The sequence below is a fragment of the Bacillus sp. TH19 genome, assembly GCF_016651075.1.
Lineage (GTDB): Bacteria > Bacillota > Bacilli > Bacillales > Bacillaceae_G > Bacillus_A > Bacillus_A mycoides.
On sequence record NZ_JAEKEO010000013.1, the window covers coordinates 1 to 52,180 of the forward strand.

General features: G+C 37.2%; 80 protein-coding genes (1 of these 80 cut by a window edge). 69 read left to right on the forward strand and 11 right to left on the reverse strand.

Going from position 1 to position 52,180, the window contains the following annotated elements:
- The first annotated feature begins 6 nt into the window (after window positions 1-6).
- From JFU54_RS28485 to JFU54_RS28630, 30 genes are all read left to right on the forward strand, one after another.
- Complete coding sequence (locus JFU54_RS28485; RefSeq protein ID WP_085313747.1) at window positions 7-390, forward strand: ArpU family phage packaging/lysis transcriptional regulator; 384 nt, start codon at window positions 7-9, stop codon at window positions 388-390.
- 37 nt (window positions 391-427) lie between these two features.
- On the forward strand, window positions 428-673 hold the full coding sequence (locus tag JFU54_RS28490; RefSeq protein WP_201067439.1) for a hypothetical protein: 246 nt from the start codon (window positions 428-430) through the stop codon (window positions 671-673).
- A gap of 1,072 nt (window positions 674-1,745) precedes the next feature.
- The gene (locus JFU54_RS28495) at window positions 1,746-2,189 is read left to right on the forward strand and encodes a hypothetical protein (RefSeq protein ID WP_207192749.1); all 444 of its coding nucleotides are present in this window, start codon (window positions 1,746-1,748) and stop codon (window positions 2,187-2,189) included.
- Window positions 2,190-2,284: 95 nt separating this feature from the next.
- Window positions 2,285-2,527, forward strand: a complete 243-nt coding sequence (locus JFU54_RS28500) for a hypothetical protein (protein ID WP_201067443.1) — start codon at window positions 2,285-2,287, stop codon at window positions 2,525-2,527.
- A gap of 84 nt (window positions 2,528-2,611) precedes the next feature.
- Window positions 2,612-2,827: a hypothetical protein gene (locus JFU54_RS28505; protein WP_201067446.1), complete on the forward strand. Its 216-nt coding sequence runs from the start codon at window positions 2,612-2,614 to the stop codon at window positions 2,825-2,827.
- 4 nt (window positions 2,828-2,831) lie between these two features.
- The gene (locus JFU54_RS28510; protein WP_201067448.1) at window positions 2,832-3,026 is read left to right on the forward strand and encodes a hypothetical protein; all 195 of its coding nucleotides are present in this window, start codon (window positions 2,832-2,834) and stop codon (window positions 3,024-3,026) included.
- A gap of 45 nt (window positions 3,027-3,071) precedes the next feature.
- On the forward strand, window positions 3,072-3,332 hold the full coding sequence (locus JFU54_RS28515) for a DUF2829 domain-containing protein (RefSeq protein WP_201067450.1): 261 nt from the start codon (window positions 3,072-3,074) through the stop codon (window positions 3,330-3,332).
- A gap of 299 nt (window positions 3,333-3,631) precedes the next feature.
- The gene (locus JFU54_RS28520) at window positions 3,632-3,880 is read left to right on the forward strand and encodes a hypothetical protein (RefSeq protein WP_201067452.1); all 249 of its coding nucleotides are present in this window, start codon (window positions 3,632-3,634) and stop codon (window positions 3,878-3,880) included.
- A gap of 76 nt (window positions 3,881-3,956) precedes the next feature.
- Window positions 3,957-4,331, forward strand: a complete 375-nt coding sequence (locus JFU54_RS28525; protein ID WP_242489460.1) for a hypothetical protein — start codon at window positions 3,957-3,959, stop codon at window positions 4,329-4,331.
- Window positions 4,318-4,533, forward strand: coding sequence for a hypothetical protein (locus JFU54_RS28530; protein WP_201067454.1), 216 nt, complete (start codon window positions 4,318-4,320; stop codon window positions 4,531-4,533). The genes JFU54_RS28525 and JFU54_RS28530 overlap by 14 nt, the downstream gene beginning before the upstream one ends.
- A 189-nt stretch (window positions 4,534-4,722) precedes the next feature.
- Complete coding sequence (terS, locus tag JFU54_RS28535) at window positions 4,723-5,511, forward strand: phage terminase small subunit (protein ID WP_201067456.1); 789 nt, start codon at window positions 4,723-4,725, stop codon at window positions 5,509-5,511.
- Window positions 5,492-6,769, forward strand: coding sequence for a PBSX family phage terminase large subunit (locus JFU54_RS28540; RefSeq protein WP_201067458.1), 1,278 nt, complete (start codon window positions 5,492-5,494; stop codon window positions 6,767-6,769). The genes terS and JFU54_RS28540 overlap by 20 nt, the downstream gene beginning before the upstream one ends.
- Window positions 6,770-6,779: 10 nt before the next feature.
- A complete protein-coding gene (locus JFU54_RS28545; RefSeq protein WP_201067460.1) occupies window positions 6,780-8,291 on the forward strand; it encodes a phage portal protein in 1,512 nt (503 codons plus the stop codon).
- Window positions 8,292-8,294: 3 nt separating this feature from the next.
- Window positions 8,295-9,422, forward strand: a complete 1,128-nt coding sequence (locus tag JFU54_RS28550; protein WP_201067462.1) for a phage minor capsid protein — start codon at window positions 8,295-8,297, stop codon at window positions 9,420-9,422.
- A gap of 11 nt (window positions 9,423-9,433) precedes the next feature.
- The gene (locus JFU54_RS28555; protein WP_201067464.1) at window positions 9,434-10,078 is read left to right on the forward strand and encodes a hypothetical protein; all 645 of its coding nucleotides are present in this window, start codon (window positions 9,434-9,436) and stop codon (window positions 10,076-10,078) included.
- A 76-nt stretch (window positions 10,079-10,154) separates the two neighbouring features.
- Window positions 10,155-11,051, forward strand: coding sequence for a capsid protein (locus JFU54_RS28560; RefSeq protein ID WP_201067466.1), 897 nt, complete (start codon window positions 10,155-10,157; stop codon window positions 11,049-11,051).
- A 56-nt stretch (window positions 11,052-11,107) separates the two neighbouring features.
- The gene (locus JFU54_RS28565; RefSeq protein ID WP_201067468.1) at window positions 11,108-11,347 is read left to right on the forward strand and encodes a hypothetical protein; all 240 of its coding nucleotides are present in this window, start codon (window positions 11,108-11,110) and stop codon (window positions 11,345-11,347) included.
- An 8-nt stretch (window positions 11,348-11,355) separates the two neighbouring features.
- The gene (locus JFU54_RS28570; RefSeq protein ID WP_201067470.1) at window positions 11,356-11,757 is read left to right on the forward strand and encodes a head-tail connector protein; all 402 of its coding nucleotides are present in this window, start codon (window positions 11,356-11,358) and stop codon (window positions 11,755-11,757) included.
- Complete coding sequence (locus JFU54_RS28575; protein WP_201067472.1) at window positions 11,754-12,110, forward strand: putative minor capsid protein; 357 nt, start codon at window positions 11,754-11,756, stop codon at window positions 12,108-12,110. The genes JFU54_RS28570 and JFU54_RS28575 overlap by 4 nt, the downstream gene beginning before the upstream one ends.
- Entirely contained in the window at window positions 12,107-12,457 is a 351-nt protein-coding gene (locus JFU54_RS28580) for a minor capsid protein (RefSeq protein ID WP_201067474.1), read from the forward strand. Before JFU54_RS28575 ends, JFU54_RS28580 begins: the two co-directional genes overlap by 4 nt.
- Before the next feature lie 8 nt (window positions 12,458-12,465).
- Entirely contained in the window at window positions 12,466-12,882 is a 417-nt protein-coding gene (locus tag JFU54_RS28585) for a phage tail terminator protein (protein WP_201067476.1), read from the forward strand.
- A 4-nt stretch (window positions 12,883-12,886) separates the two neighbouring features.
- Window positions 12,887-13,333, forward strand: a complete 447-nt coding sequence (locus tag JFU54_RS28590) for a phage tail tube protein (protein ID WP_201067478.1) — start codon at window positions 12,887-12,889, stop codon at window positions 13,331-13,333.
- A 90-nt stretch (window positions 13,334-13,423) separates the two neighbouring features.
- Window positions 13,424-13,828, forward strand: coding sequence for a phage tail assembly chaperone (locus JFU54_RS28595; protein ID WP_201067482.1), 405 nt, complete (start codon window positions 13,424-13,426; stop codon window positions 13,826-13,828).
- Window positions 13,829-13,839: 11 nt separating this feature from the next.
- Window positions 13,840-14,505 carry a Gp15 family bacteriophage protein gene (locus JFU54_RS28600; RefSeq protein ID WP_201067483.1) on the forward strand — a complete coding sequence of 222 codons (666 nt, stop codon included), beginning with the start codon at window positions 13,840-13,842 and terminating at the stop codon, window positions 14,503-14,505.
- Window positions 14,498-18,205 carry a phage tail family protein gene (locus JFU54_RS28605; protein WP_201067485.1) on the forward strand — a complete coding sequence of 1,236 codons (3,708 nt, stop codon included), beginning with the start codon at window positions 14,498-14,500 and terminating at the stop codon, window positions 18,203-18,205. The genes JFU54_RS28600 and JFU54_RS28605 overlap by 8 nt, the downstream gene beginning before the upstream one ends.
- Before the next feature lie 48 nt (window positions 18,206-18,253).
- Entirely contained in the window at window positions 18,254-19,732 is a 1,479-nt protein-coding gene (locus JFU54_RS28610) for a distal tail protein Dit (RefSeq protein WP_201067487.1), read from the forward strand.
- Window positions 19,732-24,378 (forward strand): phage tail spike protein, encoded by a 4,647-nt coding sequence (locus JFU54_RS28615; protein WP_201067489.1) that lies wholly within the window; start codon window positions 19,732-19,734, stop codon window positions 24,376-24,378. Before JFU54_RS28610 ends, JFU54_RS28615 begins: the two co-directional genes overlap by 1 nt.
- Before the next feature lie 38 nt (window positions 24,379-24,416).
- Window positions 24,417-24,662 carry a hemolysin XhlA family protein gene (locus JFU54_RS28620; RefSeq protein ID WP_201067491.1) on the forward strand — a complete coding sequence of 82 codons (246 nt, stop codon included), beginning with the start codon at window positions 24,417-24,419 and terminating at the stop codon, window positions 24,660-24,662.
- A gap of 1 nt (window position 24,663) precedes the next feature.
- Window positions 24,664-24,870 (forward strand): hypothetical protein, encoded by a 207-nt coding sequence (locus tag JFU54_RS28625; RefSeq protein WP_201067493.1) that lies wholly within the window; start codon window positions 24,664-24,666, stop codon window positions 24,868-24,870.
- Entirely contained in the window at window positions 24,870-25,649 is a 780-nt protein-coding gene (locus tag JFU54_RS28630; RefSeq protein WP_201067496.1) for an N-acetylmuramoyl-L-alanine amidase, read from the forward strand. Before JFU54_RS28625 ends, JFU54_RS28630 begins: the two co-directional genes overlap by 1 nt.
- A gap of 33 nt (window positions 25,650-25,682) precedes the next feature.
- On the opposite strand, the gene JFU54_RS28635 is transcribed toward JFU54_RS28630, so the two are convergent.
- From JFU54_RS28635 to JFU54_RS28645, 3 genes are all read right to left on the reverse strand, one after another.
- Window positions 25,683-26,036 (reverse strand): YolD-like family protein, encoded by a 354-nt coding sequence (locus tag JFU54_RS28635; RefSeq protein WP_201067498.1) that lies wholly within the window; start codon window positions 26,034-26,036, stop codon window positions 25,683-25,685.
- An 89-nt stretch (window positions 26,037-26,125) separates the two neighbouring features.
- Window positions 26,126-26,320, reverse strand: coding sequence for a hypothetical protein (locus tag JFU54_RS28640; protein WP_201067500.1), 195 nt, complete (start codon window positions 26,318-26,320; stop codon window positions 26,126-26,128).
- 100 nt (window positions 26,321-26,420) lie between these two features.
- Window positions 26,421-26,645 (reverse strand): helix-turn-helix domain-containing protein, encoded by a 225-nt coding sequence (locus JFU54_RS28645; RefSeq protein WP_201067502.1) that lies wholly within the window; start codon window positions 26,643-26,645, stop codon window positions 26,421-26,423.
- Between the two features lie 312 nt (window positions 26,646-26,957).
- On the opposite strand from JFU54_RS28645, the gene JFU54_RS28650 reads away from it, so the two are divergent.
- The 4 genes from JFU54_RS28650 to JFU54_RS28665 all read left to right on the forward strand — a co-directional run bounded on the left by JFU54_RS28650 (window position 26,958) and on the right by JFU54_RS28665 (window position 29,950).
- On the forward strand, window positions 26,958-28,256 hold the full coding sequence (locus JFU54_RS28650) for an FtsK/SpoIIIE domain-containing protein (RefSeq protein WP_201067504.1): 1,299 nt from the start codon (window positions 26,958-26,960) through the stop codon (window positions 28,254-28,256).
- Window positions 28,225-28,770: a replication-relaxation family protein gene (locus JFU54_RS28655; protein WP_242489461.1), complete on the forward strand. Its 546-nt coding sequence runs from the start codon at window positions 28,225-28,227 to the stop codon at window positions 28,768-28,770. The genes JFU54_RS28650 and JFU54_RS28655 overlap by 32 nt, the downstream gene beginning before the upstream one ends.
- A 19-nt stretch (window positions 28,771-28,789) precedes the next feature.
- Window positions 28,790-29,278 carry a hypothetical protein gene (locus JFU54_RS28660; protein WP_000190045.1) on the forward strand — a complete coding sequence of 163 codons (489 nt, stop codon included), beginning with the start codon at window positions 28,790-28,792 and terminating at the stop codon, window positions 29,276-29,278.
- Between the two features lie 81 nt (window positions 29,279-29,359).
- Window positions 29,360-29,950 (forward strand): DUF3967 domain-containing protein, encoded by a 591-nt coding sequence (locus JFU54_RS28665; protein WP_201067515.1) that lies wholly within the window; start codon window positions 29,360-29,362, stop codon window positions 29,948-29,950.
- 101 nt (window positions 29,951-30,051) lie between these two features.
- On the opposite strand, the gene JFU54_RS28670 is transcribed toward JFU54_RS28665, so the two are convergent.
- From JFU54_RS28670 to JFU54_RS28680, 3 genes are all read right to left on the reverse strand, one after another.
- Window positions 30,052-31,008, reverse strand: coding sequence for an endonuclease NucS domain-containing protein (locus JFU54_RS28670; RefSeq protein ID WP_201067518.1), 957 nt, complete (start codon window positions 31,006-31,008; stop codon window positions 30,052-30,054).
- A 79-nt stretch (window positions 31,009-31,087) separates the two neighbouring features.
- Complete coding sequence (locus JFU54_RS28675; RefSeq protein ID WP_201067519.1) at window positions 31,088-31,486, reverse strand: hypothetical protein; 399 nt, start codon at window positions 31,484-31,486, stop codon at window positions 31,088-31,090.
- A 14-nt stretch (window positions 31,487-31,500) separates the two neighbouring features.
- On the reverse strand, window positions 31,501-32,331 hold the full coding sequence (locus tag JFU54_RS28680) for a ParA family protein (RefSeq protein ID WP_201067520.1): 831 nt from the start codon (window positions 32,329-32,331) through the stop codon (window positions 31,501-31,503).
- Window positions 32,332-34,080: 1,749 nt separating this feature from the next.
- Here JFU54_RS28680 and JFU54_RS28685 point away from each other — a divergent pair.
- From JFU54_RS28685 to JFU54_RS28695, 3 genes are all read left to right on the forward strand, one after another.
- Window positions 34,081-34,485 carry a hypothetical protein gene (locus tag JFU54_RS28685; protein WP_201067522.1) on the forward strand — a complete coding sequence of 135 codons (405 nt, stop codon included), beginning with the start codon at window positions 34,081-34,083 and terminating at the stop codon, window positions 34,483-34,485.
- Window positions 34,486-34,731: 246 nt separating this feature from the next.
- Entirely contained in the window at window positions 34,732-34,938 is a 207-nt protein-coding gene (locus JFU54_RS28690) for a hypothetical protein (RefSeq protein ID WP_201067524.1), read from the forward strand.
- Window positions 34,939-35,071: 133 nt separating this feature from the next.
- Window positions 35,072-35,266, forward strand: coding sequence for an ABC transporter permease (locus tag JFU54_RS28695; protein ID WP_201067526.1), 195 nt, complete (start codon window positions 35,072-35,074; stop codon window positions 35,264-35,266).
- A gap of 158 nt (window positions 35,267-35,424) precedes the next feature.
- Here JFU54_RS28695 and JFU54_RS28700 read toward each other — a convergent pair whose 3' ends face one another.
- The 3 genes from JFU54_RS28700 to JFU54_RS28710 all read right to left on the reverse strand — a co-directional run bounded on the left by JFU54_RS28700 (window position 35,425) and on the right by JFU54_RS28710 (window position 36,931).
- Complete coding sequence (locus tag JFU54_RS28700) at window positions 35,425-35,889, reverse strand: stress protein (RefSeq protein WP_201067528.1); 465 nt, start codon at window positions 35,887-35,889, stop codon at window positions 35,425-35,427.
- A gap of 24 nt (window positions 35,890-35,913) precedes the next feature.
- A complete protein-coding gene (locus JFU54_RS28705; protein ID WP_201067530.1) occupies window positions 35,914-36,396 on the reverse strand; it encodes a PH domain-containing protein in 483 nt (160 codons plus the stop codon).
- A gap of 187 nt (window positions 36,397-36,583) precedes the next feature.
- Window positions 36,584-36,931: a helix-turn-helix domain-containing protein gene (locus tag JFU54_RS28710; protein WP_201067532.1), complete on the reverse strand. Its 348-nt coding sequence runs from the start codon at window positions 36,929-36,931 to the stop codon at window positions 36,584-36,586.
- A 524-nt stretch (window positions 36,932-37,455) separates the two neighbouring features.
- Here JFU54_RS28710 and JFU54_RS28715 point away from each other — a divergent pair.
- The 3 genes from JFU54_RS28715 to JFU54_RS30135 all read left to right on the forward strand — a co-directional run bounded on the left by JFU54_RS28715 (window position 37,456) and on the right by JFU54_RS30135 (window position 39,094).
- Window positions 37,456-38,607 (forward strand): AimR family lysis-lysogeny pheromone receptor, encoded by a 1,152-nt coding sequence (locus JFU54_RS28715; RefSeq protein WP_201067534.1) that lies wholly within the window; start codon window positions 37,456-37,458, stop codon window positions 38,605-38,607.
- A gap of 40 nt (window positions 38,608-38,647) precedes the next feature.
- Window positions 38,648-38,794, forward strand: coding sequence for a hypothetical protein (locus tag JFU54_RS28720; RefSeq protein WP_050000401.1), 147 nt, complete (start codon window positions 38,648-38,650; stop codon window positions 38,792-38,794).
- A 177-nt stretch (window positions 38,795-38,971) separates the two neighbouring features.
- Window positions 38,972-39,094: a hypothetical protein gene (locus JFU54_RS30135; RefSeq protein WP_002170420.1), complete on the forward strand. Its 123-nt coding sequence runs from the start codon at window positions 38,972-38,974 to the stop codon at window positions 39,092-39,094.
- A 35-nt stretch (window positions 39,095-39,129) separates the two neighbouring features.
- On the opposite strand, the gene JFU54_RS28725 is transcribed toward JFU54_RS30135, so the two are convergent.
- A complete protein-coding gene (locus JFU54_RS28725) occupies window positions 39,130-39,477 on the reverse strand; it encodes a helix-turn-helix domain-containing protein (RefSeq protein ID WP_201067536.1) in 348 nt (115 codons plus the stop codon).
- A 132-nt stretch (window positions 39,478-39,609) separates the two neighbouring features.
- Here JFU54_RS28725 and JFU54_RS28730 point away from each other — a divergent pair, with 132 nt between their 5' ends.
- From JFU54_RS28730 to JFU54_RS30140, 3 genes are all read left to right on the forward strand, one after another.
- Window positions 39,610-39,831: a helix-turn-helix transcriptional regulator gene (locus JFU54_RS28730; protein WP_098123972.1), complete on the forward strand. Its 222-nt coding sequence runs from the start codon at window positions 39,610-39,612 to the stop codon at window positions 39,829-39,831.
- Between the two features lie 39 nt (window positions 39,832-39,870).
- Complete coding sequence (locus JFU54_RS28735; RefSeq protein WP_201067543.1) at window positions 39,871-40,650, forward strand: phage antirepressor; 780 nt, start codon at window positions 39,871-39,873, stop codon at window positions 40,648-40,650.
- Between the two features lie 118 nt (window positions 40,651-40,768).
- Window positions 40,769-40,900 carry a hypothetical protein gene (locus tag JFU54_RS30140; RefSeq protein ID WP_277956430.1) on the forward strand — a complete coding sequence of 44 codons (132 nt, stop codon included), beginning with the start codon at window positions 40,769-40,771 and terminating at the stop codon, window positions 40,898-40,900.
- A 33-nt stretch (window positions 40,901-40,933) separates the two neighbouring features.
- Here JFU54_RS30140 and JFU54_RS28740 read toward each other — a convergent pair whose 3' ends face one another.
- Entirely contained in the window at window positions 40,934-41,119 is a 186-nt protein-coding gene (locus JFU54_RS28740; protein ID WP_201067545.1) for a hypothetical protein, read from the reverse strand.
- Between the two features lie 79 nt (window positions 41,120-41,198).
- On the opposite strand from JFU54_RS28740, the gene JFU54_RS28745 reads away from it, so the two are divergent.
- From JFU54_RS28745 to JFU54_RS28870, 26 genes are all read left to right on the forward strand, one after another.
- On the forward strand, window positions 41,199-41,336 hold the full coding sequence (locus JFU54_RS28745; RefSeq protein ID WP_201067547.1) for a hypothetical protein: 138 nt from the start codon (window positions 41,199-41,201) through the stop codon (window positions 41,334-41,336).
- Between the two features lie 15 nt (window positions 41,337-41,351).
- Entirely contained in the window at window positions 41,352-41,618 is a 267-nt protein-coding gene (locus tag JFU54_RS28750) for a hypothetical protein (protein WP_201067549.1), read from the forward strand.
- A gap of 112 nt (window positions 41,619-41,730) precedes the next feature.
- Complete coding sequence (locus tag JFU54_RS28755) at window positions 41,731-42,132, forward strand: YopX family protein (protein WP_201067551.1); 402 nt, start codon at window positions 41,731-41,733, stop codon at window positions 42,130-42,132.
- 2 nt (window positions 42,133-42,134) lie between these two features.
- Entirely contained in the window at window positions 42,135-42,323 is a 189-nt protein-coding gene (locus JFU54_RS28760; protein WP_201067552.1) for a hypothetical protein, read from the forward strand.
- A 191-nt stretch (window positions 42,324-42,514) separates the two neighbouring features.
- On the forward strand, window positions 42,515-42,688 hold the full coding sequence (locus JFU54_RS28765; protein WP_201067554.1) for a hypothetical protein: 174 nt from the start codon (window positions 42,515-42,517) through the stop codon (window positions 42,686-42,688).
- Complete coding sequence (locus tag JFU54_RS28770; RefSeq protein ID WP_201067556.1) at window positions 42,688-44,220, forward strand: AAA family ATPase; 1,533 nt, start codon at window positions 42,688-42,690, stop codon at window positions 44,218-44,220. The genes JFU54_RS28765 and JFU54_RS28770 overlap by 1 nt, the downstream gene beginning before the upstream one ends.
- A complete protein-coding gene (locus tag JFU54_RS28775; protein WP_201067558.1) occupies window positions 44,213-45,154 on the forward strand; it encodes a RecT family recombinase in 942 nt (313 codons plus the stop codon). Before JFU54_RS28770 ends, JFU54_RS28775 begins: the two co-directional genes overlap by 8 nt.
- A 169-nt stretch (window positions 45,155-45,323) precedes the next feature.
- On the forward strand, window positions 45,324-45,548 hold the full coding sequence (locus tag JFU54_RS28780) for a hypothetical protein (RefSeq protein WP_098841923.1): 225 nt from the start codon (window positions 45,324-45,326) through the stop codon (window positions 45,546-45,548).
- A complete protein-coding gene (locus JFU54_RS28785) occupies window positions 45,549-46,292 on the forward strand; it encodes a helix-turn-helix domain-containing protein (RefSeq protein WP_201067559.1) in 744 nt (247 codons plus the stop codon). It begins immediately after the preceding gene.
- Window positions 46,276-47,034: an ATP-binding protein gene (locus JFU54_RS28790; protein WP_201067607.1), complete on the forward strand. Its 759-nt coding sequence runs from the start codon at window positions 46,276-46,278 to the stop codon at window positions 47,032-47,034. The genes JFU54_RS28785 and JFU54_RS28790 overlap by 17 nt, the downstream gene beginning before the upstream one ends.
- Before the next feature lie 12 nt (window positions 47,035-47,046).
- Window positions 47,047-47,238, forward strand: a complete 192-nt coding sequence (locus tag JFU54_RS28795) for a hypothetical protein (protein WP_201067561.1) — start codon at window positions 47,047-47,049, stop codon at window positions 47,236-47,238.
- The gene (locus JFU54_RS28800; protein ID WP_201067563.1) at window positions 47,235-47,663 is read left to right on the forward strand and encodes a cell division protein SepF; all 429 of its coding nucleotides are present in this window, start codon (window positions 47,235-47,237) and stop codon (window positions 47,661-47,663) included. Before JFU54_RS28795 ends, JFU54_RS28800 begins: the two co-directional genes overlap by 4 nt.
- Before the next feature lie 13 nt (window positions 47,664-47,676).
- Complete coding sequence (locus JFU54_RS28805; protein ID WP_201067565.1) at window positions 47,677-48,138, forward strand: hypothetical protein; 462 nt, start codon at window positions 47,677-47,679, stop codon at window positions 48,136-48,138.
- A complete protein-coding gene (locus JFU54_RS28810) occupies window positions 48,139-48,741 on the forward strand; it encodes a nucleoside permease (protein WP_307838323.1) in 603 nt (200 codons plus the stop codon). It begins immediately after the preceding gene.
- A gap of 9 nt (window positions 48,742-48,750) precedes the next feature.
- Window positions 48,751-48,894 (forward strand): Fur-regulated basic protein FbpA, encoded by a 144-nt coding sequence (locus JFU54_RS28815; protein WP_201067567.1) that lies wholly within the window; start codon window positions 48,751-48,753, stop codon window positions 48,892-48,894.
- Window positions 48,881-49,180, forward strand: a complete 300-nt coding sequence (locus JFU54_RS28820) for a hypothetical protein (RefSeq protein WP_207192750.1) — start codon at window positions 48,881-48,883, stop codon at window positions 49,178-49,180. Before JFU54_RS28815 ends, JFU54_RS28820 begins: the two co-directional genes overlap by 14 nt.
- Window positions 49,164-49,358 (forward strand): glyoxalase, encoded by a 195-nt coding sequence (locus JFU54_RS28825; protein WP_201067569.1) that lies wholly within the window; start codon window positions 49,164-49,166, stop codon window positions 49,356-49,358. Before JFU54_RS28820 ends, JFU54_RS28825 begins: the two co-directional genes overlap by 17 nt.
- Before the next feature lie 148 nt (window positions 49,359-49,506).
- A complete protein-coding gene (locus JFU54_RS28830) occupies window positions 49,507-49,782 on the forward strand; it encodes a glutaredoxin family protein (RefSeq protein WP_201067571.1) in 276 nt (91 codons plus the stop codon).
- Window positions 49,783-49,794: 12 nt separating this feature from the next.
- Window positions 49,795-50,040, forward strand: coding sequence for a hypothetical protein (locus JFU54_RS28835; protein WP_201067573.1), 246 nt, complete (start codon window positions 49,795-49,797; stop codon window positions 50,038-50,040).
- Window positions 50,041-50,050: 10 nt separating this feature from the next.
- Window positions 50,051-50,218, forward strand: a complete 168-nt coding sequence (locus tag JFU54_RS28840) for a hypothetical protein (protein WP_201067575.1) — start codon at window positions 50,051-50,053, stop codon at window positions 50,216-50,218.
- Between the two features lie 13 nt (window positions 50,219-50,231).
- On the forward strand, window positions 50,232-50,744 hold the full coding sequence (locus JFU54_RS28845) for a dUTP diphosphatase (protein WP_201067583.1): 513 nt from the start codon (window positions 50,232-50,234) through the stop codon (window positions 50,742-50,744).
- Between the two features lie 39 nt (window positions 50,745-50,783).
- Window positions 50,784-51,083, forward strand: coding sequence for a hypothetical protein (locus JFU54_RS28850; RefSeq protein ID WP_201067586.1), 300 nt, complete (start codon window positions 50,784-50,786; stop codon window positions 51,081-51,083).
- A 42-nt stretch (window positions 51,084-51,125) separates the two neighbouring features.
- Window positions 51,126-51,317, forward strand: coding sequence for a hypothetical protein (locus JFU54_RS28855; RefSeq protein ID WP_098829942.1), 192 nt, complete (start codon window positions 51,126-51,128; stop codon window positions 51,315-51,317).
- 19 nt (window positions 51,318-51,336) lie between these two features.
- Entirely contained in the window at window positions 51,337-51,711 is a 375-nt protein-coding gene (locus tag JFU54_RS28860) for a hypothetical protein (protein WP_201067588.1), read from the forward strand.
- Between the two features lie 37 nt (window positions 51,712-51,748).
- Window positions 51,749-51,919, forward strand: coding sequence for a hypothetical protein (locus JFU54_RS28865; RefSeq protein WP_163258084.1), 171 nt, complete (start codon window positions 51,749-51,751; stop codon window positions 51,917-51,919).
- A gap of 41 nt (window positions 51,920-51,960) precedes the next feature.
- Window positions 51,961-52,180, forward strand: the 5' portion of a protein-coding gene (locus JFU54_RS28870; protein WP_201067590.1) for a hypothetical protein. Its footprint extends 35 nt past the window's final position; only the first 220 of its 255 coding nucleotides appear in the window; the start codon lies at window positions 51,961-51,963; the stop codon falls past the right edge of the window.

Genomic DNA, 52,180 nt, shown 5'->3' on the forward strand with positions numbered 1-52,180 from the left:
TCCTTCATGGAACAATTAACTTTATTACCAGCAATCGATAGAGAAACAGAAAAACAGGTTCAGAGAGAAGTAGTGAAAATCCTAAAGGAATACCGCGCATTGAAAACTCGTTTCGAGAATGAAGTGGAGTTAAAACACGAAGGAATCAGTTTGTTCCCTGAGATTAGAAATACGAGACATATTAGTAATATCAAATTTAAACAGATTGATAAGGCATTGCAGTATGTTTTAGATTATGACGAGGCTGAGATTATTAAAAAGAAGTACTTAAATGCGGATAAGCCGAAAGACAGCTTTATTTACACTGAATTATCGATGAAGAAAGATCACTTCTATTATAAGAAGAAAAATGCTATTCGATTGATTGCTACATCTTTAGGGATGATTTAAATATAAATATAAATTTTATAGAAAAGCAGGTGTAATTATGGAAATACCTATCCTAAGTGAGTATGACTACAAATTGAAGGTAATAAAGCTTATGTATACGAAAGAGACATATCATGAGAAAGGGAAGCATCGTGAACATTTAGAGGAGAATGGTTGGGACTATGTAGGGTGTGAAGATGCAGAAGATGATGGGATATTCATGTTTTATTCAAAACGGAAAAGTGAAGGTCAGACAGTGTATACAGTGGATTCACGACCTTTAGAAAAAATTAAATTTAGATAAAAGTGTTATCGCTATCCGAAAACATCGACAAAATCCCGACAAAAAAGGGGACTAAATAGGGGGAATTTTGATAATGAAATCAACGGTATTCTTAATGTACAAGTTCTTTGAAAACCGCATACCGAAGAGGATTAGTACACCTTAACGTATACTGCGGAAGGGCAGGCATGGGCGGTAAGAATCTCGCCGTAAGGGTGGTAAGATTCCCTTAAACTAACTAAAACATATTCCAGTGTGGCGGGTGTGAGATAACTCGCATTCGTCATGCTGTTTTACTTCTCATTGAGTGTATAAGCGTACCGCCTTTCGTTTGTAGGCTCATAGGTAGTAAAACCACCCTGTCATGTGGTTTCTTGATTTCTATGTTAAAACTGGATCGTTTTACCGATGGAATGATGGTTCGTTCGATTGAATGAACTGCATGTTACAAAGAAGTAAAGTCTTATCTATTACATTAGTAATTACTCACGATTTTTATTAATGTAACGTAAGCTGGATTCTTCTTAAACGATTAAACGAGCAGAGAGCTTCCGCTCTTTGTTTGAGCCAATACAGCTGAACATTCCCCTCAGTCTTATGTGTTGGTTCAAACAAGGCGTAGGAAGAAACATATGCGTCTGGATATAATCACGTTGTGTAAACGTAATTGGTGAAAATGACATTAAGTAGCCGACTCCACGGAGTATAAACGAGAGAGTTTTCATTGCTCTCTTTGAGCATATAGGAATCTGTATGTTGAAAGAGGTTATGAACACCTCATACTTTGGGACTTGCTCCCGGCGTAACTGAGCGCAGAATGATCAGAAGACAGAAGTAAGTAACTCGAGCAATACTTACTTCATAACAAGGTTAAAAGAGCATTCTTGCTCTTCTCCCAGTCACCGAACACAGGGCGTGTAGCCATACTAGTTGATGCGGTGATTTGGAGAAGGTTGAGAGCACTCAGCCTTGAAATGATTGCGAAATTCCCCTTTCGTGAATGTTTCTCCCATCCCCTTGAAAGCTGTCACTTCGGTGATGGCTTTTTGTTTTGATGAAGAGGATTGTATCTAATTATGTCGAATATAAGTATTTGCATAAAGTGTACAAAGGAGATGGAGAAATGGGAATGACATATGCTGAATTTAAAGAGACAGTAAAAAAGAGAGAAATACAAGGATACGATGAGTACGGAAGAATTATAGCGGATTTGAACAACATTTATAATGAATCCGAGGATTTCATATTCTTTTACCCAAAGAACTTATGGAATGGCGATAAAACAGAATTAATATTCTTTTTAAAAGATGGTTACTTAACTGTCGAAAAAGAAAAAAATAACTATCAATACAATCATTTTAATTGTAAGTTATTATCTAAGTCGTTAACTAAGGGTAATTATAAACATAATGAACACATATTAAAGTTGAATTTTGATAATGGGAGAGAAATTTTCATTAGCAATATGTTAGATGCTAATGAAGCTTGGCTAGAACATTATACAGATTCCATTATCGATTTATACAAAACTATCTAAAGCATCCATTGCGGGTGCTTTTTTCTTTGTTATATAGAAATTACATATTAAACGTGAATATGAATGGAATGGATATTTGGTTAGGAGGATGAATGATGGAAGAAGTAAAGAATCCTAGAAACAAATTAGATATTGAAGTTAATGTTGATACTGACGAAGCAGAAGTAAAACTTGAACGATTAAAGAAAGCTGCTGAAGGCTGTACAAAAGCATTTGAAGAATTAGGAGATGCAATTGCTAGTGTAGGTACTTCAATTCAAGTTCCTGATGGAAAAGCAATCGCTAAGTCATTAGAGAAAGAATTAGCTCAATTATCACGGTATAAAGGAAATGTGTGATTAAACCAATAGCAATTATCGTAGGCGCTGCCGTGATCTTGGTGGCGTCTTGTTTGTTGTTAAGGGATGATAAGGGGTGAGGGAATGAAACTAACGACGAAACTTACGTTAAACAGTGATGATATGGCTCGTTTAAATCCTAGTCATGGAGATATCATTTTCAATGCTGGTGGTAAAGAGATTATAACACTTAAAAGCAACGGAGATATCTTTGTTAAGGGTGAACTTGTTGAGAATAACAAAGAAGTTGTGGATGGATTGAAAGAGTTCTTGAAGGTTGCTAAGGAAGATAAGGGGTGAGGGAATGATAGCTGTACTTAAAACTGTTAATGGTGATGTTCATATTATGAATGGACCAGCACTATTAGCTTTGTACAAGAAAAACGGCAATAAGTTATTCACGACAGATATCATTTTAGATATCAAAGATGACGATGGGAACATTATGGCGATGTTAAACGCTAAGTATGTAGTCTCGGTTGTATTTGATAACAAGTAACAAAACAAACGAACACAACGAACGAAAATAGAGGAGGAAATAATAATGACGTTTGGACGAGCAATAGTAGCATTAGTAGAAGGTAAAAGAGTAAAGCGTGAAGGTTGGAATGGAAAAGACATGCACCTTTATCTTATAAAAGGTAGTGAACTATCAAGCGGATTAAAATATGGTTATGGTGAGTATGTAGGCGAACCTTCATTTGTTGATACGATCGCAATGAAAACCGCACAAAATACAATTGTTGTTGGGTGGCTTGCATCTCAGACGGATATGTTAGCGAATGATTGGATGATTTTAAACTAAAACTGAACAAAAGTGTAGATAGTTAACAAAGTGAAGTTTATGCAGGAAATAACGGTGGTTAGGTGTTGGAAACCCGCTAAAATAGGGTGTGCATAAAATCATGCATAAATATATGGAATGATATGTAACGGAAAGTGAGTGGTATCAACGATTTCCCGTTATATCAACTTTAAACAACTGCGTATAACAATAATTATGTAAACTAAATAGAAAACTAGATGAATATATTATTAATTTCCCTGTATAAATTAGTTTCGTATTATGGATTTTTAAAAATAAGACTCTTTTGAGGTGATTTCATGCTGATTTATACAGTTGTGATGTGGGACGATTCTGATTCAGATATTATGTTAGCGACAGTGGACAGAGAAGAAGCGTTAAAAGAATTTGAATCATGCGTGGCATTCTCTTTGCAGGTTTGGGAAAAAGGCGAAGTACTAATTGAGATGATTAGTAACGAAGGTGAATACTTTGCTGATGGTGGATTAAAAAGATATCCAGAAAAAGGGCAACAGTTATTTCATGAGATAGTTGAACAATTACAGTAGCGAATCCGCTGCTTTTTTATTTTATAAGGACAGTTTCAAGATGAAACTCTCTTTTTATTTTGGAGGAGGATGAAGGATGGAAGATAAAGATGTTATAAATCATAGGCTTGAAGTCTTAGAAACAACAGCACAACAAATGTATGTGGATAAAATGATCATGCAAGGACAGATCAATACTTTGTCTGTAACTGTAGATGAATTGAGGAATTATGTTGGCGATTTAGAACGCAAGTTATCTGAGAAAGCGGACGTAACTGATATTAAACAAGTAGTTACACGATCTGAAATAATTAAACAGATTAACGATAGTAAATCTGTAGGGATGGATTCTGCGGTTAGAGTTTCGTTAGACGGGAAAGTAATGGTGGAATCTGTAGTTGAGCAAACAGCGGATGCTATCAAGATATCAGCGAATGATATTCAGGGAGCGAGAAAAAATGAAACTAACTAAACAAGAGCAGATGGCTGTCATAGGTAAGTTAATAAATAATGTAATTGGTGTGGAGTTAGTACAACAACATATTGAACCGCAGAAGCTAGAAAAAGCAGTTGCGATGTTTAATGAAATGAACGACAATACAACGCCGAAACAAGAACGAGAGGCACTTATCAGTGTGTTAGATAAGACAATTGATGAATTTCTGAAGGCGTAGACATAAAAAAGGACAAAACTTGTTGGCTTTCAAGTTTTGTCCGATGGCAATGTACCTTTATTATAACAGCTTGTATTTATTTGGTAAATATATAATTCGAATCTTAAACTAAATTAACTAGATATTATCACAAGGAGGAGTTATGACGAATTACTTCCTATTAATATAGAAGGTGGTGGGTGATGTGAAGTGAAACAAAAACACGAGTTAGCTCAAGAAGATTACATGCAAGGAATGAAGTACAAGGAGCTGGCTGAGAAATATGAGGTCAGTGTGAATACAATTAAGTCCTGGAGAAAAAGGCATGGTTGGAATCGAAAAGGGGTGCACCCACAAGATGAAAAAGGATGCACCCAAACTAAGAAAACAGGTGCACCCATTAATAACAAGAATGCAGCAGGGAACCCCGGAAATAGAAATCCTAAATGGGGTAATAAGAATGCTGTTGGTCATGGCCCACCAAAAGGGAACCATAACGCTATGACGCATGGATTGTTTAGAAAGATAATTCCTAATGATGATCCACACGCAATGGAGTTGCTTGATGAAATACAAAACCATACTGAAATAGATATGTTATGGAGTTCTATTCATCTGCAGTACTTTAACATTATGAATTCACAGCGCATCATGCATGTTAGGGATAAGGATGATATGTCAGAGGAAATAACGACGTCTGGAGAAAGCACCACGTACACAATAGACTTTGCTCATGATAAACAAGCAAAGCTGCTTCAGGCATATTCAAAGGCTATGACTACGCTATCCAATTTAATCACTCGTTTCGTGACATTAGCGCACGAGGATGATGAACGATTGCTGAAGATAGCTAACATGCGTCTAATGCTCGATAAGACGAAAGCAGAAACGGAATTCGTTGAATTACGTGCTAAGAAATTACGTGGCCAAACGAAAGATACTTCATTGTTAGATGCATTAATAGAAGGGCGTAAACAATATGAGCAAAACAGCGATTAAGTTTTCACCCAAACAATTAGAAGTAATCTACCGCCCTTACAATTACACATTTGATGTACTGGAAGGGACTCCGCGTAGTGGGAAGACAACAGCAGGTCACTTTAGATATGCTGATTATTTGTCGTGGACCAGGGATACAAACCATTTAATCGTCGCTTATAACCAAGAGCAAGCACAACGTTTATTTATAGACGGAGATGGAACTGGATTACAACATATATTCGGTGGTCTTGCGGAGATCAAGCATAACGAACTAGGATCTCATTTAGAAATACACACGCCGAACGGTATCAAGAAAGTGTTTTATAAAGGTGGAGGAAAGAGTAACAGTGTCGGGGCTATTACAGGTATGTCGCTTGGTAGCGTTGTATTCTGCGAAATCAATCTGCTGAACATGGGGATGATACAAGAATGTTTTCGACGTACCTTCGCCGCGCAGGATCGTTACCATTTAGCAGACTTGAATCCACCTGCTCCTAATCATCCTGTTATATCGGAAGTATTCGACGTTCAAAAAACACGTTGGACACATTGGACGCCTAATGATAATCCGATATTATCAGAACAACGTAAGCAGGAAATATATGATGTTCTTTCTAAAAATCCGTATCTATTAGAACGAGATTGGCATGGGAAACGTGTAATGCCTCAGGGTGTTATTTATTCGATGTTTGATATGAATAAGAACGTTGAGCATGCAGTACTCGGCGATCGTTACGAAATGTTTTTCACGGCAGATGGTGGCCAGTCAGATGCTACAAGTTGCGCTTGTAATATCGTAACTCGTTTCAAAGATAAATTCAGATTAATGCGTGTTGCTCACTACTATCACAGTGGAGCGGAAACAGGACAAGTAAAAGCGATGTCTGTATACGCTAAAGAGATTAAGATGTTTATTGAATGGTGCGTAAGACGATTCCAAATGCAGTACAGCGAAGTATTTGTCGATCCTGCATGTAAGTCTCTAAGAGAAGAACTTCACTTACTAGGGATTAATACGACAGGTGCAGATAACAATGCACATGATGTTAGCGGTTCATCAAAAGGTATGGAAGTTGGTATCGAAAGGCTCCAGAACTTAATGACAAATGAACAGTTTTATATTGTCGAGTGTGACGAATACGATCATTACCACTTTTTAAAAGAAATCGGTATGTATGTGCGTCAAGACAACGGAAGCCCGATAGATAATTATAATCATAGCTTAGATGAAGCACGCTACAGTGGGAATTACTTCTATAACAACTATGTAAAGTAGGTGATAAATAGTGTTTACATGGTTAATCAACAAAGGGAAGGAGCTGCTCTACAAAATGGGCTTAATTTCCGGTATTAAGAAAGTTACCGATAATCGAAAGGTTACCATTGATGAGGAATCCTACAAGCAGATAGACGTTTGGAAGGCTATCTATAGTGGTCATTTCGCTGAATGGCACAATTTGAAATACCAAACGATTGAAGGGCAAAAGCAGCGTAAAATGGCATCGCTCAATATGGCGAAAGTCATTACACAAGAGATGTCTTCTCTTATCTTCAATGAAAAATGCTCTATTAATATCTCTGACGAACAGCTATTCAAAGAGATTAAGAATGTTTTAGATGATAACAATTTCAATAGAGAGTTCCAAAGGTACCTTGAATACATGTTGTCGCTTGGGGGCATGGTTATCAAAGTGTACCACGATGGCGATATTAAATTGACATTCGTCACTGCTGATTGTTTCGTACCTGTATCGTGGGACAATAGCAAGGTAACAGAAGGTGTATTTATTAACGAGTCTACAAAAGCCGGAAAATATTACACGCTTTTAGAATGGCATTTAATCGAACGTGGTGAAGAAGGGCAACAGCAGCACGTAATTAAAAATGAACTGTATGTGAGCCGTAATAAAGGTGAATTAGGCGTCAGAACAGGGCTAAAAGAACTGTATGAAGATTTAGAAGATGAGGTTAGGATAAATGACTTATCACGTCCTACATTCGTATACTTCAGACCTAATACAGCAAATAACCTTGATTTATATTCTCCACTTGGCATCTCGATGTATGCGAACTCTTTAGATGTATTGAGATCTCTTGATATCGCATTTGATAGTTTTCAAAGGGAATTCGTATTAGGTAAGAAACGTATTATTGTCCCTACTTCTGCTATCAAACACGTTGTTGATCCTATTTCCGGGATGTCGCATCGTTACTTTGATTCTAGCGATGAAGTATATGAGGCGATGAAACTTGAAGATACTCAGCAAATCCAGGACATTTCTGTCGAGTTGAGAGTGGAAGAGCATACAGCGGCTATTAACGCTCTATTAAATTACCTATCAATGCAAACGGGATTCTCTGCTGGCGCATTTAGTTTTGATGGTCAAGGGGTTAAAACAGCTACTGAAGTTGTTAGTGAAAATTCTAAGACATTCAAAACAAAACAATCTCACGAAACAATATTAGAAGATTGTATCAGGGACTTAGTTGACGTTATTGTTGATATCGCTTCTTTATATGGAACATTCAGTACTACTGAAGACTACGAAGTAACAGTAACGTTTGATGATTCTATTGCAGAAGACCAAACAGCAGAAATCAACAAACAAATCCTACTTGTTACAAGCGGGCTAACAAGCCGAGTAAAGGCTCTCATGAAGGTTCACGGCATTTCTGAAGAAGAGGCGCAGCAACTTCTAAAACAAATCACAGAGGAAAACAGGATGGCAATGCCAGAGAATGTTGACTTCTTTAATTTAGAAGGGAACCCACAACAACAAAATAACGGAGGTGAGTAATAAATGGCTTTACCTCCTGAGAAATCACAGCAGCTTTCTTTATTCGTAGTTGATATTTATAACGCGATAGAAGAAGAGTTGCTTTTAAATATGGCTAAATTACTAAAAAGGGACATGGACTTATTGTTAACAGCTGAAAATGGTGACCAATTTCAACACTGGCGCATGGTACAGCTGAATAAGTTAGGTACCTTAGATAAACAACAATTAGAGACTCTTGCGAAGCATAGCGGTAAAACGGTAAAAGAAGTAAGAGCAATGCTTAAAGCTGCTGGTTCTGCTGCTATTGCAGATCACGAAGATATCTACAATCAAGCCATGAAATTAGGATTATTAGAAGTAGCGTCTCCGATTACCACTAACGCTGCTTTAATCGGTATTTTGAATGCATACGTAAATCAAGCGCTTAGTACCTTGAATCTCGTCAATACGACGATGTTAAAACACTCTCAGCAAATGTATCTAGATGTGTTAAATACAACTGTCGGTAAGATGCTTGCCGGCACTATAACGCAGCAACAAGCCGTTAGACAGACTATTGCAGAATGGTCTAATAAAGGAATTCCTGGTTTTGTCGATAAGTCAGGAAGGAAATGGAGCGCTGAAGCCTACGTAAATATGGTATGCCGATCAACTAGCAATAACGTAGCTAATGAAATGCAAGATGAACGCATGAAAGATTACGGTGTTGATTTAGTTGAAACAAGTAGCCATACGGGAAGTAGACCGAAATGTGCGCCGTATCAGGGCCGTATCTTCTCTATGAGTGGCAAAAGTAAAAAGTATCCTGCATGGTCCACAACTTCTTATGGAGATCCGGCGGGAATCCTCGGCGTGAATTGCCGACATATTAAGTATCCCTATATTGAAGGGATGTCAACGAAAAGGAACGAACCTCAAGATTACGCTGAGAATGACCGCGTATATAAAGAGAGTCAGAAACAGCGCTCTCTTGAAAGAGACATCAAGAAGGCGAAGCGTGAAGTCATGTTATTAGAAGAACTCGGCGATAAAGAGGGCGTGAAGTTAGCGAAGCAGAAAGTATCCCAACGCCAAGCTAACATGAGAGACTTCATCAAAACTACAGGCCGAACAAGACGACCAGAAAGAGAAAAAATATATACCGCTTAGGAGGGTTTATTATGAAAAACAAATATCGCTTACGTTTAACAAATATGCAGTATTTTAACGATCTAACACCACCCGAACCGGAAGGGGGTGAACCTAATGTAACACCGCCAGTAGATCCAGTTACTCCACCTATTGTACCGCCAGTAGTTGAACCTCCTGCTCCTGTGACATTTACACAAGAACAGTTAGATGCAGCGAAAACGGAACAACAATCAGCGCTTTTGAAACAATTAGGTGTAGAAAACGTTGATCAATTAACGCAAACACTCACTGATTGGAAAGCGCATCAAGAGACACTTAAAACTGATCAAGAGAAGCAACAAGAAGCGCTTACTAACTATCAGAATCAAATCAAAGAACAAGGCGACTCGTTATTTAATCTTCAAGCTGAAAATGCGGCGATTAAAGCGAAAATTAAAGAAGATAGTATAAACGATGTTATTACTCTAGCTAAAACAAAGGTAACTGAAGAAATAGACATCACTAAAGCTATCGAAATGGTTGCTGAACAGCATCCTTATTTTAAAGATGTAGCGGAACAACCACCTATTGATCCAGGAAAGGCGAAACCGACTTTTTCACAAGGTCAACATCAACAAACAACAATAACCGAATCCGAAAAGTGGGCTGCAGCGTTCGGAGTTAAAAAGCAATAGGTTTTTTTAAAAAAAGTCATCTTTATGGATGGCTTTTTGTTTTGCAAAAATACTAAAAGAAAAGAGTGATTTATTAATGGCTACATTAAACTACGCAACACAATATCAAGAGGTCTTAGTTCAAAAGTTTTCTCAAAGCTTAGCTTTCGGCGCACTATACAACACGCCTAACAATGCTGTTGTTAAATGGTCTGGAGCAAAAACGATTCAAATCCCACGTATTAAAGTCGGTGGTTACACTGATGTTAACCGTGATGTTGTTGGTAACACTACTCGCCGCGTTGATAACTCTTTTGAGCCTAAAACACTAGGACATGACCGTGAATTCAAAACTTTAGTTGATCCAGTCGACATCGATGAATCAAACATGGCTGTATCTATCGCTAATATCACTCGTGTATTCAACGATGAAGAAGCAGTACCAGAGCATGATAAATACATGGCTTCTAAATTATACGCTGAATTCACTGGAGCAGGTAAAACAGCTGACACAACTGTTCTTACTCCTGAAAGTTTCTTGGAAGTATTCGATCAAATGATGTTAGAGCAGGATGAAGCGGAAGTGCCGCAAGAGGGACGTCTTCTTTACATCACACCCGCTGTTAAAAAGATCGCGAAAGCAGCTAAAGATTTACAGCGTCAATTTGATATTGGCGGAACTGCTGAGAAAGCTGTTAACCGTGGTGTGTATTCTCTAGATGATGTGACAATCGTTACTGTACCATCTACACGCATGAAAACGGCTTACAACTTCACTAACGGCGCTGTACCTGATGCGACTGCAAAACAAATCAACATGATCTTAATTCACCCACTAGCTATGGTTGCTCCACAGCAATATGAATTCGTTAGCCTGGATCAACCCTCTGCTACAACTGGCGGCAAATACTTCTACTACGAGCGCAAATACTGGGATGTATTTATCTTAGGCGCTAAAGTAGACGGTGTTAAATTCAATATTACTTCTGCATAAGAGAGGCTTTCATAGCTCTCTTTTTCTCTTTTATATAAGAAAGGAATGGTGGTTAAATGAGTAACACGGTAAAAGTAAAACGATTAAACAAAGTATTAAACATTGATAAAGACTTCTTGACTAGCTATCTGAATGACGGTTTCGACCAAATCAACGACGAAGGTAAGATTCTGAAACGCGCTACTGGCGGCCGTAACATTTCGGTACAAGAGTACAATCAAACGCTCGATAAAATCGATGAGTTAGAGGCGGAAATTGCAGAATTAAAGGCTCCTAAAAAATCAGCCGCTAAGTAGGTGATTACATGCTTTATATAACTATTGATTACTACAGAAACGAATATGAAGGGACTCCGGTTGATGACGATGTGATGCTGAATCGGATGATTAAAAGAGCCTCTGATGTAATTGACCAAATGATCCATTACAAGTTGGAAGGCATCGATTTTGACAAGGTAGCCCCATTCATTAAGAAACAAGTAATGAAAGCTGCTGCTGCTCAAACTGAGTTCATCGCCTTATACGGGGAAACCTCAAGTAACGTTATGGTAGAGACGCCTGTTATGCAGGTAGGAAAGTTCCGTTATGGGTTATTGCGTGGCGGTAAGACAGAAGGCGGAACAAGCGTGGATCCGAGTTTCTCGCATGGGGCTATTAAATTCTTAAAGCCTACAGGGTTGCTATACAGTGGGGTGAGCACACGATGATTAATATCATTCCTATCCCGCTGCACATGTTAATCCATAACGTGGAGTATCACGAATACATCGAAGACGGTGACATTTGGGGTGGCTCATCCGCTTCCTACAAACCGCCCATCACAATCAAAAGAGTGCGAGTACAACCCAATGAGAAGGTGTACAACGCAACTACAGGAGATAGCGTGACGTTTCAGTCGATATTATTCCATGACTCTATCAACTCGGAATTTCCTAATCAAATTTTCAAAGAAAAGTCGAAAATCGTGTGGAACGGAAAGGAAATGTACATTAAAGAAGTTGAGCCACTTTATACTACAAATCCTAACAGACCGCACCACACGGAGTTATACCTTCAATGATTAGGGTTAACGTTAGAGTTGACACTCATCAAATTGAATCAAAGGTTATGGAGGCTACACAAAAGGCTCAATTCGCTTTAGATGAACAAGTGCTGAAGGATAGCAATTTTTACGCTCCTGAAGATACTACAGAACTAAAACGATCCGGCGTCAGATACAGTCGACCGGGTGAAGGTCATGTCGGATGGGACACGCCGTACGCCCGTCGTTTGTATTACAACCCACAATATAATTTCTCTCATGATGTGAACGTTAACGCGCAAGGACTTTGGTTCGAAGCAGCTAAAGCGGCTCATACAGAAGATTGGAAAAGAATTGTGGAACAAACAATGAAAGATAATCTGTAGGTGATCACATGAAATGGCTTATTGAGAGTGTGATTAAGCATTTAAATACACTGCCACAAAGTGTTATATTCGCTCGTATCAAAGCAAACAACCTTGACGTCGGTGCAGATGGTAAGCCGCGCAAGAGTATAGCCGTACGGATTATTCCATCCGTTCCGGGTGAACAGTACTTTGACGGTGAGACAATCCGTAAACAGTTTCAAATACTCGTTAAAAGCGAGAACGAATTAGAAGCAATGGAAAGTATAGATGCAATGGCAGAGGCTCTTCATAACTCTCACAGACGCACTTTTTACAGTATAGATAGTTCTTATACTCTGATTAGTCTAGTGAAGTATGTAGAGCCTAATTTCGTTGATAAAAACGCTGCTAACGAGTCTATATTTACAGCGCTATTCACTACCGAACTAGTAAAGGGAGGATAACTTAATGTCATTCTTATTAAACCACGGATACAAATTTAAAATTAATACAGCAGCTACAGGCACAAAGAAACTGGAACCTATCGCAAAAGGTATTACATCTGTAGATCCCGACAACAACGAAGAAAGCGACGAAAACTACTACTTTGATGGCGGTGGCGCTGCTGAACGTGATATTACAGGATTCATGTTAGCATACAGCTTTGAAGGACATCGTTTCTATGGAGATGCAGCACAAGATTTCATCTTCAGCAAGCTGAATAAAGTCGGACCAGAACGTAAAGTAGACTTTGAGGTAACAGAGCCTAACGGTGACAAATGGGAAGGTAGAGCAACGTTATCTGAAATCAAAGCACCAGGTGGAGATGCGAACAGTAAAGGTGAAATTGAATTCACGATTTCATTCGATGGCATTCCGACATTCACTAAAGCTGGAGATGTAACTCCAGGGTGACCCCCTAAGGTGTGGATGAGTCGCGTTAAGCGGCTCTCCGCCTTTTAATAAATGGATTTATAAAAAATATAAAAATGGAGAGTGGATTAAATGTCACAAGTATTCCAATTTAATTTCGAGAAAACATATAAAGAGGTAAACGTTGCGGGTAAGTTATTTAAAGTAGAATTCAATGATGATGCTTTGAACCGTTACCAAAAATCTTTAAAACGTTTCAAGGCGTCTACGGATGAACTGCAAAAATCAATTTCTGATTACGAAAAAGCTACTGACGAAGAAATTGATTCATTAGCGGAAAAGCAGAAAGAAATTACAAAAGATGTTGTCAATACTTTCTTAGGAGAAGGTGCTTTTGAAGAGTTATACGACCTTTCAGGGCGTTCTGTAGCGAATCTTTTAAGCCTTGTTCATTACTTAAATGATTTATACGCAGAGGAAACGTTTAAAAAATCAGAGGAATCGCAGTCAAAATACCTAGCTAACCTTAAAAAGTAAGGTGATTAAGGATGTTCAAACTAACCGATAGAAATAGAGATATATATCATTGGGCAGGGGTAAACATAGAACTAAACTTGTCCTTTGATAATGTCTTGAAAATTATGGAGTTATTTGACGATGACTCGATTAGCAATAGAGTGAAGCCTAACATCGCTTTGATGATGCTTATCGTTGATCATTCGTTATTAGCTCAACTTAATATGCAAGGTAAAGAGAACCTTGTTATAGATGTGTTTAAAGATAAATTGAATATTGATTTAACGGCAGATAAGAAATCCGGAGAAATGACGGAATCGATAGGGAATCCGCTCGATGAAGAGACTCCTGATGTCCCTGTTGTTAATTTTACGCTAGATGCAGATATGATATTTGCGTCTTTTTTATTTGACTACAGTATCAATTTATTTGAACAACAAGGAAAACTCCAGTGGAGTGAGTTTTTAGCTCTGTTTAATAACTTGTCTGAAAAGGCGCCTATGAAAATAGCGATTCATTATCGTACCTGCGAAATCCCTAAAAAAGATAAGCATAATTCCGAAGAACGTAAGCGGATAAAGACAATGAAAGAACGTTACGAATTGCCGGAAGCTAAAGCTATTAGGGAAGAAATGGAGTATAAGGCGTATCTAAGAAGATTAGAAGCGCAAAAAAGGCAGGTGGAACAATATGTCTGATGGGCGCGTTGATATAGAAACCAGGCTAGACACCGGTCACGTCAGAAGTGACGTACAACGAGTTAATAACGAATTAGGTCGTATCGGCAATAACATGGGTCGAACGGCTAGTGGAATGCGTAACGAAATGGGTCGGGGAATGCAAGGTATGGTAGGTGACTCTGAATATTATGCAAGGCAATATCGCCGGGCTTATGGTAACGAGATAGGTGGTCTTATGGGTGACATTGGCGGATCTTACCGCTATATGTCAGTTGAAGCCAGAGGCATGATGATGGAAATGCGACAAGGCTTCCATGCTCAAAAGATGGCAATGATCCCTTTTAAAGAAGATCAAATTAAAGCTACCTATGGATTTTATCAGATGGCCCAGGGATCTAGGGACTTCCAGGGTACCAACCAAGCGTTTATCGGCCAGGCTAATGAAATAGGGAAAGCAATGAAAGCCTCGCAAGACGCTCAGATTAACGCTAATAGACTCGCTATGATGGGAATGCTTCAAACTATCGGTGCTATGAATGCAATGTCTTCTGCTGCATCTAAAACAACAAAAAACCTGGACGCAATGAAGAATCCACTATACAACACAGCAAGACCTGCATTAGCTTTAGTTGATAGCTTGGATCGGGTAGCTCGTAGTGGTTCCGCTGCACAAATCGCTCTAGAGTTACATGGACCGCAAGCAAGTATGAAAACCCTAACGGATGAAACAATGCGTTTGAATACAATTCTTATGGGATTGCCTTTTTTAGCTATTGGTGTAGGTGCAAGCATGCTGTTCATGTATGGCGGCCTGCATAAAGCTAATATGGAGATGGACCCGAAATACGCTGAAACATTTAAAAATATGCTAGAAAAGATTACTGAAGCGCTTAAGCCGATGAGGGACGCGTTTACCGCTGTTATGGTACCTATATATAAATTTGTCACGAAATTAGCTGAATTAACCATAGCATTCAACGAAGCGCATCCGGTAATGGCTAGATTCATTCAAGGTACGATCATGTTAGTGCCTGCACTGATGGCACTATTATTCCCTTTAGCTCTCGGAGTTGGATACTTTAAAGGTCTGAGGGCGATTTTATTCGCTTTACGACCCTTAATTATGCCTGTTGCAACTGCATTCGCTACATTATCAGCACCTGTATGGATAACGGCGGCAGCTATAGCAGGATTAACGGTAGGATTGACCCACTTCTACAAAACGAATGAGAAGTTCAAAAACTTTGTAGACGGAACCGTTAAAGCGGTTGTTAACTTCAGTAAAGCTTTATACCAAAACGGAGTAGATCTTGCAAAAGCCGCTTATAATTCTGATTTAGTACAGAATAGCATTAAAAAAATGCAAACAGCACTTACTACAGCAGGAACAAAAACAATGGAGTTTGGTTCTAACGTATTGAGTTTAGGCAAGTATCTAGCGTTCGCAGCTATAGACGGAGATCATTTCAATGATTGGGTTACGCATCTTCCGGACTCCTGGCAAAATGCTGCAATGGCTATGGGTCAATCTATAGTTAATATGAGAACTAACATGATTTCTCTATTCGGCACTACGATGCAATTAGGGAAAGACTTGATGCAGCTAGGTAGTTATTTAACGAACGTTGCGCTAACAGGTAATATCTTCTCTGATGCATTAAATGCTTTGCCACCAAGTGTACAAGGGTTAGCTAATTCAATCGCTCCGGCGATGTTGGCAGTTAACTCATTCGGACAATCTATCGTAGCTTTAGGGAAGTATTTTTACTTTGCTGCGTTAGATGGAGATAACATGAACGATTTCATTACACATCTTCCTGTCAGCTGGCAAAACGCCGCTATGGCAGTTGGTAATGTTATCGCAACTATGTCCACATCATTCCAATCACTGTTCGGACCGTTAAATGATATCGGCAATGCATTCCTTAATTTTGGAAGATACATTCTTTCTGTTATATCAACAGGCGATCTAATGAATGGGTGGCTTAATTTAATGCCTGTAGGATTCCAGATAGCGGGTGTTTTAATAGGTAATGCGATTCTAACTATCAAAACAGCTATTTCTAGTTTAGTAGAGGCTGTTAGATTAGCTTTAGGTGGAGATACATCTCAACTCGGGCAAATCTTCATGACGATCCTTCCTACTTTGATAGGGATGTTACTCGGCGGATTACCTGCATTACTAATTACGGCATCTCATTTTCTCCCTACGATTGTAGAGGGTATGAATACAATGTTACCGTTTTTAACTTCAGCGATAACAAACGTAATTACCGGGATTGTAACAGTAATCACAACGTACTTACCACAATTCCTGGAGCAAGGCGTTAAAATACTGACATTCCTAATAAATGGAGTCGTGCAAGTTTTACCTGTCGTGGTGGCTACGCTTGTCCAAGTTGCTGTTGAATTGGTGAATTCTCTCGTTAACACTATCGGAACTTTACTTCCTCTCATTTTAGATGCAGGTATCAAAATTTTGATGGCGGTAATTGATGGCATCATAAAAAGTTTACCTCAAATTATAAACGCGGCTATACAAATGATAACTACGCTAGTGAATGCGATCGCCAATTTACTACCTCAAATTTTAAATGCAGGCATTCAGATTTTAGGTGCTTTAATAAACGGAATTATGCAGGTTTTACCTAATCTGCTACAAACAGCCGTGATGTTGGTGACGAAAGTTGCTGAAATGTTAATTCAGAATCTCCCGAAAATAATAGAAGCTGGGATGAAAATTTTGATTGCTATTGTTGAAGGGATCGTAAAAGTTCTCCCTCAATTAATACAAACTGCGATTCAACTAATCGTTAAAATAGTTGATACTATCATGCAAAATCTACCTAAGATTTTAGCGGCTGGCGTTCAGATTTTAACAATGCTAATCCGTGGTATCATTCAGATTTTACCACAGCTAATTTCTACTGCATTAAGTCTTATCGTTAAAATAGCGCAGACAATCATTGCAAATCTACCTCAGATACTAAATGCAGGTATACAAATTCTGAGAATGCTGATACAAGGTATTTTATCTCTAGTAGGTCAATTACTATCAACGATCACAACTAACGTTATCGGCGGCATAAAAAACTGTTTCAGTAATGCCGGAACGATGTTGACTGGAATAGGTAAAAATATAATTCAAGGACTTATCAATGGTATATCGAGCATGGTCGGAAGTGCTGTATCAACCGTGAAACGTGTAGCAAGTAATATCAAAGATGGAATCGCCGATTTCTTCGACATTCACTCACCGTCACGCGTTACCTACGCTTTAGGGGAATTCGTTACTGAAGGTCTTGCTAACGGTGTTGTAGGCATGACTAAATATGCCGTTAAAAAGGCCCGTACACTTGCGGAATCTGTAATGGATGGGTTTGCAGCACTAAAAGAAGATATCGTTATGGGTGACTTTATAGAGGGTAACCTTGTTAGCGATACACTACAAAATCAATTCGCGAATTCTAAGCGGTTTGTTAATGATCTAGTACAGGTTAATCCTACACCTCAACAAACTAGATATAACGCACCGAAACAAGAGCAGCAAGTTAAAACAACATCTCCAGATAATAACCAAAGTAATCAAGGTAATACGTACATCGTATTAGATAAAAAAGTTGTCGGGGAAGCATTAGCGCAACCTGTAGAAACTACGAATAATAGACGAAAACAACGTCTTGCACAATTTAAACCAACTGTAACGCCTTCCTTTTAACTAAGGGGGCGTTTTTTTATAGATAATATATCGGAAGGAGGTAGTCAAATGCCCTCAGGTAGTTTTTCATTTAACGGAATACGTAAAGACTACATTTTTATCTTAATGGGATTTAACAGACCTGCATGGGCTCCTGTTGAGAGAGATATCTTGAAGGCTCCTTCTAAAGCAGGAGGGTATCTCCTACAAACGAATACAAATGTAAGAACAATAGAAGTACCTGTCATTATCAAGACAGGTACTCAAGGCGAAATGCAGCAGAAGAAAGAAGAGTTAGCCGATTGGCTTGTGACAGATCAACCTTGCGAACTAATTTTTGATGATGAACCGAATCGCACATACATGGCTGTAATTGATGGTGGAGCGGACATAGACGAATTGATCTTCAGAGGGAAAGGGAAAATTACTTTTGTCTGCCCTATGCCATATAAATTAGGGGCTGTTCAAACGAATGTTATGTCAGTGCAGAATCAAGAATTAAAAGCTACTTTTGAAAACAAGGGAACAGTAGAAACAAAGCCCGTTATAGATATTAAAGTGGCAAACCCTAGTCCATTCTTAGATGTATGGAATGATGATGAATATTTTAGACTAGGTTACCCTACCGGAGTTAAAACTCGTCTAGTAAAACAAAATGAACGCCTTATATGGGATGAAATGACTAATTTAACCCCTTGGACTACTGTAACTGGACAAATAGGAGCTTATAAAAGTTCAGGAGCTATGAAGATATGGCAAGGGTATGCTTTTACACCAGAATCATATGGAACGGGTACGGATGATGAATGGCATGGTCCTTTCATGAAGAAAACTATTCCTAATACAGGGGGAGTGATTCAAGACTTTAAACTTGATGTACAAATGAATTTTCAGTCTGAACACTGGAACAGAATGGGCAAAACGGTCGTAATGCTTTTAGATGCTAATGACAATGTAATAGTTGAATTAGCGATGGCTGATGAATATATGAGTCATGAAATGACAACAGCACAAGCAATTATTGACCCAGGAAGTTCTAGAAAGTGGATTGCTGACGAAATGGGCATGTATTCTGATACATTTAACGATTTCAGAGGACACGTTTCAGTAGCTCGTAGGGGCAAAGAATGGAGCTTCTATTTTGCGAAATATCGTAAGAATACTGAAATAGATGATGCTAGTTTCGTTCGTACATGGAGAGATGAGTCTGACAGTAACCCAATGACAGCTAGACCGGTAGCGAAAATAGCTGTAGGGTGTATTGCTTATGGAAAAAATCCGCCAGCTGATATCGCGTTTATTGAAGATGTTAAGTTTTGGAAGATTAATACTTTAACAATAGATGAGACTCCGTATATTTTTGATATAGGGGACAAAATACAGATAGACACAGAAAGGTCATTAGTAACAATCAATGGGAAGAATGCGATTGGATTGAAAGACATCTTTAGTACATTTCCTATCGTAAAGAGAGGGCAGAACGATATTATTGTGCGCCCCTCTAATATAGGAACGGCTCAAATAGCATACAGGGAGAGATACAAGTAATGAGAAAGCCTAGCGGAGATTTACACATAGTAGATTATAAAACAAGACGTGTTATCGCTACAATTCAACCAGAAGATTACACAGAAGATTTACGACACTGGGAGATTAAGAATAGCGTAGATATATTAGACTTCAAATTATTAGAAAGCTCTCCGTACGCTGTATATCTTCAACAACAAAACTTAGTGTTAAAAGAGGTGCGTAGCGGTGTTATTGTACCGTATGTAATTACAGAGATTGAGAAAGACTCCGCATCCCATCTCATTACTGTATATGCTTCTGGTGAGTGGACTTTATTAGATAAGGATAGTTATTTCGTACCGCAACGTATTGAAAGTTGGACTGCAAAGCAATACTTAGATTTTGCTACAGCTCGTACAGAATGGCTAGTAGGGAATATCGAAACTAAAGGAACACGTACTCATACAATCAAAGAATTCACTAGTCCATTAAAGCTTATTCATGATGTATCTACTTTGTTTGATAATACGGAAACACAATACCGAGTCATTATACAAGGTGGCGAAATAACTAAAAAGTATATAGATCTTGTAGAAAAGAGAGGAAGAGAAACAGGAAAAGAAGTTACTCTCGGTAAAGATTTACTAGGAGTTAAACGTGTAGAAAACTCAGAGAATATCATTACAGCTTTAGTTCCTTATATAATGGGACAGGATGAAGACGGAAAAGAGAAATTTATTACGATTGAGTCTGTAAATAATGGCTTACAGTATATTGTAGATGAAGATGCTTACCAACGTTGGAATGTTAACGGGAAGCATCTTTTTGGTTTTTATACACCAGAAACAGAAGACCAAGACATGACGCCACAAAGATTATTGACATTAGCAAAAACAGAATTACGCAAACGCGTTCAAACTATCGTGACGTATGAGGTTGATGCAGTAGATGCCTCACGTGTGTTTGGTTTGGAACACGAACAGATTAACGAAGGCGATACGATTAACATTATCGACGAAGGTATGCACCCGACTTTATATCTTGAAGCCAGAGCAATTGCAGGTGATGAATCTCACAAAGACCCACGTCAAAATAAATACACATTTGGTAATTACAGAGAGATTGTTAACCAAGACGATGCACTACGTAGAATGTACCAGAAGATGCTTACTATGGTTCAAGACAAAGTATCTAAAGAATGGTTTGATGCTTTAGAAGAGAAAGTAACCGAAACAAACAGCAAAGTTGATACGGCGGTTAAAGAATCACAAGCTGCAAAAGACCTAGCTGAAGCAACTCAAGATTACATGGAGCAAAATCTTGTAGATATCATAGAAGGTGTTAATCCACCTACAGCTAACCTTAAACCGAATAAAACGTTATGGCGTGATATTAGTGGTGGTAAGCCTGGTATCTTGAAAATATGGACAGGTACAGTATGGGAATCGGTTGTTCCGGATACAGCTCCATTGCAAAAAAGCATCAAGGATACTGAAACCGAGATTAATACTTTAAAAAATACGGTGAAAGATTTACCTGATAAGGCTTGGTTAAATCAACAATTTGAAGGGAAAGCAGATAAGGAAGGCGTTTATACGAAAGATTGGGTAAATAATAACCTTATCGGAAAGCAAGTATACGAAACTAACCGTAAAGGTGATATAGAGAAGCTTACTGAAACAACGACGATTGCAGAGCGAACAGCCGAAGAGATTAAAAGTAAAGTAGAGAAGACAGTTGTAACTCAATTAGGTAACGATTTAGCTAATGTATCTCAAACGGCTAATACTGCTAAACAAACAGCAGAATCTAATACTAATACTATTACAAGCTTACAAACTACAGTAAGCAACATTTCCGTGGGCTCAATTAATCTATCGAGCGGTTCAGAAACAGGGTTAAACAAACAGAATATGACTGGAACATGGTCAGACAGTAAACAAATGACTGTATCGGATAAGGTCAACTATAGAAACAAAACGTTTACTATCTCATTCTTATTTACTGGGAAAATGACAAAACTTAATACCAATTGTTGGTTTGGCGTAGAAACAGCAATAACGTATGCAGATGGAGAGCAAGAGTGGAAGCCTATACGGGCAGATGGTAAATTATCGCTTAATGTTGAATACAAAGATGAGCCCCTATACGTAACGTTCAAAACGAAAGACAAAGATGTTACAAAAATTACTTTTTACTACTCAGGTCGGAACATAGATGGAAACCTTAATTCTCACCATGCAAAGTTTGAAGAAGGAAACATACGAACTACATGGCAAGCAGCTAATGAAGAAATCACTTCTAAATCAGATTTCACAAAAACAACTAACGAGTTAAAGCAAACCGTAGATACAAATTCTCAAACAATCTCGAAAGTACAACAAGATCAAGGCACAATGCAATCCACCTTGAATCAAGTTAAACAAACTACAGATTTGAATTCCCAAACCATTACAACGTTATCTCAGACACAAGGACAACAAGGGGCGATTATTCAACAAAACACAAGTGATATCACGCAGTTGAATAATCAAATTAAATCTAAAGTTACTGACATTCAAATGCAGGAATACGTAGGTGGATTAGGAAGCTCAAATGAACTCTTTAACTCAGCTTTTGAGACTAGAGTAATTAATGCCTCCACAGGTGCTGTAACAAGCAGGACTCCTAGTATTACTAAATGGAATTTATGGGCTAATGGCACAAACTTTACAGCTATACCTGAGTCAGCTCGTCACCACGACGGCTTTAATTCTGTAAAGTTAGAAACTTCTGGGCTAACAGCTAATACACCTACTAGTTTGTATCAACCTGTACCAAGTCAAGCTAACTCAGGAGACCATGTATTCTCCGCTTGGTTCTACACTGATAACAAAGCCTTATTAGATGGTGGAGCTTATATGGAAGTATCTTATTACAACGGTGGAACTTGGGTAGCTTCTAAAGCTGTACAACTAGTACCTTTACTAGTTAATAACTCATGGGTATTTGCTTCGGCAACTCTACTCGCGCCTGCTACAGCTCATAATGCTGTTCGAGGGAGTGTAACTATTAATCGTAATGGTAGACTATGGGTTTCACAACCACAATTACAAAAAGGTACTACGCCTTCAACATTCATGGAGAACCCTAAAGATTACGCTAACTATGAACAACTTGTAGGTGAGATTGCTAAGAAAGTTGCAACTTCTGAGTTTAACTCTAAGGTGTCAACTATTGAAACAAGCATAAATCAGCAATCTAGCCGTATTGACTTAAAGGCAGAGAAAAATGATATTTACAATAAAATAGATTCTGACGGACGCTATGGAAGCAAGGCTATTGTAGAGTCGCATACCTCTCAGTTATCTGTAATGAGTACCGAAATAAACTTACGTGTTAAATCTGGAGATATAGCTTCCACAATCAACCAAACCGCTCAATCTGTGTTAATTCAAGCAGGAAAGATTTATCTTGATGGTTTTATTGAGGCTAAACATCTTAAAGCTCAGGAACTAGTAGGGGTCACTATCAAGACAGTTCCTAACGGTCAACAACGCTATGTTAAGTTAAATCAACAGAATATTGAACTTTACGATAGAGACACTGTAAGAGGAGAATTCAGATTCTTTAATAAATCAGACGGTACATCTATCAATCCTACCATTACACTTGGACGATCTGTAAGCGGTGGAATCGTAGGTGCTCTAAATATTTCTCAGTGGACTCCTATAAATGCTCAAGGCGTAGATAACTACCAAAATGCACAAGCAGCTATAGGAATGGTAGAGCAGTACAACTCTAATAGCAATGAATTTACTTACGGATCTAGAATCAACTTCTTCAAAAATGGGCAAATGGATATCAAAACTAACTATAACTTAACGCTTTCGGCATCTCAACAAGGTCATATCCAAATAACTACAGACACAGTTGGTCAAAATAAGTCAATCTTCATAGAACCATCTTTAAACCTTGAGGTGACAGCAGGTAATTCTATTTGGCTGTCTGCTAAGGGTGGGAGTTTCAACGCAGATGCATCTACTAACCATACTTTTAAGAATGGATCTGGAAACTTCTACTTTGAGAATACTACTAAGACTAGTGGGAACAACATGCTCCTAAGTGACGATAACCATAACGCAGAATTGAGAATGGCATATGTTAAAATTCGCTCATCTCATGATTCGGGATATCAAGGGAAAATTCAACTTGTACAGACTGGCGGCGGCGGTTATGCTGGTTTAGAATGTGCTGATGTATCATACACTTCATTGACAAACCGTTCATCTCGTAAAATTAAATCGAATATCCGTGATTTAGAGATTGACGCTCTAGAGAAAATCATGAACTTAAAAGTACAACAGTACAACTTTAAGAGTGATGTAGAGAAGCTTTACAAGATGCGAGAGGACGCAGTAGGGAGTGGGCAGTTATTTACTACAAGAGATATTCCATTACAATATGGATTAATCTTAGAAGATACAGATAGCACTTTTGTAGCAGACTTAGGAGATGGAATTAACCTGTACACGCTTGTAACTCTCAATGTAGACGCTACTCAGAAAATTAAACTTACACAAGATGTTCATGAGGAAGAAATAAGTATTCTCAAGTCCCAGGTAGCTAGCCAAGAGGACAGAATCGCGCGGCTAGAAGAATTATTACTACAACAATTAATAAATAAGAAACCAGAGCAGCCGTAAGCTGGTCTTTTTTTATTACCTAAAAAGGAGCTGAACCAATGCAAGAAATTCAAGATTTAAAGAAAGAGTTCCAACAAGAGATCCAACAGATAAAGTTAGATCAAAAAGACATGCAACGAGACATCAGAAATATCGAAACGCGTACGACTGTCAACGAAAAGGACATTGTAAATATAAATAAGCTTCTCGATAAGATCAGTGCCAATACTACATGGATTCTCCGCATCATCATCGGAGCAATTGTAGCTGGATTGCTTGGATTATTAATGAAAGGTGGCATGTAATATGTCAAAAGAAAATATCAAAAAACGATTCCGCAACTGGAAAACATGGGTTGCGGTTTTTTCTTTGCTTGGATTCTTATTTACGAAGTTTGGTGTTCCAGAAGCTAAGAGTTTCTTAGATGAATTGACACCTTATTTATTTACTGTCGGCGTTGTACTCGGAATTTGGTCAGATCATGACGATAATCAAAAAGGAGATGTTGAATAATGGGTAAAATAGCTGGTTCAGGTGGTCACAATAGTATTGTACAAGGCGCAAATAGTGTTTATGGGAAAGAGCATGTAGAGGATAGAAAGTTCCTTGATGCAGTTGCTAAATATGTACAAGCAGCTGGATGGAATTATGTGAATTGTTCCGATGAAGTTGGAACAACACAAACCGCAGTTTGGAGCAATGCGGCAAATAATCATTTACGCGTTGCAGATAGCGATGTAGATTTACAGTTTCATCTAAATGCTTCTCCAGGTGGTACAGGCTGTGAGGTTTGGCTACATCCTTCATACGGAAATAGAGAATTGGCAGCTAAGATTTCAAAAGCAATGGCTGATGCATTTGGATTGAGAGACCGAGGTATTAAATTAACAACAGATTTAGGTTGGATTAATAAAACGAAAACTGGCCTACTTCCGGAAATCTGTTTTATCGATAATGAAATGGACATGCAGAAATACCGCGCTAACTTCGATAAAGCGGCTAAAGCTGTAGCTGAGGTTATTGTGGGTAGAACTATTCAAGGTGGAGGTGGAAACGTGAATAATGGTGGCTATCAATATGTGAAATCTGGTGGGTTTGGCGTTTCGTTGGTTCCTGAAGTATTAAATGCTATGGTTGAGCGTGGAACTAAAGGACAAGTTATTTCTGATCCATCAACTGGTATCGCATACTTACAAACCGACGTTTTACCTAACGCAGAATTAGATAAAATCACTTGGTGGATGGATAATCGACCAGATGGAAAGTGGTATTACGAGTATATTAAGAAGTAAACAACGAAAGCCGTCCTTGTCGGGCGGCCTTTTTTAATTTATACTCACTAATTCATCAAATTTAAACTCAGTATCCAATCCAAAGGCATCCGTACAATACACCGTTTTTAGCATCGGTTCTATATGTAGCACGTTTATGTACATGTCCTGTATCATTCCATCACGATAAAATGAAATCGATATTTCTTCTTTACTTTGCATCGAATGAATCAAACTGCGTTCTATTTGTTCTTTCATATCTTCAGAAACTATTGGTTTCGGTATCTTATTTAAATCACTAAGAATTTCTCTAATTCCTTCGTATTGCTCTGGCATTGAAGCAAATGGCATCCATTTGACCATGCCACGCCCATTTATCTTCGGTGTACCCCAGTTTTCGTTTTCCATGATGATGATCCCCCGATTCGTGTAATTTATGTTCATTATACACGAACGTTAGTTCTTTTATAAGGGCTTATTTCCGTAATACAATGCTGTTACTCTTTTAATCGACCGTGATATGCGTCATACAAACTTTTATACGGACTTTTATCAAGGTCGGTATTCAGAAATAGTTCTCCTTTAATTGCTGTAGCCTGCCCCTCTACAAATGTGTCTGCCTCAGTTGGTTTTGGGTGAAATGCTTCAATCCCTCTTTCGTTTAAATAATCAGCAAATGTTCGACGTGCCATGTAAATCATCCTTTCTTTCTGAATTGTCTTATAATTTAATTATAACATAAACTTAATGTTGAACTGCTTTAGAGGACATTCGGAAATTTGAAGATAATATTTACATATCCCAAAAATCATCAGCTTTAACTCTTGAATCAAATTCTCTCAATACCTTCAATATCTTCTGCATTGTCTTCCTTGTTGGCGATCTTTCTGGATCGTTTGCTAAATCTCCTACGGTATTTCTTCCAAGTCCTGATTTTCTTACTAACCATTCTTGCTCTATTTCGTGCTTATCTAAAAACTTCCCCAATTTTGTGCGTTTTTTTCCAAGACCCCACACAACTTTCACTCCTTTGAAAATCTGTTGTCCTTAGTAATGTCCTAGTTTCACCAAAAATAAACCCCTAAAAATGGTGAATATTGAGCGAGCTGTAGGGAATACGTTTTACCATACCAAACAAATTACGATTCACCGTTCCAAATTGATAGCCTTTTAAAACTTCGTTTCACCTATTCTAAATAGAATTCGCTAACAGAATAGCGCCACAGACATGGCGAAATTACTACTTTCAATGATTCATAGCTGTTTTTATCTCTGCTAATCTTCAGGGACTATTCTTGCAGAATACGAAAAGAAAGGTGGTGTAACACTTTGATATTTGAGTTAGTAAGTTCGGCGGCAGTTGGTAGTGTAGTCTTTCTATCAAAAATGCATCAAAAAGGAGCGACAAATGATGCCTCTAAGATTCAAAGGATCTGTGCTAATTGCGGTTTGAAAGTAAAAGAAGGGAAAGAGACCAGAACAATACAATTGCTTCGTAAGACGAGAAATGATTGGGGAGTCGAGTATGCATATAGGATTCCTCTTGGTCTTAGTTTCTCCGACTTCGAACAAAAGATGCAGCATTTAGAGGACGGATTAAATCACAAGAGCAAAGTTTATGATTTCAAGCTATCAGACTTCAAAACTCTCCGCCTGCAAAAAGATATTTTAAAACAAATACGAAACATCATAAACAAGAAAAAACTCGTTAGAAAGGAAATTGAGCTGTCCTACGATGGGTTGTTGAAAATACGAGTATACGAGAAGGGAATTCCTGATTTTGTGAAGTTTGAAGAGGATATGATGAAACAATGCAGAGGTTGGGAAGTGCCTATTGGTTACACAAGGGATGGATTAGTAAAACATGACTTTGATCAGCTATCGCACATGATTTCAGCTGGCATGACGGACATGGGGAAATCAAATGTATTAAAACTTATAATTACATCCCTGGTACGTAACCAATCAGAAAATATCAAGCTGTACCTAATCGATTTGAAGGGTGGTCTCTCTTTTAACCGATACCGATTCTTAAATCAAGTCGAATCAATTGCGAAGAATCCAGAGGAAGCACTAGAGACTCTAAGGGAATTACAAACCAAACTGAATGATAGAAACGAATACTTATTAGAAAAAGGATACGAAGATATAAAAGAAGCCGGGGATCCAGTACGATACTTTGTAATCGTGGATGAAGCAGCCGATATAGCGCCATATCAGGAGTGCCAGGACATTATTGTTGATATTGGTCGTCGTGGCAGGGCGGCTGGATTCCGTTTAATATATGCAACCCAATATCCGACGAATAGCGCTATGCCGTCACAACTGCGTCAAAACATTGGTGCTCGTGTTTGCTTTAGACTGCAGACAGAAGCAGGGAGCCGTGCTGTACTCGATGAGGGCGGAGCAGAAAGTCTTCCCAACATAAAGGGAAGGGCTATATACCAAACGAACGAGAAGAAGGTCTTACAGACTGTTTATATCGATAACAAACAAATAGATAACATCATAAAGCCACATATCAACATCAGAGCGAGAAAGGAGCATGAAGATGCAAAAGTTAGCCATAAAGGAAGCGAGAACCGAGTCCATACTCTTGAGCTTGAAGAAGTTGGGATTCTTAAGTAGGAAGCAAATACAGGTGCTGCATGACCTTGGTGGTGACAGAAATGCTTCTCGTGTAATGAAGGGGATTGAAGAATATGTGTCTAGCTTTAGAGATGGAGAAAAAGTTTATTATTTGAACAAAGAAGGGCGCGAACGTATTGGTAGTAAAAAAATACTCAAACGTTCGAATCAGTTTCGCCATTACATTATGAGGAATGACATTTACATTGCTTACGAATGCCCAAAGACATGGAAGCAGGAAGTGAAGATGAACGTGAAAGGTATCGTTTCTATAATTGCAGATGCGCTATTCACGGATAATGGCCGCTACCACATTGTAGAGGTGGATCACGAGCAAAAGATGAGTGCCAATCGTGTAAAGATGCAGAAGTACAGAAAGTTAATGGAATGCAATGTGTTTGAGAAACCACCTAAATTTATATGGTACACCACGACAGAATACCGCAGGAAGAACCTGCAAAAGCTTTGCGAGGGATTAGATTGCAACATATTTACGGTTACTGATTTCCATTAAAACTAAGGGGATGGTCCATATGGCAACTGAGACAATGAGCATCAAAGATTTTATGGATGGTAACTACGGAGCAAAGAAGAAGTGGAGCTTGTTCAAAAAGAAAGCAAAAAAATACGCACCTGTGGCAGTGCGCGTTTCATTAGTAATCGGTAGTGCTATTATATTCAGCAACATTATAGATATTCCACATGTATTTGCGGATGGGAATAATCCGGATGTAAATGAAGTATTTAAAGATGTGCAGTCCAACGACGGAGCAATAAAGAATTATATAGACGGCCAGTTATATAATCGTATTGTAAATGCGTTTGAACCGGTTATATTCTTGATTAAAGCTGTGTCGTATCCAATTGCATCCGTTGTGGCGTTATGTGGTGGGTTGTTCATCATGGTTGGTAGCCAGGAACGAGGATTCTCTCTTATTTCAAGGGCTGGAATCGGCTATATAGTAGTCCAAATGATTCCGTTGTTTATGAGGCTGCTTGTTGAGATTGCTAAAGCTATTTAGTCCTACATAGGTAGGGCTTTTTTCTTTGCAGGAATTTCTTGACCACCATTGAATACTCTCACTAGGAGGTGTCGTAACGTTATGACGGACGAAATTGTTTATTCTGCTAGTGAAGTATACAAACGGCTAGGAATAAGTGATAGCACCCTTAGAAAGTACATGGAAGTATTGTCGCGCGAAGGATTCGCTGTAAAGAAAGATAATCGTGGCAGACGCCAATATACAGACAGTGACATTATGGTTATTGAGAAATTAATTGAACTTAGTAAGCATGACGGTATGACGCTGGAAAAGGCAGCGAAGATGATTGCGCAGCAAATAGAAAAAGTTAACCCAGATCTGATTAAAGAAGAACCTCAAGAAACAGACTTAATACCATTCCACATTCGAGAACAGCTCCAGCAACAGTACGGCGTTATGGCACAAGAAATGAATCAGAGTATGTTAATGATGGAGAAGCGATTGAGTGAGCAGGCAAAGCAGAGCAACAAGGAAATCAAAGCGAGTATAGAACAACATAATGAACGAGTGGAAAAACGATTAGAAGCTCGAGATGAGACACTTATGAAGACACTACGTGAGATGCAGGAAGCAAAGAGAATAATGCAGGAATTTCGTGATGAGGTTGCTGCATCGAAAGAGAAGAAAAAGCCGTGGTGGAAGTTCTGGTGAGAGATCACAATAAACTACGAAAAAGTAGAAAAGTGTAAAATTCTACTTTTCTACTTAAGAGTGAGTATACGAAAAGCCCTGCATACGTAGGGCTTAATCATTCACACGATAATTGGCGATTCCTCTGTTATTTCCAAAACAGACTCTCCACTATCAAAATCTTTTATATCAAACTTACCGTTTGAACCTTTGCCGAAAACTTTCATTTCAACATTGTTTATATTTTTAAGAGCGTGATATATTCTATTTGAATAATTGGGAGCAATTGTAATCATACGAACATCTTCATTGAAGCAAGATGGATAATAAGCAGATTGCCATATTAAACTTTTATCATCTTCAACCGTCTTCAATTCAATAATACACTTAGTACCATTTTTGTCCTTTGCTATAATGTCAATAATCCCATTTCCCACTCTATATTGTCTTTCTATAAAACTCATACCTTCTTCAATGACAAATATATGGTCACACAATATGTCTTCTAATAAGCTTTCAGGTCCATTCATCATTTCCTCTGTTATTAGTTCTTCCCAGATATTGTCCACTAACTTTATCTTTTCTTGAATTACATCATTATTATCGTATTCTTCGTGAGTCATACAGGACGAACATGGTCCGAAAATTACATATGATTTATCATAAGTTATATTTTTTACCATGGACCATTCCATATCGTTTATTGAATACAAAATTTCACTTTGCAGTAATTCCTTAGTTTGTAGTGGAGTCTTTTCCCAAATATGGTGCCCCCAATAACTTGTATCTTTATTAGATAATTTTTCGAGGTCTTTTTTTCTAAAGCATTCTTTACAGAAAAACTCCCCTACATGTATAGTCAATATTTTCAAGGATATCTCTTTGACTTTATTTTCATCATGGGTAATTAGAACTAATTCCCCTTTATCGAAATCCCACTCAGCTAAATCGTTACGAAAAGCATATAAGTAGTATCTTGCTCCTTCTTGCTGCTTAAAATCCACCTTTATACAACCATACTTTTCTGTAAACAAATCGAAATCAATTATATTATCGCCATTTTTCGTAATTACTCCCATGAAATTCATCTCCAATAATATTAGGATGGAAAACGCTAAGAATCACTGTGTAGACAAGATGAAATTGTATCGCTTTTTATTATTTATCTAACATCTCATAAAGGTGCTTGTATATCCCTTTATATCCTTCAGACTGTCTTGTTGTAAGTTTAGTATTTACATAGCTTTCAAGAAGCATATCGATAATACTGTTAATCGATGCCTTATCCATGTTCTCTTGTTCTTTGATAAATGGCTTTAATGTATTCAACTTTAATTGAACAGCAGGTGAAAGTTTAGCTGTTTTAGATGGAACTAAACGTTGATCTGGCTTCTCAGGAGCAGTTACTTTGGCTTTGTTGATTATAGGTTTGATAACTTGCTTCTTAACAGGCTCACTATTGCGGCCGAAATCATTTGTTCCTTTTATCTGTACACCTTTGTCATTTAAAGTGTTCCCAGATTTTGTGACTATAGGTTGAAATGGTGCTTTAGACATTATGAACCTCCTCTTTAAGCCTTAATAGTAGCAAAGTAGTTTTCATGTGCATTAAGTTCGCTAAGAACATCGATGAATAATTGATGGGCTTTTTCATCCCACATATCAACATTTCCGTTAACGTTAACATTTTTATGTATTCCTTCAATATCGTATACTTTTAGACGCTCTTGATATCTCACAATTGTATCCAGGACGTTTCCGCCATACATTTCCTGAGCTTGTTGTAATACTTTATTATCCACACGTTTCCCTTGATGTAGCATCATCGGGATAATTCCTAAAACTTGTAGATCTGCATCATATGTTTCTGCTAAGAATTGCATATAAGCGATGTATGTTTGCGCGCCTTCTAAAGATAATTCTTGTGTCTGTAGAACGATGATACAATAATCAGCTGCTATCATAGCGTTATCTGAGTAGTCACTGATTGTTGGTGGTACATCTATGTAGATACGATCATATTTATCTTTTAATGGTTCTAGTAATTTCTTCAAACATGTAATTTGAGCAAGTTCATCTTCAGGGAACATATCAAATAAGATTTTTGATAGTTTTCTAAATGAAGTATTAGATGGAACGATGTCCAAATTCTCCATTACTGGGATAATCTCATTCTCTAAATTTTGATTTACAAATGCATCCGTAATAGACTTGTCTATTTGTTCAATGTCACCTGTTTTAGCCAGGACTCTTGTAGCATTACCCTGAGGGTCCATATCCACTAAAAGGCATTTCTCATTAAATACTGTAGCTGCTTCATAAGCTAACATTGTTGCTGTTTTTGTTTTTCCAACTCCACCTTTAAAGTTACCAATTACGTATGTAGTTGCTTGTCTATTCATTTTCGACATTCCTCCATAAAACTCCGAATAAGTATACCTTTGAGTAAAATGTAACATCTATATACAATATTCGCAACAGTATACCTAAGAAAAGTTTGTGTTTTATTAACGGATTTATCGAAAGAGTAGAAAAGTATACATAAGCGTAATAATTTTTAGTGTACTTTTCTACTTTTCTACTTTTACGTAGTTTATAGTATGAATGTCGTTGAATGCAGTTATATCTACATTTGTGTTTAAGCGGTAAGTTAGTAGAATTATAATTTATTTTGAATATAAGTAGAAAAGTAGAATTTTACACTTTTTCGTAGTTACACTTTTCTACTTATGCGTAGTTTTTACTTGTCATTTCTTTATTTACAAACAAAAAAGCTTGTTGTAACGTAGTACACAACAAGCATCATTCTACAAAACAAAACATATTTTGATAAATCAAATCTACATAAATAGATCGAGCAAAACAATTGAATATGAACACAAAACAAAAAGCCACTCCAATTGCTATCGGCTACCAACCTTTAGCGGAGTGACTCAGTTCTAGTAATTGCTACCAACACTTACTAGAATGACCTGTACACAACTACAGGACTTCGACTTATAAGACGCTTACCACGTCAGATAAGTTATTTGCCTTGTTTCACCAAACAAGGCTTATTAGATACACCTATTGTACCGTTATGCAATACATTTTTCAACTAGCAAGCGCTAGTATTATTTGATGTATAAATTAACTGTGTTTAAAGGGCGTTATCTATACCTAGAAGTCTTGTACATATACAGGGCATTTAGGTATGGATAATGCCCTTTTTTGTTTTCATTAAACGTGGATACCGTGCCCGCGAAGGAAAGCTGTGAAGCATGCCTGACAAGAAACGGGGTCTAGTGTGGCCAATGCAAAAAACACACTCGGATATCGGCTTTCATTGCATTGAGCCGTCTGACGTAAGCGAGGTAAAGGACGCAAACCTTGCATAAAACAAGCCTAAGTGATAGATATCCTATCATAACTGCGATGATAACCAAGACGCAGGCGGTAAAAAGTGTTAAAAGACAATGGAGGCTCAAACAAGACGCAATTGTACGACTGTAGTTAATCATTTACTAGTAAGCGGCGATTGTGACACTGTATCACGACAAACCTTTGGAGTGCGCAAGTACGCAAAGGTAAGTGGGTTTTGTAGCGAATCACTCGAAAGAGAACGGTGTAGGGCGTGGAGACGCACCGTATGGAGTAATCCTATAAGCTACATTCGGATAGTAGTAATCTAGCTATTCGGCGTCAATGTAATCAATCTCAATCGGCTACAATGGGTACTAAGCCAGTATTGATAGGGCGTTTTAACCTCAGAAAATTTACAAGGGGTTTCTATGCCCAAAACATCATCGCAAGTGTCCAGGAGTAGCTCGCCAGTAAAAAACCTTTAAGACCTTCAGTCAAGTTTAATTACGAAGAAAGTAGAAAAACATGGGATTGTTTAAGTCATGGGGGAAATACTTACTAAGATAGAGGAATAAATAAGAAAATTACTACTTACTTGGTTAGAGGATAAGGGGACTGATGGTTAGAATATGCCTTATTTCGAAATTTGGTTTTATCAATCAGATATAGTACATGAAATTATATTAGTTTGTACCGGAAAAATTAAAGATTTAGAGTAATAAATATTAAGGAAATGTTAGAATTATAAGAGGCTTATATAATTTAGGAGGAAATACTATGAATGATATTTTAGAAAAAAGGCATATTTAATGGATGCAGGGAAAAAGGCTATTGATATTTATGAAGTTAGTAAAGATGAAGCTGATAAAATTATTGAATTAGTTTTTAAATTAGAGAATGTGATACCTACAGTATATAAATACACAGATGATTTATTTTTTTCGAATGATACAGCAGATTATTTTATACCAATGAAGGCTTTTTCTGATACAAGAGATAAAGAAGGACGTTATAAAGATATTTTGTATCATATTTTTTCAGAAGGTATATATTTTGCTGCTTTATCAAGTATACGTATAGGAGATTCGGAAAGATTTGCTTACGTTGTAATGAATATTGGTGAAGTTATGAAGGAAGTTTATATAGAAAGGGTAAATAATTTAAATCATTTTCATAAATTTACACTGAATCGTTTTGAACAATTAGATAACTAATCGACTTTAAAATAGAGTGACGAACTATCTACACAATGTACAGGAGTTTTTTTATAAAACGCTATAATGGATACTATTTACTTGGATAATGAAAAATTCTGACATGTACAAATTTGCAAATATATGCTACATTATTCCAGTAATGTTAGTTAAATGAGTGGGATTGTCAACCTACCTCTGGTAAGTTAACTAAAATCAAGCACCCAATGAATGCTGTTGATTTTTAGTTCTTATTAGAAGGAGGTGATGCATGTGAAAGAATTGATAGGGGCCGTATTGTTGTTTTTCATTGAAAGGCACTTAATTGAACCTTTTGTTGAATATATAGAACAAAAAGCGCTAAATTTATCTATTTTTACATATGTAAAAACCACTCAAGCTATGAACGTAGCTGTAGAGTGGCTAAGAGTGCTAAAGATAGTTACTTTTAGTTATGTTCCGTTCACTCACTAAGGTGAGTATTACATAGAACAGGGTGTCTCAACCACTCTGTTCTATTGCAATTGTGCCTCTGTCTAATGTATATTATACACTCATTTGAAGAGTTTTTCATTTTTTCTTTTTATGTTGTAAAGGAGGAACCGATATGAAGATTGATTTTTTTAAACTATTTATTAAATCAACAATATTATTTGTTTTAGCTATAGTTATAGCGGATAAATTTCTAAATTATACAGGTGTAAAAACGATGGTTTATGCACTAAGCTTAGCAATACTTATCCCCTTAGTTAGCCTAGGGATAGATTATATAAAATATCATTTTACCGAAAAACACGTTTAAAAGTTAATTTGACGTGTTTTTTTGATGCATAAAGAAAAGACACCCTAAGGTGCCTTCCTCCGACTTGATAACCACTTTAATTTTAATAATATGTATTGGACTCTCATCCGAATGATATTCTATCATATTTTTCTGAATTTGAAAACGGATTCATCAACTTATTTAATAGTTTTATCCATAACCTCTTTATACTTATTAAACTCTTCATCTTTCATATCACCATTCATCTGTACAAGGAAATTACCTTTAGCATATGTATGTGAGAATAGCATTGGAGCAGAGTTACTTAAATCATCATAGTACTTCTTAGCTTTCTCTAAATCTTCTTTCTTACTAAATTCAAACACACGGCCGCCTTTATCCTCGCCTAACTTTGGTGTAAGGATACGTTTCCCATCTTTACGTATGTTTCCAAACTCTTTTTGAGGTAGATCCGTAGCATTTTCAGCTTCTATGCCAGCCTTCTTGAATTCGTTAATTAATGATGTTGTAGTAACCGGTTCTGGCTTTTTAGCTTCTTGTTTAGGTTTTGATTCAGTTGCAGTCTTTTCATTTGAACCACATGCAGTTAAGCCCATAAGTAAGGCGCTACAAGTCAATGCTGTAAGTAATTTACGTTTCATGTGTATCCCCCCGATATGTATTGGTTATTTCAATTTATTACGAATTGCTTTTAATACTCCGTCAACATTGTAATCAGGGATATTACTAATCGTCCTCTTTTTTGTACCCAACATTTTCTTTGTTTCTAAGTAAATAACACCTGTATTCACATTGGATAAACCTAATAAATTCGGAGCAATATCGAAGTCTACGTTTTTAATATCCTTGTATTTAATTACTTCAGCTTCAGCGCCACCAAAAAAGCCACCTTTCATCATCACTAGGTATAAATTTTGTTCTCCGACAACAATGAAACCAGTTTTTGTTAGTTTAGGATTAGCAACTTCAAAGCAGTGGATCGCTTCTTTAGCTTTCATAACCTTCTTTAAAGCATCGAAAGCATATTGATAATAAGTTCGTTCCGTTTTCGGAAGTTCTTTTGATATTCCAACCATTTCAGCAAGTGTAACTGGGTATTCGATAACGCCGAAACGTTCATCGATTTTAGTGTATTTTGGATTAGCCATATTATATCCCCTTTAAAAATGTAAGATTTCCACCCAAGCATAACAAATTCAGTTACAACTATTTTGTCATATTTTGTCGAATGAAAATAAAAAAAGAGAGCCGAAGCCCTCCTTGGTTAAATTGGTCAAATTATGTCAAATTTTACCACTAGATATTGGAAATGATTTCTTTTATGATGAAATCAAATCACAGTATGTCTTTGTTGTTTTGCAACATTTTCACGTACAATGAAACTTGCTTTGCAAAACGACCTTGCTGATGTCCATCAAGCTCCTCATAAGCTCTTTGGACATCGTTAAATAGTAATCCTAGTAACGCGTCTTCTTTCTTGTTCTTGAAGTTAAGAAGCACGTCTGTGGAGGTGTTAAAAAACGACGCAAGCACCTTTAAACTTTCAAGATCAGGTTCGTGACGATCAGTTTCCCAATTCTTAATCTGCCCACGAGATAAACCTGTCCTATCAGATAGTTGCTCTTGCGTTAGACCAAAAGACTTTCTTAATTGCTTAATGTTTTTTCCAACTGTATTTTCCATAGTTTGAGTATAATAATCGCCTTATCACTATACCATAATTGGTCGATACTCTGACTTTTTAAATTTATAAAGGTATTTTTTCTACCTGAAGAAATATCTATAGAACAAATGTTTGTTTAGTGGTAAAATATGTACATAAGGTCTTCAAACGTCTTAATGCAAAATTGCATATTTTATTTTTATGTCACATGAGAAAGGCTGTTGTGCAGTGGTTTCTCAACTTTCTCAATAATAATCAGATAACTCTACGACTGAATTTTGGGAAATTTGTGTTATTATTAATACAAAATAAAAGGAACGAAAAAAAGACTCACAGCGTGTATAAGTAGTGTTAGCGCACTCTTACACCGTTCGCCCGACTCACAAGGGGAACATCTGCCATAAGTCTCTTTTCGGTCACTTCATGAGTAACACTTACATTATAACATGCCGATAATACTAAAACATTACTGTGGTATTAATTTCCTATTAAAAAGTTGAGAAAATGAGCGAAGCGTCTTTGTTCCAAAAGGGAGGAACAAGAAGTGTGGAAGGTATTAAATATTCTTGAGGGAGAATTGTATGTAGCTGGATTTAAGAAAAAACAGTTGGCTGATTATTGGGGAGTGAAACCTGCTACCGTGACCAAAGTTTTTAAAGGAGCTAACGATATAAGTTTCGGATATCTTTCGAAGACGCTTATTTTATTAAAAAAGAGTTTGATTTCACAGGCGAAAGTTGTTACTGATTATGTAACGAACACAGACCCTAAACCTGAAAATTTAAGAGAAGCTATGGAAGATTTAGCTATCAGAGGTAAGTTCGATTTATTGAAGGTAATTATAGATCAAGAGATTCATTCTGACGTTGCCGAAAATAAAGAATTTGCAGAAGTATATGAAATGATTTATAGAAGATATCAGGACGGTTTAGATGCTTCGATTTATTTCCAATTATTAAGACAAAAAAACAAAAATGTTAAAACGATTGAAATGGAGACTTTGACAGAAATCTTATTATGCCAGGCACAATATCAGTCTGGGAATTATAAAACACTATACGAAAGACTAAAGTCAGTTAATGAAAAAATAAATGACATAACAAATAAATTTATAAAAGAATGTTTGTTACTAAGGTACAAGGAAGCGCTAGCAGTAACTTCTTTACAAGGTGGCGAAGTAGTTGAATCTCGTTTAAAGTGCCAAGAACTATTATCTGAGTTGGAATGGGATGGATTTTTCTCATTACCAAAACTAAATGCATATTTAAAAATTGGAGAATCGTTGATATTCGAACCTGAAAAATACGAAAGCGCTAAACATTATTTAGAAAAAACCTTAGAATTATTAGGAGAACCTTCTTGCAAAGGATTTGAAATAAAATGGGAACTCGTCCAGCAAACCTTATCATTCTTGAAAATTCATTACCAAAGAGATTTGGATACCTTGGAATTTGTACACCCGAGTGAAAATGCATATTCAAAGATACTTGAAGGTGATATTTTAGGTGCTAAAAAGATTTTATTGGACTTAAAAGAGAAAAATGGAGAATGGACAGATATCCAAACGGCGTATTATGCTCTTACATGTGAAGGGAAAGAGAGAGAATCTCTACTACGAAAATCCTTGCTGATGTGCCAAAAGTCTGGGAATATCCATTATTCGCAATTACCTAAAATTTACTTGGGTTTACTATAAAAAAATGGTATAATTATCTTTGAAAGAAGAGGTGAAAGCAATGAAAAAAATATTAGCTTTATTACCAATCTTATTAGTAGCAGGGTTGTTCACTTTTTCTACTGATAGCCAACAAACAGATAATAAACAAGAAGCATCTAAGCCTGTCGTTCAACGCATGATGACGGACCCAGGTGGCGGCTGGTAGAAAATACCAGTTTTATCATTGCTTTTAATTTAATATAAATTAAAAATGACATCGTCTTAATTGGCGGTGTCATTCGTATTTTACGGAGAAATTTCCCTTTTGGGGAAAATAGCAAAAAAGTAATTAATTCCAAAAATATACAAAAAAACAAAAAGGGATGTAAGGGGAGAATTAGAGATGACAAAAGAGCAATTAGTAAGAATGGCGGCTAAATTAGGATTGAAACAGGGGAATCCAAAGGCAGAGGATATTTTAAAAATCGTTTTAGACGAATCATATAAAGAGAAACCTAATACATAAAAAAGAAGACTGCCATATAAGGTAGTCTTCTTTGGTTAGTTACTCTTTTTATTTATATAGGTAACATACATCTCTAATTGCTCCCAGGCTTTCTTTCGCTCATCCTCTGGAAGACTCTCGATTAATGTCATTATGTTCTTTCCTTCTTCAGAAACAACTTTATCTTCTTCTTCATTTAGTTCAGGGTCTTCCGATCTCCCTAATAAATAATCTGTAGTTACTCCGAAATAATCCGCTATCTTTTCTAATGATTCTCGCCCAGGTGACTTTTTACCCTTTTCAAAATAAGAAATAGCCATTTTAGATACTCCAATAGCATTACCCAGTTGCTCTTGTGTTATCTTACTATTTTTCCTGAGTTCTTTAATTTTTTCCCCGATCAATATTAACGTCCCCTTTAACTAAAGTGTTTATGATACATAAAGTATAAAGTAAACATAGTGTTTACCACAAGTTAAAATTTATTTGAGTTTTTTTAAAAAAAGTACTTGTAATAAACTTGAGGTTTACTTATAATGAAATCACAGGCAACGAAGGGAGGAAATAACTTGAAGCAGTTAAAACAAAAACGACTAGAAAAAGGGATGTCTTGCCAAGACGTTGCCAATAAAGTCGGAATCACCAAAATGCACTACTGGTACATTGAAAACGAAAAAAGAACCTTGAAAATAGACTTAGCAGAAAAAATTGCAATTGCTCTTGAGGAAAATCCGAAAGACCTTTTTTTTAACAATTAAAGTAAACCTAAGATTTACAAAATGAGAGGAGTAAACCAAATGAATAAACTTGAAAATTTCTCACACAACATGTTCGGTAACTTAGAAATTCTTATTAAAGAAGGAAAAGAATACTTCCCAGCAACAGATGTTGCAAAGGCACTTGGGTATTCTGATCCGCATAAAGCAGTTAAGCAACATACGAAAGAAGACGGGTGGGTGATTTGCCCAGTGGTTCTTGAAGGGAAAAATCAAACAGTTGATAAGAAATTCATCAACGAACCTAACTTATACCGCTTAATCGTCAAATCAAAACTTCCACAAGCGGAACAGTTTGAAAAATGGGTGTTTGAAGAAGTACTTCCTTCTATTAGAAAACACGGAGCATACATGACAGATCAAGTCCTGGAACAAGCGGTAACAAATCCAGACTTCGCAATTGGTCTTCTCACTAAATTAAAAGAAGAGAAAGAAAAGCTTGCAGCAGCACAACAACAAATCGCACAGCAACAACCGCTTGTAACATTCGCAGAAGCGGTGCAAGTATCAACAAATCTAATAACCGTCAAACAGTTAGCAAACTTAATGAGGCAAAAAGGAATTGATACAGGACAAAACAGACTCTTCGAATGGTTTAGAGAAAACGGATATCTTTGCAAGAAAAGAGGAAGCCTGTACAACACTCCAACACAGTATTCAATGGATTTAGAGTTATTCGAATCACAAGAATATGTAAGAACAAACGGACTGGGCGAGTTCGTAACATCATTCACTACAAAAGTTACTGGGAAAGGTCAGCTTTACTTCATTAATAAGTTTCTTGGAAAGGAAGCGGTGTAAACGATGGAAGAAAGCACATTCTCGCTATGCATGGTGTTAGTAGCAGTCATAGTATTTAAAGGATTCACCTATTTGATGGAACGTATAGACAAAAGGTTTATGAAGGACGGTGGGAAAAATGAACAAAATTGAGGTAGCCCAAGCGTTATTAGAAAGAATCAATGAATTAACTAAGCTTTGCAACGATGTAGAAACAGGGTTAGTGATAAAACATTTAGCTGAAGCAAGGGAAATCATTATTAATAGTTAAGAGCCGAAGTGGCAGCTTCGACTCTTGTTAAAACTACTTATTGTTGCGAATAAAATCTTCAGTTTTAACTTGATCATAATCAACAAGTGAAGCTGATCTATGTACAGCTTCGTAGAACTTTTCATATACAAGTACAGCGTCATCAACGGAACGGATTGAACCTGACTTGTTTTGGAAAAAAGCAATAGTTAAATCTTTAGCGATCTCTTTCTTATCCATGGTATCACCTCCTATCTTAGTTGATGGGAACATTATACCAAATTAGGAGAGTAATAGAGATAAAAGAGGTGGTTAATTAGTGGACAAACAGCAGCGTGATGAATACGAACAAAAGAAAATCTTGTGGATCATAAAGGATTTAAGAGCTAGAGGGGTAGATAACAGCGCAGATAAGGTTGAGAAAATGCATAAGGAGTTTATCACTCTAGCTAAATAGAGAGGGGAATGGGGAATGGAACAAGTTGTGAAGTTCATGAAAGAACTTATCGAAAGTATGAGTGAAGACACGTATCACTGGTACATCACAGGGGTAGAAGAGTTCGAAGAAGTAGTGGAAGATGATGAAGTTTATGCGAAATTATCAGATGGTTCACTGTACGAAAAACAAGATGATATCTACATTCATCAAACATCAGGATACTGCGAAGATGACTATTCAGGAACAATCATTAAGCCAATCACAGCAACAATAGCCCTTATTATTAGTTACCAGTGTTAATAGGACAAGCATTCGCTTGTCGGAATATTCAGGAATCTACGGTTGGTCCCCACCTTATTGAAAGGTTCCTGGATATTCCGATGCGTGAAAGCATCATGAAAGGGGAATGAAAATGAGAGAAATTAGGTTTCGTGCATTTGATGAGGAACTTAGAAAAATGTATTCAGGTGATGAAATTGAAGGTGAAAGCAACCTAGATACATGGTTGTCTTATGGCGAAGTAGCAATATATCGGATTGATAATGGTGAGTATGTTCAGCTAAAACCACTACAATATACAGGATTATTGGACAAGAACGGCAATGAGATTTTTGAAGGGGATGTTGTTGATACGATCTACGATGGCAAGTTATTTACTGGAGTCGTTGTTTATGACGAATCTGAATTAGATTTCAAAGCAACAAACGGAAAAGAAAACTATGGAAGTAATTTTCAGTATCTACCGTGTTGTGAAGAGGTAGAAGTTATCGGAAACCTCTACGAAAACCCAGAGTTACTGAAGCGAGGTGAATGAAAATGTCACCGTGTTTCGAACCAACATATTGCAGTGATCTAGAAGGAAACAAGTACTTATGCAGATTTGAACATTATGAAGTAGATAGCCGCTTTGAAGGTGAACCGCCTGAATGGAAGGCTGACATTGTTGAGTTAATGCCGATCGTCCCTATCTATAAGTGCTGGGGAAAAGGAATCAAAACGAAATAAAAAGCCCGTACAGAAGCACAGGCAGGTTGTTACACATATCGGTAACTATATTTTAACAGAATTATTAGTTAGTTTCTATAACAAAATAAAAAACCGCCCTACGCCAAGGACGGTCTGGAGAAAAGAAATGTAAAACTTTCTACTTACATTATACCAAATCTTTTCTCCTAAAAACAAGGAGGAAGTTAATTATGAAAGACGGCGTAGTTTTAATGTATTGCAAGGATGGAGTGTTATATCCAGTAGCACTAACGAGTGAACAAAACGAGATGCTTCAAATGTCATCAATGTTATTTCAACCATTAAAAGTGGTTTTTGATAAACCGCAAGGACAAGCCATTAACTTACTGGGGGATAAAAAATAATGAAAATCAACTTTAAAAAACTAAGTATCGTGAATTTCAAGAATCACGAAAATCTTGAAGTAACATTCGGCGAAATAACAACTATTAGTGGCCCAAATGGAGCGGGTAAATCATCAATAGGCGAAGCAATTACATGGGTTTTATACGGTATTGATCCATACGGAACAAAGAACGAACCAAAACCTATCGGTAATGAAGATGCAGAAACGAAAGTTGAACTTCTTATCCAAGTAGACGATAAAGACATTTTGATTAGCAAAGCTCAAAAGAAAACAGCTAAGTACTATATCAACGAAGTTCCTAAGAAAGCAAAGGAATTCGAATCATTTGTAGATGAGTTGTTTGATAAACAAGCGTTTTTATCACTATTCAATCCCGGATACTTCAGCTCACAACATTGGCAGACGCAACGTGAACAGCTTCTATCATATGTAGGTGAACCATTAAAGAAAGAAGTATTTGCTGAGTTACCAAAAATTCAAGTTGAGTTATTAGAAGAAAACTTAAAGAAACTTTCAGTTGAAGACTTACAGAAAGTTCATATAGAGCGCAAGAAAACGCATGAGAAATCATATGAGCGTGCAAGTGAAAGAGTTATCACATTAAAAGAGCAACTTGAAAAACAAAAGACCGAAAGTACAGATGTAAATAAAGAAGAAATCGAAGCGCAGTTATCCGAATTACAAGCGAAACGTTCAGAAATCGATAAAACAATTAAAGACTCACAGAAAAAACAGCAACAATACAACCAAGTACAGTACCAAATTGAAGGTATGAAACAACAGGTTTTACAGCAAAAGAGTGTTGTTCTCGGCATTAGAGATGAGAAGTTACAGGATACTTGCCACACATGCGGACAAGCCTTACAGGATGAAGCAGTCGAGCAGGTTAAACAGAACAAAATTAGCCGCTTTGAAGAAGCAAAACAGATTGGTTCAAACATGGTTAAGAAGTTAAAAGAACTAGAAGCTTCTATAGAAGAAATGTCTGCTGAAGAAATAGATCCAAATCAGACAAGAGAAATCGATGAAAAGATTTATGAGCTGAACGGATTACTTCGACAATCACAACAGTTAGAACTATTACAGAAAGAAATTGATGATGCAGCAAGCACACAAGCGAAGATTCGCAAGGAAAAGAATGAATCAATAGCAATCATCGATGCAATCAAAGACTTCCGTACGAAGCGCTCTGAATTGATGGTTAGTAAGATTCAAAGTTTATTTACAAGCATTGATGTACAGCTCTATGAAACTCTTAAAAACGGTGAAGAGAGAGATACATTTGAAATCTTAATGGACGAGAAACCATACAGCAGACTTTCTACAGCAGAAAAGATTAAAGCAGGACTAGAGCTTGTTGAAGTGTTGAGCAAGCAAGCACAACTAGTGGTCCCAACGTTCATTGATAACGCTGAAAGCATCTTACATTTCACAAAGCCAGCAGGACAGCTAATCATTGCGAAGGTTGAAGATACAGAGTTCACGATAAAAGCAGAAGGTATCCAAAAGGAGGAAGTAAACAATGACTAATCAAGTAACAGCAACACCAAATACAGAAAAGGTAATCGGTAATTTTACAAAAATGGAGTTAGATACAATCAAAAGCACTATCGCAACAGGAACAAGTAACGAGCAATTCGCTTTATTCGTACAAACTTGCGTTAACTCAGAACTTAATCCTTTCTTAAATCACATTTATTGCATTGTGTACGGCGGGAAAATGAGCATTCAAGTATCAGTAGAAGGTGTGCTTCACCTAGCAAGACAAAAGAACGGATATAAAGGTATCGATGTTCAAACAGTACATGAAAATGACGAATTTGAAGCCGATCGCTCTCAAGAAGGCGAATGGATTATCAGAAAGCACCAAGTTAAATTCCCACGTGGAAAGGTGATTGGCTGCTATGCAGTGGCCCAACGCGAAGGTTTTAAAGATGTTGTAGTCATGATGGAAACGGACGAAGTAATTCACATGAAGAACGGTACAAATAAGCACATGTGGAACAACTGGTTCAACGATATGTTCAAGAAACACGCAATGAAACGTGCGGCTAAATTACAGTACGGCATTGAAATTAACGAAGATGAAGCAGTTTCATCTAGTCCGATAGATAGTGTTCCATCTTATGAACCTGAGAAACGTGTAGATATCACGCCAAATAAACCAAATCAGATTCAAGTAGAAGAGGGTGAAACAGTAGATCCTGAAGTTGAGTTAAAGAACAAGCAAAGCGAAGTAATGGCGAAACTAAGCGAATACAACATGACAAATGATGATTTACAAGAAATCGCGGTTAAACATTTCAAAGTACCAGCAGCAGAGTTAAACCTTCAACAGCTTACAGGCCTTGTTAAATTCTTAGCTTTAGAACATAAGAAACGTGTGAAAGAGCAAGAAAAGACGCAAGAAGAATCAAAAGAAGATGAATTTAGCTTCGAAAATATGGAACTTGAATTAGCATGATCGATAAACAAAGCAAAGTACTCCTGCCGCAATGGGTGTGGCAGGAGGCAAATTCAACAGACGAAGTAAAACAAAACGTACTGAAATATATAAATCCAAAACGCTACCCAGGTTATAGGGTCCTGAAAGTATCGAAAGGATTTGCTATCTGTGAACGGAGTGATGGTTGATGTTTAAGATACCTGTGAGAAGGCAAACGCAAAAAGAAATGTTAATAGCTACAAACGATTTGATTGAGAGAGGTTTTGATTTCTTAACACCAATTAAACCGGTTTATAAGAACGGTAAGTTTTACGAACAAAGTGGCAGAAGTTTTCAAGGGAAACATGAATTTAGAGCAATCGGATACACGGATAATGTCAGCTACGAATGTTGGATGAAGAAGGTGAACTAAATGACATTAATTGATAAAAGAAGACGCGGATTTTTCATGATAGATAACGAGATTGTAGATGATGCAAGGCTAACTCATAAAGAAATGGCAGTATACATGGTTCTTTGCAGACATTTAAATCAAGAAACAGGGAGTTGCTTCCCTTCTTTACCAACAATCGGAAAGAAAGTCGGAATGTCAAAGAATACAGTAATCAAAGCTTTAAACACTTTAATTGAAATAGGTTACGTAACAAAAGAGAAACGTTCATCTAAAGAACAAGGCGATATGTCCAACGTTTATTACGTCAATGACGTTCACGATTTGAACGGGGGAGTTTACCAAATGAACCGGGGGGGTTCAGGAGATGAACGGGGGGGAGTTCACGAGGTGAACCCTAACAATACTAATCTTAACAATACTAATTTAACAATAAGTAGTAGTAAGAACCCCTTCTCATTCTATGAAAGTAATATTGGAGTTTTAAATCCATTCATGGCAGACGGCATAGATCAGTGGATTAAAGATACAAGCGAAGAACTTGTTATAGCAGCTATGGAACGTGCATTAAAGCAACAGAAGAAGTGGAATTACGCTGAAGGCATCTTAAAACAGTGGGCTAACAAAAACATTAAGACTTTAGCTGATGTGGAAGTTTTAGAAGCTGAATACCAACGAAATAAAGGAGCGAAGAACAATGCAGAGAGCGGCGGCAGCAATACCAACCGATATAGCCAAAAAGGTGAATATGACTATGGATTCTGATGTTTGTGATACGCATGGCATGAATAAGATGAAGTTCGGTGGACAAGTTGTTTGCCCTCGTTGCTTCCTTGAAAACGAAAGCAAGAAGCTCCAACAACAAGAACAGGCGAAATACGATACAGATAAAGCGAACGAGAAGAAATTCATGTTTCACCAGCAAAGCATGATTGCCGATAGCAATATTAAGAAAGCTAACTTTGATAATTACCAACCTACTAGCGAGGAAGGAGCGAAGAACCTCGATCTTGCAAAGGTCCTTGCAACGGACTATCTCAATGAGAAGGTATTTAACACGATTATGGCCGGAAATTGCGGAGCAGGGAAAACACATCTCGCTTATGCAATCGCAGATCAACTTGCAGGTGCAGGGATATCAGTTGTCTTCGTAACAGTCGGTGAATTGCTACGGAAGATTAAAAGTACGTTCAATAAAGATTCATCCTTAACTGAGGATTCAATCATACGGACGTTAGTACGAGCAGATGTGTTGATAGTTGATGACCTAGGAGCAGAGTTAGGAGCACTAGATGCAAATACAAAGGCAACAAACTTCATTAATAGGGTGCTATTCGATGTTTTCGATGGAAGGCAAGGTAAATCTACCGTATTCACGACAAACCTTACAGGAGAACGTTTAGAGGGCGCATACGATGAACGAATTGTTTCACGTATCTTCAATAACTTTAAAGCGTTGGTTTTCAAAGATACAAAGGATTATAGAAGAAAAGCACTACCATTCTAAGGGGGAATTAAGATGTGTGCATGTAAAGGAACGGGAGTAATCAGAAACGATATAGGAACAGGGATGTATCAATTTGCGCCATGTATTTGCGAATCGGCGAATCGGACACCTGAAGAAGTGGATAGAAGACGTCACGAAGTCATCGAGAGACTGAAAGAAACGTATCGATTACAAATGCTTGAGAAAGATGGAATAGTAGCATGAAGCAATTAACACTGGAAGATGTCGTTGGAAGTTTCGATTATAAAGCTATCAGCACATCCGAAAAATTCCTAAATCAAAGTCAGGAGCAAGAAAAGTTAAAAGGGTCTGTTTTTGACAAAAAGAAAGCTCATGTTAAATACAAGCCAAGTAATAAAAGATTCGCAGATGTCCGTGCGATGATTCCGAGTCATGCTAAGAGTTCAGATGAGCTTTCAAGTAAAGAAAAAGAAGACCCTAAGTTCAATATGTTTATAGACTATGTCACGGCGATATGGCGCTATAACAGGGATGAAAATAAAGAATTTAGTTGGGACGAGGCTGAAGAACTTTGCAAAAAGCATCGCGAACAAAAGAAGTCCATAGCGATGCGAATCCTTTTGGAAGATGGGTTTGAACCTAAATTTGTTACTAAATATTTGAAATGAGAGGGGAATCGATATGAAATACAATCCTGTACCTACTTGGGAAGAATACGAAATCGCAAAACAAAACGGAATTAAGAAAAGTACAGTGGATCAGCGGATTAATGTACATGGATGGGATGTAGAAAAAGCAATTAGTAAACCATTATTTGTTAGTTTGAAAGTTAAGTATGCAGAAGAATGGGACTTAGCACAGCGAAATGGCATCTCATATGACACGTTTTTCTCAAGGGTTAAGCGTTATAACTGGGATCCTAATGACGCAGCAACGACACCAGTATTATCGCCAATAGAATGCACGAAAAGAGCCCACTCTAAAACAGATATTATAAAACCATCTCAGTACCAAATAGCGCTGAGAAACGGCATAGGGAAGCGAACATTAAGGAATAGAGTCTTTGTACTTAAATGGGATATAGAGCGCGCTATAACGGCGCCACCTAACATTAAACATCGAGCTAAAAAGGCGGTGGTATAAATGGCTTTAGATCGCTGGTTAACTGATGAGGAATATGAAAAGGCAAAAGCTAATGGAATAAGTAGACAACTTCTTTACAATCGAGTTTTTGTTTTAGGCTGGGATATTGAAATTGCCATGACAGCAACACCAGGAAGTGTTAGGCACAAGTTAGTAGATAAGGTGCACGAAAAATGGTTGAGAATCGCTGTAGAGAACGGGATTAAAAAAAATACATTTTACAGTAGGTTGTATCTTGGATGGAGATATAAAGATGCAGCAACTAAGCAAGTTAATAAGAAGGGGAAAAAGGAAAAAGAGTGGTGCAGGGTTGCGGAAAAGAACGGGATTTCTTATCAGACGTTTACATCAAGATTGAGTTACGGATGGGAACCCGAAAAAGCAGCGACCACACCTGTTATGACACGTAAAGAAATGGGTGAAAAATCAGGTAGGAAACGAGCGTTATTCACACCGGAACAAGTGTCGCAAGCAAAATTGAACGGAATTTCAAGGCAAACATTAAGAAGAAGAGTTTTTGAATTTGGATGGCAATTAGACGAAGCGATCACAACGCCACCATTAAAGAAATGGAATCCAAGGAAGAAACGAAACATCAGCTAGGGAGGCAACATGGAGCAAGAGCAAGACAGATTAATAGAGCGATTGATTCAGAAGAATATATTCAAGCTACCGGATGGGCGCGATCTCTTTGAGGGGAGTTGCGAGGAACTGGCGGGGCTGTTGGAAAGGGATGGGGAGAATGATCAGAAATGAAGTAATTTGGTTTGCAGAGTGCATGGAAAGTAAATTGCAAGAAAATGATCACAAGGGTGGATGGAAACAATGTGGCAAGTACTGGCTCTTCGAAAGAATGCAAGAAGAAATAACGGAGCTCTTACAAGAATTATCACGTTTCGGTAACGATGCTAAAAACGAGGACATGATTATAAGAGAGTGTGCTGATATTGCTAATTTCGCCATGATGATTGCAGATAAAGTACGGGAACAAAGTGAAGTACGCCAATTAAAAGGGGATGGGGAAAATGAGAAAAGCGATTGAGGAGTATATCAATAATTTACACAAATGGGCAATAGATAGTAGGAAAGAAGCGGACCAAGCATTTGAGAATGGCGATTTAGGGCTAGCCGGATTCCATAGAGGGCAGTGGCTCACGTTAGAAGATACAGCAACTGTATTAGAGGATATCTTATCTGATTATGAGGAGGAAGAACAATGAAATATACAGAGCATGGCACGTATGAAGTAACTCAATTATTAGCAGAGGCGAAGGAGAATGAAGAGAATGACAAGCTGTAACTACACGTATTGGGAAGAAGCGATTAAAGAGTTTTACAGAAAACAAGAAGCGGAAAGAGGTAATAAGAATGGCAACTAAGATCATTATGTTTACGGGTAATACATGTTCAAAATGTATGAGAGCAAAGGCGATGCTTAATAACACGCCGCCAGGAGTTGAATTTGAGTTAATTGAAAGAAATGTAGATGAAAATGAAAGCGATATGGAATTTCTTACGAAAAAATTAAAATCTAATTCATTACCTACCTTTCTTATTAACCCGGAAGAGGGTTCGACAGATTATAAACCGTTGATTGGTTTTGACGAAAACATCGGCAAAATCATGGAAGTATTAGGATTGTAGGAGGTTTTTATAATGAGACATACTCGAAATAGACAATTAGCAAAAGCTCATAAGGATCCATTATTCATGTGGATGAATGAACCAACTGACAAGATCGAATTACAAAGGCATTGGATGAAGTTAGGGCTTAACCCTATTTTAGACAAAACATTCAAATGGCACCGAGATTTTGTTTGGGAGATAGAAAAATACTGGGAGAGTTACATCACATTAGGTACGTATGGAAAGGATGACTTCAAAGAAATTCCAATCAAATAGGAGGGATTGCATGAAGAAAGAAACCCAAATTCAGCTGGAAGGTGAGCTTGAAAAGGTAGAAAGCGATATTAGTAATCTAGAGTATCACCTAGTCATGATGGATGGCGAAAGGAAGAAAACGAAACAATCTTTGGAAGAACTGAAGGATAGAAAGAAGAAACTGAAAAGTTACTTATAAGGAGTGGATAGGAATGTTGAACATACAAAAGATTTTTGAAGCACAGGACAAGCTAGATTGTAAGGTTGTTGAGGTTCATGGGTTAGAAGGACAAAACTTAACTGGAGACGTGACACAGGCATTGTATACAGAGTTAGGTGAGTTAAGTAATGAGATTGGGTTCTTCAAGTATTGGAAGAAAAATAAAACAACAAATAAAGCGCGTCAGTACGACGAGTGGGCAGATTGCATGCACTTTATGGCGAGTTTGGGTAATAAGTACGGGCATGTAGAAACTATCTTATTAGAAAAAATTAAAGACGGATTCGAAAAGGATGTAAATTATGCTATCGAAAAACAGATTTCATACCATGAATTGTTCGAAATTATTTATAAGGCACAGCTCAATAGCGTTACGGATTATGCTATTTCTTTAGCGGCATTGGTAGTTATCGGGTTGAAATTAGGAATGACATACGGAGATATGGAGAAAAGTTATTTTGATAAGAATCAAGTTAACTATGATCGGTTAGCAAGCGGATATTAAGACCAAATTTGAATTTTGTTAAGAAATGAGGGTGTCTATATGGAAATACAACATAATAAACGATTTATATTGCTCAAAGCTTTGGAATGTTTGATTGAGGAGAAACGATTTGAAATTGATGAGATTAAGGAAAGAACGGAAAGTGATTACGAAATAAGAAAACGTACAAAAGAGGCACTAGGCGGAGTGTTTTCGTTAGAGGAAGTTATTCAAAAGGATATAGAAAAGGTTAAGCGGGAAATCAAGAAAATTGAAGATATAAAACATGATATAGATGATGGAAGAAATCGTTTGTTGTTAGTGCCTAATTATATTCAGTTGTGTTTAACAGGTAAATAAAACTAAACAAAAGCGTTATTTTAATCGAAAAGGAGGATTAAAATGTACCCGTTTTATGTAGATGGAGAAAAGGTGTTTTCATTCTCTTACAAGCCAAGTAAAGGTGTTGTAAAAGATGATGATACTGGTAAGTGGTACGAAATAACCAAAGTTGAGCAAGGGCGTGGACGTAAGGTGTACGGGAAGGAAACATGCAACTTGGACAGTTGGGATTGGAAGCCTTACAAAAATTAATCAAAAAGGGGAATGAGATATGGAAGTGGTAAGCAGATCACGCAGAACCGTCAAAAGAAAACATAGACAAATAAGAAAAGAGTTTAAGAAAGATATTTTTGAGGTAGCAAAGAATAACCGTGCTTTTGCAATGATGATTATTGAAACATATACAGCAAGTCAACATAGAACGCACATTATGAAAATTTGGGAGTTAATAGGTTTTAATCATCCGGAGGCCCATAAAGACTACTGCGATAAACTAATGGGTAAACACTTATGTGGAACTAGCGAGATTATGAAATCCATCTATTTCGCTGATAAAGAACTACATGATAAATATCGCCACAAGATCCCCGAATGCTATGCGATGGGTGATGCATTAGGGATAGCGTACAAAGTACTTAAATCTTAATAAAAATAGTTACTTGGTAGAAGGAGGATGATGAAAAATGATTGTTAAAGCAACGATAAAACTCGAATTAGATGATTCGCAGAAAAAATGGGTTTCTTATGTTAGAGAACAAGGTGGAGAAGAAGCGGTATTTCATTATCTGGAAGAAGAAGTGCAGAAGAAAATTGAATTAGCTGATTTTGTGGAGATGGAATACAAAGACAAGTAATTTAGACCAAATAGTTAATTTGGAGAAAAGGAGAATAAGAGATGAAAGTAGTTTGTATCAAAGATGTGGTTATGAATACGAACGAAAAATACGGTAAGTATTCCGGTAAGAGAGTTTTTACAAAAGGAAACTTGTATAAAGCAAGGCATCATACAACGACCTTAGAAGACCCATGGACACCAGTTAAAGTATTACGAGCTACTAATGATTTAAATGAACTTCATATTATCAAACACTGTTATGACGGATCGGACCATACAT

What these genes read in the sequence shown, in the direction of transcription:
- JFU54_RS28485 (WP_085313747.1), top strand. Translation starts at nt 7, where the DNA reads ATGGAACAATTAACTTTATTACCAGCAATCGATAGAGAAACAGAAAAA.
- JFU54_RS28490 (WP_201067439.1), top strand. Translation starts at nt 428, where the DNA reads ATGGAAATACCTATCCTAAGTGAGTATGACTACAAATTGAAGGTAATA.
- JFU54_RS28500 (WP_201067443.1), top strand. Translation starts at nt 2,285, where the DNA reads ATGGAAGAAGTAAAGAATCCTAGAAACAAATTAGATATTGAAGTTAAT.
- JFU54_RS28505 (WP_201067446.1), top strand. Translation starts at nt 2,612, where the DNA reads ATGAAACTAACGACGAAACTTACGTTAAACAGTGATGATATGGCTCGT.
- JFU54_RS28510 (WP_201067448.1), top strand. Translation starts at nt 2,832, where the DNA reads ATGATAGCTGTACTTAAAACTGTTAATGGTGATGTTCATATTATGAAT.
- JFU54_RS28515 (WP_201067450.1), top strand. Translation starts at nt 3,072, where the DNA reads ATGACGTTTGGACGAGCAATAGTAGCATTAGTAGAAGGTAAAAGAGTA.
- JFU54_RS28520 (WP_201067452.1), top strand. Translation starts at nt 3,632, where the DNA reads ATGCTGATTTATACAGTTGTGATGTGGGACGATTCTGATTCAGATATT.
- JFU54_RS28525 (WP_242489460.1), top strand. Translation starts at nt 3,957, where the DNA reads ATGGAAGATAAAGATGTTATAAATCATAGGCTTGAAGTCTTAGAAACA.
- JFU54_RS28530 (WP_201067454.1), top strand. Translation starts at nt 4,318, where the DNA reads ATGAAACTAACTAAACAAGAGCAGATGGCTGTCATAGGTAAGTTAATA.
- JFU54_RS28540 (WP_201067458.1), top strand. Translation starts at nt 5,492, where the DNA reads ATGAGCAAAACAGCGATTAAGTTTTCACCCAAACAATTAGAAGTAATC.
- JFU54_RS28550 (WP_201067462.1), top strand. Translation starts at nt 8,295, where the DNA reads ATGGCTTTACCTCCTGAGAAATCACAGCAGCTTTCTTTATTCGTAGTT.
- JFU54_RS28555 (WP_201067464.1), top strand. Translation starts at nt 9,434, where the DNA reads ATGAAAAACAAATATCGCTTACGTTTAACAAATATGCAGTATTTTAAC.
- JFU54_RS28560 (WP_201067466.1), top strand. Translation starts at nt 10,155, where the DNA reads ATGGCTACATTAAACTACGCAACACAATATCAAGAGGTCTTAGTTCAA.
- JFU54_RS28565 (WP_201067468.1), top strand. Translation starts at nt 11,108, where the DNA reads ATGAGTAACACGGTAAAAGTAAAACGATTAAACAAAGTATTAAACATT.
- JFU54_RS28570 (WP_201067470.1), top strand. Translation starts at nt 11,356, where the DNA reads ATGCTTTATATAACTATTGATTACTACAGAAACGAATATGAAGGGACT.
- JFU54_RS28575 (WP_201067472.1), top strand. Translation starts at nt 11,754, where the DNA reads ATGATTAATATCATTCCTATCCCGCTGCACATGTTAATCCATAACGTG.
- JFU54_RS28580 (WP_201067474.1), top strand. Translation starts at nt 12,107, where the DNA reads ATGATTAGGGTTAACGTTAGAGTTGACACTCATCAAATTGAATCAAAG.
- JFU54_RS28585 (WP_201067476.1), top strand. Translation starts at nt 12,466, where the DNA reads ATGAAATGGCTTATTGAGAGTGTGATTAAGCATTTAAATACACTGCCA.
- JFU54_RS28590 (WP_201067478.1), top strand. Translation starts at nt 12,887, where the DNA reads ATGTCATTCTTATTAAACCACGGATACAAATTTAAAATTAATACAGCA.
- JFU54_RS28595 (WP_201067482.1), top strand. Translation starts at nt 13,424, where the DNA reads ATGTCACAAGTATTCCAATTTAATTTCGAGAAAACATATAAAGAGGTA.
- JFU54_RS28600 (WP_201067483.1), top strand. Translation starts at nt 13,840, where the DNA reads ATGTTCAAACTAACCGATAGAAATAGAGATATATATCATTGGGCAGGG.
- JFU54_RS28605 (WP_201067485.1), top strand. Translation starts at nt 14,498, where the DNA reads ATGTCTGATGGGCGCGTTGATATAGAAACCAGGCTAGACACCGGTCAC.
- JFU54_RS28610 (WP_201067487.1), top strand. Translation starts at nt 18,254, where the DNA reads ATGCCCTCAGGTAGTTTTTCATTTAACGGAATACGTAAAGACTACATT.
- JFU54_RS28615 (WP_201067489.1), top strand. Translation starts at nt 19,732, where the DNA reads ATGAGAAAGCCTAGCGGAGATTTACACATAGTAGATTATAAAACAAGA.
- JFU54_RS28620 (WP_201067491.1), top strand. Translation starts at nt 24,417, where the DNA reads ATGCAAGAAATTCAAGATTTAAAGAAAGAGTTCCAACAAGAGATCCAA.
- JFU54_RS28625 (WP_201067493.1), top strand. Translation starts at nt 24,664, where the DNA reads ATGTCAAAAGAAAATATCAAAAAACGATTCCGCAACTGGAAAACATGG.
- JFU54_RS28630 (WP_201067496.1), top strand. Translation starts at nt 24,870, where the DNA reads ATGGGTAAAATAGCTGGTTCAGGTGGTCACAATAGTATTGTACAAGGC.
- JFU54_RS28635 (WP_201067498.1), bottom strand. Translation starts at nt 26,036, where the DNA reads ATGGAAAACGAAAACTGGGGTACACCGAAGATAAATGGGCGTGGCATG.
- JFU54_RS28640 (WP_201067500.1), bottom strand. Translation starts at nt 26,320, where the DNA reads ATGGCACGTCGAACATTTGCTGATTATTTAAACGAAAGAGGGATTGAA.
- JFU54_RS28660 (WP_000190045.1), top strand. Translation starts at nt 28,790, where the DNA reads ATGGCAACTGAGACAATGAGCATCAAAGATTTTATGGATGGTAACTAC.
- JFU54_RS28665 (WP_201067515.1), top strand. Translation starts at nt 29,360, where the DNA reads ATGACGGACGAAATTGTTTATTCTGCTAGTGAAGTATACAAACGGCTA.
- JFU54_RS28670 (WP_201067518.1), bottom strand. Translation starts at nt 31,008, where the DNA reads ATGGGAGTAATTACGAAAAATGGCGATAATATAATTGATTTCGATTTG.
- JFU54_RS28675 (WP_201067519.1), bottom strand. Translation starts at nt 31,486, where the DNA reads ATGTCTAAAGCACCATTTCAACCTATAGTCACAAAATCTGGGAACACT.
- JFU54_RS28680 (WP_201067520.1), bottom strand. Translation starts at nt 32,331, where the DNA reads ATGAATAGACAAGCAACTACATACGTAATTGGTAACTTTAAAGGTGGA.
- JFU54_RS28685 (WP_201067522.1), top strand. Translation starts at nt 34,081, where the DNA reads ATGGATGCAGGGAAAAAGGCTATTGATATTTATGAAGTTAGTAAAGAT.
- JFU54_RS28690 (WP_201067524.1), top strand. Translation starts at nt 34,732, where the DNA reads ATGCATGTGAAAGAATTGATAGGGGCCGTATTGTTGTTTTTCATTGAA.
- JFU54_RS28695 (WP_201067526.1), top strand. Translation starts at nt 35,072, where the DNA reads ATGAAGATTGATTTTTTTAAACTATTTATTAAATCAACAATATTATTT.
- JFU54_RS28700 (WP_201067528.1), bottom strand. Translation starts at nt 35,889, where the DNA reads ATGAAACGTAAATTACTTACAGCATTGACTTGTAGCGCCTTACTTATG.
- JFU54_RS28705 (WP_201067530.1), bottom strand. Translation starts at nt 36,396, where the DNA reads ATGGCTAATCCAAAATACACTAAAATCGATGAACGTTTCGGCGTTATC.
- JFU54_RS28710 (WP_201067532.1), bottom strand. Translation starts at nt 36,931, where the DNA reads ATGGAAAATACAGTTGGAAAAAACATTAAGCAATTAAGAAAGTCTTTT.
- JFU54_RS28720 (WP_050000401.1), top strand. Translation starts at nt 38,648, where the DNA reads ATGAAAAAAATATTAGCTTTATTACCAATCTTATTAGTAGCAGGGTTG.
- JFU54_RS30135 (WP_002170420.1), top strand. Translation starts at nt 38,972, where the DNA reads ATGACAAAAGAGCAATTAGTAAGAATGGCGGCTAAATTAGGATTGAAA.
- JFU54_RS28730 (WP_098123972.1), top strand. Translation starts at nt 39,610, where the DNA reads ATGAAATCACAGGCAACGAAGGGAGGAAATAACTTGAAGCAGTTAAAA.
- JFU54_RS28735 (WP_201067543.1), top strand. Translation starts at nt 39,871, where the DNA reads ATGAATAAACTTGAAAATTTCTCACACAACATGTTCGGTAACTTAGAA.
- JFU54_RS30140 (WP_277956430.1), top strand. Translation starts at nt 40,769, where the DNA reads ATGAACAAAATTGAGGTAGCCCAAGCGTTATTAGAAAGAATCAATGAA.
- JFU54_RS28740 (WP_201067545.1), bottom strand. Translation starts at nt 41,119, where the DNA reads ATGGATAAGAAAGAGATCGCTAAAGATTTAACTATTGCTTTTTTCCAA.
- JFU54_RS28750 (WP_201067549.1), top strand. Translation starts at nt 41,352, where the DNA reads ATGGAACAAGTTGTGAAGTTCATGAAAGAACTTATCGAAAGTATGAGT.
- JFU54_RS28755 (WP_201067551.1), top strand. Translation starts at nt 41,731, where the DNA reads ATGAGAGAAATTAGGTTTCGTGCATTTGATGAGGAACTTAGAAAAATG.
- JFU54_RS28760 (WP_201067552.1), top strand. Translation starts at nt 42,135, where the DNA reads ATGTCACCGTGTTTCGAACCAACATATTGCAGTGATCTAGAAGGAAAC.
- JFU54_RS28765 (WP_201067554.1), top strand. Translation starts at nt 42,515, where the DNA reads ATGAAAGACGGCGTAGTTTTAATGTATTGCAAGGATGGAGTGTTATAT.
- JFU54_RS28770 (WP_201067556.1), top strand. Translation starts at nt 42,688, where the DNA reads ATGAAAATCAACTTTAAAAAACTAAGTATCGTGAATTTCAAGAATCAC.
- JFU54_RS28775 (WP_201067558.1), top strand. Translation starts at nt 44,213, where the DNA reads ATGACTAATCAAGTAACAGCAACACCAAATACAGAAAAGGTAATCGGT.
- JFU54_RS28780 (WP_098841923.1), top strand. Translation starts at nt 45,324, where the DNA reads ATGTTTAAGATACCTGTGAGAAGGCAAACGCAAAAAGAAATGTTAATA.
- JFU54_RS28785 (WP_201067559.1), top strand. Translation starts at nt 45,549, where the DNA reads ATGACATTAATTGATAAAAGAAGACGCGGATTTTTCATGATAGATAAC.
- JFU54_RS28790 (WP_201067607.1), top strand. Translation starts at nt 46,276, where the DNA reads ATGACTATGGATTCTGATGTTTGTGATACGCATGGCATGAATAAGATG.
- JFU54_RS28795 (WP_201067561.1), top strand. Translation starts at nt 47,047, where the DNA reads ATGTGTGCATGTAAAGGAACGGGAGTAATCAGAAACGATATAGGAACA.
- JFU54_RS28800 (WP_201067563.1), top strand. Translation starts at nt 47,235, where the DNA reads ATGAAGCAATTAACACTGGAAGATGTCGTTGGAAGTTTCGATTATAAA.
- JFU54_RS28805 (WP_201067565.1), top strand. Translation starts at nt 47,677, where the DNA reads ATGAAATACAATCCTGTACCTACTTGGGAAGAATACGAAATCGCAAAA.
- JFU54_RS28810 (WP_307838323.1), top strand. Translation starts at nt 48,139, where the DNA reads ATGGCTTTAGATCGCTGGTTAACTGATGAGGAATATGAAAAGGCAAAA.
- JFU54_RS28815 (WP_201067567.1), top strand. Translation starts at nt 48,751, where the DNA reads ATGGAGCAAGAGCAAGACAGATTAATAGAGCGATTGATTCAGAAGAAT.
- JFU54_RS28820 (WP_207192750.1), top strand. Translation starts at nt 48,881, where the DNA reads ATGATCAGAAATGAAGTAATTTGGTTTGCAGAGTGCATGGAAAGTAAA.
- JFU54_RS28825 (WP_201067569.1), top strand. Translation starts at nt 49,164, where the DNA reads ATGAGAAAAGCGATTGAGGAGTATATCAATAATTTACACAAATGGGCA.
- JFU54_RS28830 (WP_201067571.1), top strand. Translation starts at nt 49,507, where the DNA reads ATGGCAACTAAGATCATTATGTTTACGGGTAATACATGTTCAAAATGT.
- JFU54_RS28835 (WP_201067573.1), top strand. Translation starts at nt 49,795, where the DNA reads ATGAGACATACTCGAAATAGACAATTAGCAAAAGCTCATAAGGATCCA.
- JFU54_RS28840 (WP_201067575.1), top strand. Translation starts at nt 50,051, where the DNA reads ATGAAGAAAGAAACCCAAATTCAGCTGGAAGGTGAGCTTGAAAAGGTA.
- JFU54_RS28845 (WP_201067583.1), top strand. Translation starts at nt 50,232, where the DNA reads ATGTTGAACATACAAAAGATTTTTGAAGCACAGGACAAGCTAGATTGT.
- JFU54_RS28850 (WP_201067586.1), top strand. Translation starts at nt 50,784, where the DNA reads ATGGAAATACAACATAATAAACGATTTATATTGCTCAAAGCTTTGGAA.
- JFU54_RS28855 (WP_098829942.1), top strand. Translation starts at nt 51,126, where the DNA reads ATGTACCCGTTTTATGTAGATGGAGAAAAGGTGTTTTCATTCTCTTAC.
- JFU54_RS28860 (WP_201067588.1), top strand. Translation starts at nt 51,337, where the DNA reads ATGGAAGTGGTAAGCAGATCACGCAGAACCGTCAAAAGAAAACATAGA.
- JFU54_RS28865 (WP_163258084.1), top strand. Translation starts at nt 51,749, where the DNA reads ATGATTGTTAAAGCAACGATAAAACTCGAATTAGATGATTCGCAGAAA.